The following is a 56,490-nucleotide window of genomic DNA, read 5'->3' as shown; positions in this document are numbered from 1 at the left end:
CAGGCCACTGCGGCCGCCGTCGACGATGACGAAGTACATATGCTCTGGGCCATCCTTCTCGCCGGGCGCGCGCGGGCCCGTCAGCAGCGAGAAATAGTTCGAGATCGCTTGTCCGGTCGCCGAACGCGGCAACAAGCGCATGACGGTCGCCAGATCCTCGAGCGTCGGCAGCACCTTCTCGATGCCCGTCACGGCAACGTGCACGCGCGGCATGATCGTGCACATGCCTTCGTTGCCCTCATTGGTGACGATCGCCACGGAACCCGTCTCGGCAATGATGAAGTTGCCGCCCGTCACGCCCATGTCAGCGGACAGAAACTCGGGCCGCAGCACTTCGCGCGCCTCACGCGTCATCTCGGGAATGTCGGTCAGACGCGGCTTCTTGTGCGTCTTGGCGAAGAGATCAGCAATCTCCTCCTTATCCTTGTGCACGACCGGCGCAATAATGTGCGACGGCGGCTCGCTATCGTTGATCTGCAGGATGTACTCACCCAGATCGGTCTCGATGCTCTGCACGCCCATCTCGCCGAGCACCTGGTTCAGGCGCATCTCTTCGGTCACCATCGACTTGCTCTTGATGACCTTCTTGACCTCGTGCTGGCGGGCGATCTCTGCGACCAGGCGAGCGGCATCGGCCGTGGTTTCGGCAAACAGCACCTTGGCGCCACGGCGCGTCGCTTCCGCCTCGAAGGTGGCGAGCCAGACGTCGAGGTTTTCCAACGCGCGGTTGCGGCGCTCCTTCAGCGCTTCGCGCGTAGCCGGAAAATCGATGTCCTGGATGGCTGCCGCGCGTGCGGTGACGAATTTGGTCGAGAGCTTGGTAAGGTTCTGCTGCAGGCGCTTGTCGGCGAGCTTCTGCCCGGCACGTGCTTTGAATTCCATGCTGCGGACTTGCATGTGATGGCGTCTCCGTCGTGTTCTTGGCGTCGCGATTACGCGTCGCCCGCAAGGACTTGAGCGATGTGCAGCACGCGCGTGTGCGTGTCGCCCATACGGCGCAGCCGGCCTTCGATGTTGAGCATGCAGCCGACATCGCCGAGCACCACAGTATCGGCGCCACTGGCCTTGATGTTGGCGCATTTCTCATCTGCAATGGCGGTGGAGATATCGCCGTACTTGATCGAGAACGTACCGCCGAAACCGCAGCACGCTTCGCATGCGGGCATCTCGGTCAACTGCACGCCCGGCAGTTTGCCAAGCAGCTCGCGCGGCTGCGCTTTCACGCCCAACTCGCGCAGACCGGAGCACGAATCGTGGTACGTCACGTGACCGTGAAATTCGGAGTCGAGCGATTTGACGCGTGCCACGTTGACGAGAAAATCCGTCAATTCGTACACACGCGGCGCCAGGCGCTCATAGCGGCCCGCGAGTTCCGGATCGTCGCGAAAGAGATCGGCGTAGCCCTTGCGGATCATGCCGCCACAAGAACCGGACGGGACGACAACGTAGTCAAACTGCTCGAATTCCTTGAGCGTTTTCTCGGCCAGGTCGCGCGCCAAGGGGCGGTCTCCGGAGTTGTAGGCAGGCTGGCCGCAGCAAGTCTGTGCGGGCGGCACCACGACGTCGTAACCGGCATTCTCCAGCAGCTTGACCACCGAAAACCCGATGTCGGGCCGCATCAGATCAATCAGGCAAGTGACGAACAAACCTACGCGCATGGGAGTCTCGTGTGTTCTGCGGGAAGTCGCCATTATGCGCCTGCCGCCGCCCCTGGCGCGGGTCTGCGGGCACAGAACTTCTTCATGTCACTGGTGAGTGCGCTTCACGAGGTGGCGCCAAGCACAGTTGCTGCTCGACCGAGAAAGCCCTCGAAAATACCCGGAATCATGCGTCGGGAGGGTGCGCATTTTCACATCGTGGGATAGAATTTTGCATCGCATCCGCAACCCACTGCACCCATGGCAGAAGCAGACAAGGACCCCGGCAAGACGTCTATCCAGGTCATCGAACGCATGATGATGCTGCTCGACGCGCTTGCCGATCACGCCGATCCGGTCAGCCTGAAAGCGCTGTCCGCCAGCACCGGCCTGCACCCGTCCACCGCGCACCGCATCCTGAACGACATGGTGGCTTGCCGCTTCGTCGATCGCTCCGACCCGGGCAGCTACCGTCTCGGCATGCGTTTGCTGGAACTGGGCAACCTTGTCAAGGCGCGCCTGTCGGTGCGTGAAGCGGCGCTCGCACCGATGCGCGCCCTGCACCGCCTGACGGGCCAGACCGTCAACCTCTCGGTGCGTCAGGGCGACGAGATCGTCTACATCGAGCGCGCCTACTCCGAGCGCTCGGGCATGCAAGTGGTACGCGCAATCGGTGGCCGCGCACCGCTGCACCTGACGTCGGTCGGCAAGCTGTTCCTGGCTGCAGACGAACTCGGCCGTGTGCGGGCCTATGCCACGCGTACCGGTTTGTCCGGCCACACCCGCACGTCGATCACGGACTTGCCCAAGCTCGAACGTGAACTCAACTGGGTGCGCACCAACGGCTACGCGCGTGACAACGAAGAACTGGAACTCGGCGTGCGCTGCATCGCTGCCGGCATCTATGATGATTCGCGCCGGCTGGTAGCAGGTCTGTCGCTGTCTGCACCGGCAGACCGGTTGCAGGACAGCTGGCTCGACAATCTCAAGGACACCGCGCTACAGATCTCCAAAGGCATGGGCTACACGTATGAAGAGGACGCCGTGCGCGCGGAGTGAGCCGCCGGTTTTGCTCAACAAAAAAGCGCGTCATCGAACGCGCTTTTTTGTTGGGTGATGCGGTGGCTCAGGCGCCGTGCTGCTCCGACGCCAGCACGGTGGCGGGCTGCGTCGACACCGGTACATTCCGCAGCGGCGCAGCCGCTTGCGTGGCCGGCTCGATGTGCGGATTGCGCTCCAGCCAATTGCGCACACGCGTGGCGTCCGCAAAGCGCGTGAGGTTGCCGGCCGAATCCAGGAACACCATCACGACATTGCGGCCATGCACGTTGGCCTGCATGACGAGGCAGCGGCCGGCTTCGTTGATGAAGCCGGTCTTCTGCAGGCCGATATCCCATTCGCCGCCGCGCACCAGACGATTGGTGTTGACGTAGTGCAGCGTGCGGCCGTTGGCGCTGACCGTATGTTCGGGGGTGGTTGTGAATTGACGAATGAGCGGCACCTTGTAGGCAGCTATCACGATCTTGGCGAGATCCTGCGCGCTCGACACGTTGCTGCTAGACAGGCCGTTCGAATCGACATAGTGTGTATCGTTCATGCCGAGTTCATGCGCCTTGCGGTTCATGGCGGCAACAAATGCCGGACGACCGCCCGGATAGTTGCGGCCCAGCGCGGAGGCTGCACGGTTTTCCGACGACATCAGCGCCAGCAGCAGCAGGTCTTCGCGCGTGAGCATCGTGCCGAAGCGCAGGCGCGAGCCCGTGTTGCGCTCGTAGTCGCGATCCTCATCGGTAATTTCAAGCAGCTCGTCCATCGGCTGATGTGCATCGGTCACGACCAGTGCGGTCATCAGCTTGGTGATCGAGGCAATCGGCAGCACGGCCGACGAATTCTTCTGGAACAGCACTTCGCCGTTGTTCTGGTCCATCACCAGCGCAACGGAGGAACGCAGCGCCAACGCATCGGGCGTCGAACGCAGTCCCATCGCTTCACCAAGTGTCGGGGACGCCGGCACGAACGCCGCACGCACCGGACGTGCACCGCGCTCGACCATGATCACGCGACGCTTGCCTTTGACGGTGACGACCTTGCGGACTTTGGTGGAGGCGACTTCATCGCCGCTCGTAGCCGCGACTTTGGCGCTGGCCTTGCGATTGGCGACGGTCTTGCCTTTGGATTTGGCTTTCTTGCTAGCGGCGGGTTTTTTGTCGGTCGTGGCAGCGTTGGCCACGGTAGTGACAGAGACGGCAGCGAGCGCGACGGTCATCAGCGAAACGAAGCCGAGACGTCGAAAAAATGAGGAAACAGACCGTGACATGGTTCGATCACCCGCGCGTGAGATGGCGCAAGTGTAGGCAAAAACAAAATTCTTAGCAAGATGAAGGACTTAGCTCACGGCCTTAAAGTTTGACCTGTGGAGCCTTATCATTCGGTCACCATTTCGACGCAATTGTCTGCCGGAGCAGGAGCCTAATCGCGAAGAAAGTTGCACAAAACGCACATTTCGCCCCGTGTAGATCGGAAGTGGGACCGGAAAATACCCCGTGATTCGATCGCAAGTGACGACAATCACGGTTTACAACCGTCCCCAACATTCCCTCACAACACACGCGCCGCGTACGTCGAGTCGCAGATGGAAGTCTAACGACGGATCGGTCGTATCTGTTGACATAATTCGGCGACTTTTCACCGCCAATTCTCGCTTTGCACGAAGATGTGCGCTGTAGCGTGCAGGCAGCGCCGTGATAACGACGTCAGTCCAGGAACCGGGTGAAGTCGGAGACAGGCGCCCGCTCGGTGACAAGCGTATTTTCGATGGCGGCAGGATTCGCGTAACCCATCGACATGCCGCAGACGACCATCTCGTCATCCGTCAGCCCGAGATGCTCTGCGATGACCCGATGGAACTGCGTGAACGCGGCCTGTGGGCATGTATCGATGCCCCGAGCACGCGCGGCCACCATCACGGCTTCCAGGAACATGCCGTAATCGAGCCAACTGCCCTGCTCCATCACGCGGTCGATTGTGAAGATGATGCCGACCGGCGCATCGAAGAATCGGAAGTTGCGCGCGTGCTGTGCGTGCATGCGTTCCTTGTCGGAGCGTCCAATGCCGAGCAGGCCATAAAGATCCCAGCCGACCTTGCGGCGCCGACTCTGGTACGGATCGACCCACGTGCGCGGGTAGTACGGATACTCCTCGCGATGCAGCATGTCCACCTCCGGGTGGTCGTACGCCACCAACACGGATTCGGACAAGCGCGCCTTCGACTCGCCCGTCAGCACATAGACCTTCCACGGCTGCGTATTGCTGCCTGACGGCGCACGGCGCGCTACATCGAGGATCGCCTCGATGTCTTCCCGGGCGACGGGCGTCGGCAAGAATGCGCGAACGGAGCGGCGCGAAGTGATTGCCTGATCGACGCGTTCGACTTCTGTGGAGGTGGGGCGTCGGTCGGTCATGGCGATGCGCAAAATTCAGGCGGTGATATTGGACGCGAGCGGTTCGAGCACAGCACGCAGCGCATCGGGCAGTGGCACCGGGCGACGTGTTTCGCGGTCGACGTAGACGTGCACGAAATGGCCCTGAGCGGCGGCCTCCTGGGCGTCGCAGCGGAACAGACCCACCTCATAGCGCACGCTCGTGTTGCCAAGGCGTGCAACGCGCAGCCCTGCCACCACGGGATCGGGAAACGACAGCGGCGCGAAGTAGTTGCATTGTGTCTCGATGACGAGGCCGATGGTGTCGCTGTGTTCAGGGTTCAGCACGCCCTGCTCGATCAGATACGCGTTCACCACGGTATCGAAATAGCTGTAATAGACGACGTTGTTGACGTGACCGTAGACGTCGTTGTCCATCCAGCGCGTGGTGATGGTGTGGAAGTGGCGGTAGTCGTCGCGCGTCTGACGGGGCGTGCTCATGGGCGGCTGGCCGGTGGCAGTGGAAAGTGATCAGGATACGCCAGGCACTCAAACGCGGTCACTTACGGATGACGAGCGCCACACCGCAGGCGGCAATCACCATGCCCAGCGCCGCAAGCGGCGGAAAACGTTCGCCGAACAGCGCCCACGCCATCACGGCGGTCGTAGGCGGCGTCAGATACATGAGCGACGTCACCTTGGTGGCCGCGCCCCTGCGGATCAGCACAAAGAGCAGCGAGATCGCGCCGATCGACAGCGCCAGCACCGACCACACCAGCGAGCCGATCATCGGCAGCGTCCAATGCACCTCGCGCGTCTCAAACAGAAACATGAACGGCAGGCACAGCAGCGCCGATGCCCCGAACTGGATGCACGCGCCCATCCGCAGGTCGAACACCGGGCAATGGCGCTTTTGATAGAGCGTACCCACGGTGATCGACAGCAGCGCGCTCACGCACAGCGCAAGCGTCGTCGCGCCCACGCCCGCCAGATGCAACTTGTTGGCCACCACCAGGCCCACGCCCGCGATGCCGCATAGCAATCCCAACCATTGGCGGCCCGACACACGCTCCCCACGCATCGAGACATACAGCGCAGTCAAAATCGGCTGCATGCCGACGATCAGCGCAGTCATCCCTGCCGGCATGCCCAGCTTAACCGCTGCCCACACGCCCGCAAGGTACCCCCACTGCATCAGCAAACCGGCCACCGCGATGTGGCCGACTGTCGCCCAGTCGGTTTCGCCCATGCCGGAGCGGCGCGGCAGCGGCACACGCGCCATCCACACCAGCGGTAGCAGGCATACCAGCACGCCCACAAAGCGGAAAAACAGAAAGGTCATCGGCTCCGCATACGGCATCCCGTACTTGGCCACGATAAAGCCCGTGCTCCAGATCAACACGAACAGCCACGGCATGGCGACGACAAACAGGGAGTCGCGCGCCAAGTTTGGCGCGACGGAAGACGCTTGGGTCATGCGGAAAGCGGAAGAGAGTGCGAGGCGGCGGCCTCGTCGCGGGCCGCCCAGCGCTGTGCGTGCCGCGCAGCCAGCGCGATGGTCTGCGCGTGGACGGCCACGGTATCGTCGATATTGTTGCCGTAGCCGCCCGCCATGGTAACGGCAATCGGTATGCGCCGTTGATATGCGAAATCGAAGACTTCCTGGTCGCGCCGGGCCAGACCCTGGAGAGTCAGTTTGAGCCGGCCGAGGCGATCGCCCTCGTGCGGGTCCGCGCCGGCCAGATAGATGATCAACTGTGGCTTGAAGCGCCCGGCCAGGATATCGAGGGCGCCAGTCAGCGCCTGCAGATAGTCCTCGTCGCCGCAGCCATCGTGCAGGCCGATGTCCAGATCCGAGGCTTCTTTGCGGAACGGGTAGTTCTTCTCTCCATGCAAGGACAAGGTGAAAACAGCCGCGTCATCGCGCAGGATCGACGCCGTGCCGTTGCCCTGATGTACGTCGAGATCGACGATGGCGACCGGAAAATTCGCCGGCGTCCTGCCCGGCCGGCGCTGAATCCAGCGCGAGGCGATGGCAGCGTCGTTGAATACACAGAAACCGCCGCCCTTGTCCGCATAGGCATGGTGCGTGCCGCCCGCCAAATTGACGGCAATGCCATCCGCCAGCGCAGCCTCGCACGCGGCCATCGTGGCCCCCGCCGAACGGCGGCTGCGCTCGACCATTTCCGGCGACCAGGGAAACCCGATCTCCCGCTGACGCGCAGGGTCAAGCCGCCCGGCGCTTACCGCCTCAACATATTCAGACGTGTGCGCCAGCAGCAACGCGTCGTCATCGGCCCGCGGCGCCTCATGCATGGATAGCCCCGGCACGTCGGCCAGAACCCGTGCGCGCAGGTCGCTGTACTTGCGCATTGGAAACCGATGGCCCGGCGGCAGCGGCAAGACAAAGTGGTCGGTATAGAACGCCCGCATGTGAATAACAAATCGCAACGCAACAAAAATAGCACTCGGGCGCATCGTAACCTACGCTGCACTCGTATGTTTTTTGAGACGGATTTGCGGCCAGAGTTGGTCAAATGCACTTCGCATGCACCACGGACGCGCATTTTCCTGCCACAAAAAATTATGCCAAACGGTTGGTCACGCAATTCCTGTGCACGGAAAATCAACGAATTCTGTTTTTTGTGCGATGCACAAAGGACGCTTGACACTGGTTTGACATTCAACAACAATGAAATTGTTGCGATGCACCATCCCTAATTCATCGCGATGTCGCCTGGAAGGCCCGACGCAGACCGTCATGCTTTGTACATCTGGGCGATCTAAATTTTCATTTTGATTCCCCACCCACCTTTGTATTTGGAGAGACAACATGCTGACTCAGGAACAGATCGCTGCGGCGCACAAGGCCAACCTGGAAACGTTCTTCGGTCTGACCAACAAGGCTTTTGAAGGCGTCGAAAAGCTGGTCGAACTGAACCTGCAAGTCGTCAAGGCTACCCTGGCCGAGAACGTCGAACACGCCAAGAAGGCACTGACCGCCAAGGACGCCCAAGAGCTGCTGTCGGTGCAAACCGCCGCAGTGCAGCCGCTGGCTGAAAAGGTTCTGGCTTACAGCCGTCACCTGTACGAAATCGCTTCGGACACGCAAACCGAATTCAGCAAGGCTGCTGAAGTGCAAATCGCTGAAAACAGCCGCAAGCTGCAAGCGCTGGTCGACAACGTGTCGAAGAACGCTCCGGCTGGTTCGGAATCGGCAGTTGCCCTGGTGAAGTCGGCTCTGTCGGCCGCCAACAACGCCTACGATTCGGTGCAGAAGGCCACCAAGCAAGCTGTGGAACTGGCTGAAAGCAACTTCCACGCTGCTGCCAACGCTGCCAGCAAGGCAACGGCTCAAGCATCGGCCCAAGCGCGCGCTGCCACCGGCAAGAAGTCGACGACGACCGCTGCCTAAGCGCTAAGCTGCTTCAGTTTTCTGGTTGTTGAAGCGGGCCTCCTTCGGGAGGCCCGTTTTGTTTTGGCCGTCGAGCCATCCTCCAAACACATCGTTTGCGTGCATTTGCGCGGAACCCAAACGCGCGGCCGCTGGTCCATTCCACCGTGTTCGTTGGATTGTCTCCTCGGTCCCGCTACCGAAACCTGTCCTCAGTGGTGATCAGTGGGTACCTTTAGCCCGGCTTCGGCCGGGTTTTTTGTGTGCATGGGAAACGTCTCCTCTTCAAATTGCGAACTTTTACACGCAGCCGACGCTCCATTCTGTATTGCGGTTCGCCGCCCTCTTCTCCTTCCCAATGTCTCGCGAATCCATGGCCAAGCGAAGTCTGATCGTCGCGGCTGCGCTTATCCTGCTGTTAGAAGAGTGGATCTGGAACGTCATGCGGCAGGTAACCGCCCGTCTGGCGGCGCATCCCTGGGTCCAAGCGGCGGAGCGGAAGTTGGCGCAACTGGAGCCCATCGAAGCCCTCTGCGCCTTTGCCCTGCCAATGCTCGCATTGCTGCCGTTCAAGCTGGCGGCCGTCTACGTGCTGGCGCGGGGCCATCTCATTGCAGGCGCCATCGTTCTGGTCGCAGCGAAAATCGTCAGTACGGGGCTGGGCGTGCGCATCTATTCCGCCGTGCGCCCACAGTTGCACACGATCGCCTGGTATGCCCGCTGGGAATCCGCGTTCCTGGCATGGAAGCAGCGCATGCTGGCCACCCTGCAAGCAACACCGACCTGGCAAGCCTTCCAGGTACGAATTGCCGTCTGGCGCGCCCGTCGACATGGGACGATGCAGCAGATATGGCGCCGCCTGATCGCGGCAGTGCGCGTGCTACGTCGGCATCGGCGCCCAGCCGAGCCTCGGCACTGACCTGCCGCCGATCATCCCAAACAAAAGGGCCGCCCATTCGAGCGGCCCTTTTGTTTGCCAGCCAGATCCGGAGTTGCCTCCAAACTCTGGCGGTTAATTGCAGTTCATCGCTTACGAGCCGGGGGCACGTCCGTGCAAACACCCTCGTAGATTTCCGCAGCCATGCCCACCGACTCACCCAGCGTCGGGTGCGGGTGGATGGTCTTGCCGATGTCCACGGCGTCCGCGCCCATCTCGATGGCCAGGCAGATTTCGCCGATCAAGTCGCCGGCGTGCGTGCCAACGATGCCGCCACCGATGATGCGATGCGTTTCCTCGTCGAAGATCAACTTCGTGAAGCCTTCGTCGCGGCCGTTGGCAATCGCGCGGCCCGAAGCGGCCCACGGGAACACGCCCTTGCCGTACTTGATGCCCTGCGCCTTGCACTGGTCTTCGGTCAGACCTGCCCAGGCCACTTCCGGATCGGTATAGGCGACCGACGGAATCTGCTTGGCATCGAAATACGCCTTCTCGCCGTGCGCGGCTTCTGCCGCCACGTGACCTTCATGCACGGCCTTGTGTGCCAGCATCGGCTGCCCCACGAGGTCGCCGATCGCGAAGATGTGCGGCACATTCGTGCGCTGTTGCTTATCCACGTCGATGAAGCCACGGTCGGTCACCGCCACGCCGGCCTTCTCGGCGCCAATGCGCTTGCCGTTCGGGGTGCGGCCCACGGCCACCAGCACCATGTCATAGCGTTGCGGCTCGGCAGATGCGGCTTCGCCCTCGAACTTGACGTAGATGCCGTCCGGCTTGGCCTCGACCCCGACCGTCTTGGTCTTGAGCATGACCTTGTCGAAGCGGCTCTTGTTCATCTTGTCCCACACCTTGACGAGGTCGCGGTCAGCGCCCTGCATCAGGCCATCGAGCATTTCCACCACGTCGATGCGGGCGCCCAGCGTGCTGTACACGGTCGCCATTTCCAGGCCGATGATGCCGCCCCCGATGACCAGCATCCTGCCCGGCACTTCGCGCAGCTCCAGCGCGCCGGTCGAATCGACGATGCGCGGATCTTCCGGAATGAACGGCAGCTTCACGGCCTCGCTGCCTGCAGCGATGATTGCCTTGGCAAAACGGATGACCTTCTTCTCGCCCGTCGTTGCCTTGCCGTCGCCGTCCGTCAGTTGCACTTCGAGGTGATTCGGATCCAGGAACGTGCCAACACCGCGCACGACCTGCACCTTGCGTGCCTTGGCCATGCCGGCCAGCCCGCCGGTCAGCTTGCCGATGACGGACTCCTTGTGCTTGCGCAGTTGGTTGATATCAACCGTCGGCTCGCTGTAGACAATGCCGTGTGCGGCCATCGCCTTGACTTCGTCCATGACGGCCGCCGTGTGCAGCAACGCCTTCGACGGGATACACCCCACGTTCAGGCAAACGCCGCCCAGCGTTGAGAAACGCTCCACCAGCACAGTGTTCATGCCCAGATCCGCACTGCGGAATGCGGCCGAATAACCGCCCGGGCCGGAGCCCAGGACGAGCATCTCGCACTCGATGTCGGCGCCGCCGGCGTGCTTGGCCGCTTGCGGTGCCGGGGCTGATGCTGCCGGTGCGGCAGCCGGTGCTGGGGCCGGAGCCGGCGCTTGTGCAGGTCCTGGAGCAGCAGCCGCGCCAGCTTCCGCCGTCGCGATCACCGTGCCCTTGCTGACCTTGTCGCCCACCTTGACTTTTACGTCGACGATCTTGCCAGCCACCTCCGACGGCACTTCCATGCTGGCCTTGTCGGATTCCAGCACGATCAGCGACTGCTCGGGCGCCACGGTATCGCCCGCCTTGATCAGCACTTCGATGACTTCCACCGCATCGAAATCGCCGATGTCCGGCACCTTGATTTCCACCACGCTCATTCCTGACTCCTTGTTCTTGTCGTCGGCACCCGGCATCGCCCGGGCCCGCTGACGCTTTTCAATCCTGCAGACGTACTGTGTGCACTTCGATCGGACCGCCCGAGCTCTTGTCGAATTCCACGCCTGCGGACACGCCCACCTGTGCAACGTCCGCCGCCGACTTGCCCGGCATGTCAAACACCGCCGACATGGCTCCTAGCGCAAAATTGCGCCCCGAGCCAATGCCCCAGAAGCGGTCGAACGAAAACACCTCGCGGTACGAATAGACGCCGTAGATGCCGGTGGCGTTGGCGATCAGGCAGGTGATCTGCGACGACTCGTACGGGTCGTCGTCGTCCTCCTTGGTGTTGACGAAATACTCGTCCTTGAGCTTTTCGTGCACCTTGAGGAAGGTCCGGAAGACGTCGTCACGCGTGCCGAGGCGACACTCATCGGCCAGACCCGCTAACAGACTCCGCATGACCGGGAAGTGGGCCGTCGTGCCCGCCAGCGCGATCAGCGAATCGCCCACCTGGAAGATCTTCTGGTTTTGCTCGTAACCGCGCGCCAGGCGCGTATCGCCGAACGTCACCAGCGAATCGGCCGCAATCGCCACTTCGCCGTCTTTCTTGACCACCACGCACGTCGTCATGTCGTCCTCGCCATCAGTCCACTGACCAGTCCGCCGACCGCTGCAAACCCAACCGGGCCGGCACGCACAGGCCCGAAGCCAGATGCGTGCCGCGCCCGCGTGGGCTTACAGGCTGACGCGGCGGAAGTCCGCCAGCACGCTGGCCAGATACGCGTTGAAGCGTGCAGCCTCGGCGCCGTCGATCACGCGGTGATCGTACGACAGCGACAGCGGCAGCGTCAGGCGCGGCACGAACTGCTTGCCGTCCCAAACGGGCTTCTGATAACCACGCGACAAGCCAAGGATGGCCACTTCCGGTGCGTTGATGATCGGCGTGAAATGCGTGCCGCCGATGCCGCCCAGTGACGAGATCGAGAAGCAGCCCCCCTGCATCTGGTCCGGCTTGAGCTTGCCTTCGCGGGCAGCCTTCGACAGGTCCGCCATCTCCTTGGCGATGTCGATCAGACCCTTCTTGTCCGCATCGCGGATCACCGGCACCACGAGCCCGTTGGGCGTATCGGCCGCGAAGCCGACGTGGAAGTACTGCTTGAAGACCAGGTTGTCGCCGTCCAGGCTCGCGTTGAAGGTCGGGAATTTCTTCAGCGCGCCCACGACTGCCTTGATCACGAATGCCAGCATCGTGAACTTCACGCCGGCCTTTTCGTGGTCCTTGTTCATCTGCACGCGGAAGGCTTCCAGTTCGGTGATGTCCGCCTCGTCGTTGTTGGTGACGTGCGGGATCATGACCCAGTTGCGGTGCAGGTTCGCGCCGGAAATCTTCTTGATACGCGACAGCGGCTTCGGATCGACCGGACCGAACTTGGTGAAGTCCACCTTCGGCCACGGCAGCAGATTCAACTCACCGCCACCGGCCGGTGCACCCGCGGCAGCCTTGCCCGGCGCCGCAGCCTGGCCGCTCATCACGCCCTTGACGTAGCGCTGCACGTCTTCCTGCGTGATGCGGTTCTTCGGACCCGTGCCCCCGACCAGATTCACGTTGACGCCCAGCTCGCGCGCGTACTTGCGCACCGAGGGGCTGGCGTGAGCAGCCTTGCCAACCGTACCGACCGTGTCAGCGGTGTAAGTAGCGGGCGCTGCGGTCGACGCAACTGCGGGCGCAGCCGCAGGGGCCGGGCTCGGCGCAGCGGCAGCCGGTGCGGACACCTGCGCTTGTGCGGGTGCTGGCGCAGCAGCAGCGCCGCCAGCACCTTCCAGGACGACGATCAGCGTGCCTTGCGACACGGCATCGCCCACCTTCACGCGGATTTCCTTGACCGTGCCGGCAGCCGGCGACGGCACGTCCATCGTGGCCTTGTCCGATTCCAGCGTGATCAGCGACTGCTCGGCTTCCACCCTGTCGCCCACCTTCACGCTGATTTCGATGACGGGCACATCGGTGTAGTCGCCGATGTCCGGCACCTTCACTTCAACCGTGCCGCCGCCAGCGGCAGCCGGCGCAGGGGCCGGAGCTTGCGCGGCGGGTGCGGGCGCCGGTGCAGCAGCGGCCGGAGCCGGTGCGGGCGCAGCTTGAGGTGCCGGGGCCGGTGCGGCAGCAGCGCCCTGCTCTTCGAGCAACAGCACCAGCGAGCCTTCCGACACGGTGTCACCCACCTTGATCTTCACTTCCTTGACGACGCCGCTCTTGGGCGAGGGCACGTCCATGGTCGCCTTGTCCGATTCCAGCGTGACCAGCGAATCTTCGGCGTTGACGGTATCGCCCGCCTTGACCAGCACTTCGATCACCGGGACGTCTTTGTAGTCGCCGATGTCCGGCACCTTGATTTCTACGACTTGACTCATTCTTCTGTCTCCAGAGGGTCTGGCGGCGAGAGCATCCGGCGGAGGACACGCGGTGCCCCGCAGGCTACCGCATCGTGCAGGCAAATGCACGTTGCGGAAAGTCTGTCAGGGCGGTGCCCGGCCGGAACGCAACCCGCGCGCCCGGCGGCTCCGTTATACGGTCATCGGGTTGGGCTTGTTCGGATCGAGGTTGTACTTCTTCAGTGCCTCGGCCACCTTCTCGCGCGGCAGCACGCCTTCATCGGCGAGCGCCTTGAGCGACGCAACCGTCACCCAGTAGCGATCCACCTCGAAGAAGTGACGCAGCTTCTCGCGGGTATCCGAGCGGCCGAAGCCGTCGGTGCCCAGCACCACATAGCGACGCGGCACGAAGGCGCGGATCTGCTCGGCGAAAGTACGGACGTAGTCGGTCGAAGCGATGACCGGACCGCGTGCGTTCTTGAGGAGCTTCTCGACGTGCGACTCGCGTTGCGGTGCCGTCGGGTTGAGCAGGTTCCAGCGCGCGATGGCGTTGCCTTCACGGGCCAGCTCGGTAAAGCTCGGGCAGCCCCACAGGTCGGATTCCACGCCCCAGTCCTTCTTGAGCAGCTCGGCGGCGGCGATCACCTCGCGGAAGATCGTGCCCGAACCCAGCAGTTGCACGCGCGGTGCGTTGCTGTTTTCGACGCCCTTCTTGAACTGGTACATCCCCTTGATGATGTCCGCCTCGACACCCGCCGGCATTTCCGGGTGCTCGTAGTTTTCGTTCATCACCGTCAGGTAGTAATAGACGTCTTCCTGCTCGACATACATGCGACGCAGGCCGTCTTGCATCACCACCGCCAGTTCGTACTGGAAGGTCGGGTCATACGAGATGCAGTTCGGGATGGCAGCGTGGTACACGTGCGAGTGGCCGTCTTCGTGCTGCAGGCCTTCGCCGTTCAGCGTGGTACGGCCAGCTGTGCCGCCCAGCAGGAAGCCGCGCGAGCGCATGTCGCCGGCGGCCCAGCAGAGGTCGCCGATACGCTGGATGCCGAACATCGAGTAGTAGATGTAGAACGGGATCATCGCCACGCCATGCGTCGAATACGACGTAGCGGCCGCGATCCAGTCGCACATGGCACCGGCTTCGTTGATGCCTTCCTGCAGCACCTGACCCGTCTGCGATTCCTTGTAGAACATCAGTTGGTCGTGATCCTGCGGCACATACTTCTGGCCTTCCTGGTTCCAGATACCCACCTGGCGGAACAGACCTTCCATGCCGAACGTACGCGACTCATCGGGCACGATGGGCACAACATGCTTACCGATGTTCTTGTCCTTCAGCAGGATGTTCAGAATGCGCACGAAGGCCATCGTCGTGGACACTTCGCGGCCTTCACCGGTGGCTTTGAGCAACGCGTCGAACGCAGCCAGCGCGGGAATCTGCAGCGCGTCGGCCTTCTGGCGACGGGCCGGCAGGTAGCCGCCCAGGTCCATACGGGCCTTGCGCATGTATTCGAGTTCCTTCGAGCCTTCTTCGAACTTGACGTACGGCACGTGCTCGAGCTGGTCGTCGGCAACCGGAATGTTGAAGCGATCACGCAGCTTGCGGATGGCGTCCACCGGCATCTTCTTCTGCTGGTGGGCGATGTTCATCGCTTCGCCGGCCTCACCCATGCCATAGCCCTTGATGGTCTTGGCGAGAATGACGGTCGGCTGACCCTTGTGGTTGGTCGCCGACTGGAATGCCGCGTAGATCTTGTGCGGATCATGGCCACCACGGTTCAGCGCCCAGATATCGTCGTCGGACCAATCGGCCACCATGGCCTTGAGTTCCGGCGTGTTGAAGAAGAACTCGCGCACATAAGCGCCGCTCTTCGATTTGAAGGTCTGGTACTCGCCGTCGACGCATTCCATCATGCGGCTCATCAGCAGACCCTTCGTGTCGCGGGCAAGCAGCTGATCCCAGCGGCTGCCCCAGATGACCTTGATGACGTTCCAGCCTGCGCCGCGGAATTCCGATTCCAGCTCTTGAATGATCTTGCCGTTGCCGCGCACCGGACCATCCAGGCGCTGCAGGTTGCAGTTGATCACGAAGACGAGGTTGTCCAGCTTTTCACGGCCGGCCATGCCGATCGCGCCCAGCGATTCCGGCTCGTCGGTTTCGCCATCGCCCAGGAACGCCCAGACCTTGCGGTTTTCCCAGTTCTGGATCAGGCCGCGGCTGGCCAGGTACTTGGTAAAGCGCGCCTGGTAGATCGCCATGATCGGGCCCAGGCCCATCGACACGGTCGGGAATTGCCAGAAATCCGGCATCAGCCACGGGTGCGGGTACGACGAGATGCCCTTGCCGTCGACTTCCTGGCGGAAGCTGTCGAGTTGCTCCTCGCTCAGACGGCCCAGCAGGAATGCGCGCGAGTACACGCCCGGCGCCGAGTGCCCCTGCACGAAAACCATGTCGCCGCCGTGCTTGTCCGACGGGGCGTGCCAGAAGTGGTTGTAGCCGACGTCATACAGCGTGGCCGCCGAAGCGAACGACGAGATATGGCCGCCGACGTTGGTGTCCTTGTTCGCGCGCAGCACCATCGCCATGGCGTTCCAGCGCGTATACGAACGGATGCGGTGCTCGATTTCCTGGTTGCCAGGAATGCGGTCCTGGTTCTCGACCGGGATCGTATTGATATAGGGGGTTTCTGCGTGCAGCGGAGACGTCACGCCGTTGATGCGCGCGTACTCGATCTGCTTGTCGAGGAGGAATGCCGCGCGCTGCGGGCCTTCCGCGCCGATGACGCCTTGCAGCGCCTCCAGCCATTCCTTGGTTTCCTGGGGATCAACGTCGCTGGCGCTCGTGGCACCCAGGACTTGTTCTGGTACGGCCGACATGGCGGTCTCCTTGGTAGCAGTAACGGTAGTTGCGTCTCTTGTGAGGCGCCCACTGGCACGCGCGTTCACACGCACGCAAGGGCCACCCCGACTTTTGCGCTGATTCTATGGGCACCCGCAAACGCAGCACAAGCGGAATTTTCAAATTGCGATATGGTTTTTTATAATGTGGAATATTGCCGCGACGCAAAACAAATCACCTTTGACATTGCAGCGCAGCATTTTCCGAGCGAACAAGACACCTCACCAAGCGGTTTCCCCAAGCGACCCGCAGGTTGATTGCCGTTACACTTAGTTTTGCGCAGTTGCACAGATGTCCACTCCTTTACCTCCGCAGAATTCCGGCGTTCGTCCGCCCATCATGCTTGCCCCCTCCCACGCTTCGCAGGACCCGGCCGCCAAGTCCGAGCCGTCAACGCCTGCGGCGCCTGCGCCCATTTCCGTGAACGCGTCCGAACAGCCGTCGGACGAGACCGTTCGCCCGAACATGCCCCGCCGTCTGTGGCTGACCCGCCTGGGCCGGCTGTGGACGACCAACTGGTTCATGTTCATCCCGCTGGTGGCAATCGTCCTGTTTGCTGGCGCGATGATTTTCATCCTGTATCAGTTGCACGCCACGGAGGTGCAGCAGCAGCGCGACGCCCTCTACCGCGATGCCGCCTGGGCCGAGCAGAAGGTTCGCCTGTCCCTGCAGAGCAACCAGGATCAGGTAGCCGCCCTGGCGCGCGATATCGGTGCCGCGCAGCTTGACCCGAGCGCCTATCGCGATGCCGCCCGCCAGCTCCTGCGCGAGAACCCGGAGCTTGTCTTCATCAACTGGCTGGATGCCACGCGCCGCCCGCGCTGGGCGTTCCCGTCCACCTCCGAATTCACGGCGCGCGTGCGCGAAACACGCGACCATCCGCTCGAACCCGAAATCCAATCTGCCTACGATGCCGCGCGTGAAACGCAGCGTGCCGTCTATTCGCGCCCCATCCAGAACGAGCGCGGCGAGAGCTTCATGCTCATGGAAGTCCCGATCGTGCGCGACAACGAATTCCTCGGCACGGTGGGCGCCATGTATTCGGTCACGGGCATCCTCACGCAACTGCTGCCGGGCGAGTTGACAGACCGCTACCGCTTCTCGCTGGTCGACAAGAACAACGTGGTCCGCGCAAGCACGTCGTTGCGGCCGGTGCCCAAGGCGGCGGCGTCGTACGAGGTGCTGCTCGACCCACCGGGACATTCGCTCTCGCTGCGGGCCGAGGCGTATCCCGCTCCGTCCAACCTGCCCAACAACATGCTGATGTGGCTGGTGGCCGGCCTGTCGTGCTTCGTGATCTGGAGCCTCTGGAGCGTGTGGCGCCACACCAGCCGCCGCTCTGAAGCGCAGCGCGCGTTGCTGGCGGAAACGTCGTTCCGCCGCGCTATGGAAAACTCCATGGTGATCGGCATGCGTTCGCTCGACCTCAACGGCCGCATCACCTACGTGAACCCGGCGTTCTGCCGCATGATCGGCTGGACGGAAGCCGAGCTGGTCGGGCGCATGCCGCCCTTCCCGTATTGGCCGCCCAACGAGGTCGGCGAGATGCAGAAGCACATCGAGCTGACCTTGCGTGGCAAGGCCCCCGCCAACGGCATGGAATTGCGCATGATGCGCCGCGACGGTACGAGCTTCTATGCGCGGATGTACGTCTCGCCGCTGATCGATGCACGCGGCCGGCACACGGGGTGGATGAGTTCCATCACGGACATTACTGAGCCCAAACGCGCCCGTGAAGACTTGGCCGCCGCGCACGACCGCTTCACCACGGTGCTGGAGAGCCTGGATGCGGCCGTGTCCGTGCTCTCGACCGACAAGGCGGAGCTGCTGTTCGCCAACCGCTACTACCGCCAGCTTTTCGGCTGGGAGGCGTTCGGCCACCTGCAGCTCTCCGGCAACGACGTCAACACGGAAGACGTTTCCAGCGATGCACTCGACCTGGTGGACGCCTACGCCGGCCTGCCCGCGTCCGAGTTGACACCGCACGCGGCAGATGCGCGCGAAATCTATGTGCCATCGATGCAGAAGTGGTTTGAAGTGCGGCGCCGCTACATCCAGTGGGTCGACGGCCACCTCGCACAGATGCAGATCGCCACCGACATCACCGTGCGCAAGGCCGCCGAAGAGATGACGCGCCAGCACGAAGAGCGCCTGCAGTTCACCAGCCGCCTGACGACGATGGGCGAGATGGCCTCATCGCTGGCGCACGAGCTGAACCAGCCGCTGGCTGCCATCAACAACTACTGCATGGGCGCCGTCGGCCGCCTGAAGAGCGGACGCAGCACGCCGGAAGAGCTGATCCCGGTGCTTGAGAAGACCTCCGCCCAGGCCGTGCGTGCCGGCACCATCATCCAGCGCATCCGCGGCTTCGTGAAACGCAGCCAGCCGCAGCGGCGCGAATCCGACCTGCGCGAGATCGTTGCCGACGCCGTGGGTCTGGCCGAACTCGAAGCCACGCGGCGTGGCATCACCATTCTCACGCGCCTGCCAGGCGACTTGCCGCCTCTGTATGTCGATCCGGTGCTCATCGAGCAGGTGCTCGTCAATCTGCTCAAGAACGCCGCCGAAGCCATGGCCGCCCACCCGCGCCTGCGCGCCGCCAGCGTGCTGCGCCTGCACGCCAACCTGATCAACGACCCGGAAAATTCCGTGCTGATCGAGGTGATCGACCAGGGCCCGGGCGTGGACGACAGCACCAAGGAGCGGCTGTTCGAGCCGTTCTTCAGTACAAAATCCGACGGCATGGGTATGGGGCTGAACATCTGCCGCTCCATCATAGAATCCCACCTCGGCAGGCTCTGGGTAGAAAACAACGCCGATGGCATCGGCTGTACGTTTAAAATCATCCTGCCGCTGAATCCGCTGTAAATCGTTTTTAAAACATAGAACGTAGACCGAGGACTCCTCCATGAGCACAACGCCCGCCGCAGTTGCGCCGCGCAACGAAACCGTGTTCGTCGTCGATGACGATGAAGCCATGCGTGACTCGTTGACGTGGCTGCTCGAAGGCAACGGCTACACCGTCCGCACCTACCGCAGCGCAGAAGAATTCCTGGTCGACGACAAGCGCGGCGAAGGCGTCGGCTGCCTGATCCTTGACGTGCGCATGCAAGGCATGAGCGGCCCCGAACTGCAAGACCGCCTGTTGGCAGAGAACAACCGCATGCCGATCGTCTTCGTCACGGGCCACGGCGACGTGCCGTTGGCTGTGTCGACCATGAAGAAAGGCGCGGTGGACTTCATTGAAAAGCCGTTCGATGAATCCGAACTGCGCGAGCTGGTGGAACGCATGCTCAGCAAGGCGCGCAGCGAAGACTCGGTCGCCCGCGAGCAAAAGGCCGCCAAGGACCTGCTCGGCCGCCTGACCACACGCGAACAGCAAGTGCTGGAGCGCATCGTCGCCGGCCGCCTGAACAAGCAGATCGCCGACGATCTGGGCATTTCCATCAAGACGGTGGAAGCACACCGCGCCAACATCATGGAAAAGCTCAACGTGAATACGGTGGCAGACCTGCTGCGCCTGGCCCTGTCGCGCAACGCCTGATTCGGCTGCAGGAAAAACCAAGCGATCATCCGGGCGGCCGGAAGGGAGGCGGCGATTTATAATCGCGGTTTGCCCTCTCCCTCCTCCGCCCAGCCATGACCGCCCAACTCATTGACGGCAACGCGCTTGCCAAACAACTCCGCGCCGAGGCCGCACAGCGCGCCGCCGCCCTGACCGCGCGCGGCCACCAGCCCGGCCTCGCCGTCATCCTCGTCGGCGAAGACCCGGCCAGCCAGGTCTACGTGCGCAACAAGATCAAGGCCTGCGAAGACAACGGCTTTCTGTCCAGCTTCGACCGCTACCCGGCTGACTTGTCCGAAGCCGACCTGCTTGGCCGCATCGACGCGCTGAACCGCGACCCGCGCATCCACGGCATCCTGGTCCAGCTGCCGCTGCCCAAGCACATCGACAGCCACAAGGTGCTCGAAGCCATCGCGCCCGAGAAAGACGTGGACGGTTTCCATGTGGCCAATGCCGGCGCCCTGATGACCGGCGCCCCGCTGTTCCGCCCGTGCACGCCGTACGGCTGCATGAAGATGCTGGAATCGATCAACTACCCGGTGCGCGGCGCCAATGCGGTGGTGGTCGGCGCCTCGAACATCGTCGGCAAACCGATGGCGATGCTGCTGCTGCAATCCGGCGCCACCATCACGATCTGCAACAGCAAGACGCGTGACCTTGCCGCCCACACGCGTGAGGCCGACATCATCGTGGCCGCCGTCGGGCGCCGCAACATCATTACCGCCGACATGGTCAAGCCGGGCGCGGTCGTCATCGACGTGGGCATGAACCGCGACGATGCCGGCAAGCTGTGCGGCGACGTCGACTTTGCCGGCGTCAAGGAAGTCGCCGGCTACATCACGCCGGTGCCGGGCGGTGTCGGCCCGATGACGATCACCATGCTGCTGATCAACACCTTGGAAGCCGCCGAGCGCGCTGCTGAAGGAGCCGCGCTGGCGGCGTAAGCTTCACCCTGATCCAGTTGGAAACGGAAAAAGCGTCCCCACCTGTTGGATCGGACGCTTTTTTTGTCCCCCGAGTTTCTCTACCGAGCCCGCCATGACCGACATTTCGCCCAAGGTTGCCACTCCGGCCAACAATCCGCTGCTCGATTTTTCTGGTCTGCCGCGCTTCGCGGACATCCGCCCGGAACACATCACGCCGGCCGTCGACGTGCTGCTCGAGCGTGCCGCATCCGCGGTGGCGCAGGTCAAGGACCCCGCCACGCCTGTCAGCTGGAACACCGTCGTGACCGCACTGGAAGAGGCCACCGAGCCGCTGGGCCGCGCCTGGGGCATCGTCAGCCACCTGAGCGCCGTCGCCGACACGCCAGAGCTGCGCGAAGCCCATGCCGCCAATCTGCCGCGCGTGACCGAATTCTGGTCGGGCCTCGGCCAGGATCTGGAGCTGTTCGAGAAGTACAAGGCGATTGCCGACAGCGCGGAATACGCCACGCTGTCGCCCGCGCGCAAGAAGCTGCTTGAGAACGAACTGCGCGGTTTCCGCCTGGGCGGCGCGGAGCTGCCCGAAGACCAGAAGCCGCGCTTTGCCGCCATTCAGGAACAGCAGGCGCAACTGACCAAGGCCTTCAGCGATCACGTCCTGGATGCGACCAACGCCTACGCACTCGTCATCGACGACGAAGCCCGCCTCGCCGGCTTGCCCGACGACGCCAAGCAGGCTGCGCAGGAAGCTGCACGCCGCGACAACCCTGATGCGACGGGCTGGAAGTTCTCGCTGCACTTCCCGTCGTATTTCCCGGTGCTGCAATACGCGGATGACCGCGCGCTGCGCCGCACGCTGTACGAAGCCAACGTCACGCGTGCTTCCGAACTGGGCGCGCAGTACGGCGGCGGCAAGGCCGAGTGGGACAACACCGCCAACATGGCCGAGCAGCTCACGCTGCGCACCGAAGAAGCGCACATGCTGGGCTATCGCAATTTTGGCGAAGTGTCGCTCGTGCCCAAGATGGCCGATTCGCCCGAAGACGTGCTGCGCTTCCTGGGTGAACTGGCCGACCGCGCCCGTCCGTTTGCCGAGAAGGATTGGGAAGAGCTCCAGGCCTTCGCCAAGACCACGCTCGGCATCGACAAGCTCGAACCGTGGGACATGGCCTACGCGTCGGAAAAGCTGCGCGAGGCACGCTACGCATTCTCCGAGCAGGAGGTGAAGCAGTACTTCCCGGAACCGGCCGTGCTGGATGGCCTGTTCAATGTCGTGCAGACGCTGTTCTCGGTGAAGATCCGGCCAGAGGCAGCGGCGGTGTGGCACCCCGACGTACGCTTCTTCCGGGTCGAATCGCCCCAGGGTGAGCTGCTCGCACAGTTCTACGTCGACCTGTACGCGCGCGAAGGCAAGCGTGGCGGTGCATGGATGGACGACGCGCGCGGCCGCAAGCTGCTGGGCGATGCGGGTGTGCAAACCCCCGTGGCTTACCTCACCTGCAACTTCTCCGGCCCGGTCGGCAACAAGCCCGCGCTGTTCACCCACGACGAGGTCATCACGCTCTTCCACGAGTTCGGCCACGGCCTGCACCACATGCTCACGCAGGTGGATGAGCTGGGCGTATCGGGCATCAACGGCGTGGAATGGGATGCAGTGGAACTGCCGTCGCAGTTCATGGAAAACTTCTGCTGGGAATGGGAAGTGCTCTCGCGCATGACGCGCCACGTGAATTCCGGCGAACCGCTGCCGCGCAAGCTGTACGACAGCATGCTGGCCGCGAAGAACTTCCAGAACGGCATGGCGACGCTGCGCCAGATCGTGTTCTCGACGTTCGACATGCACCTGCACACGGACTTCGACCCGAAGGGCGCGACGTCGGTGCTGGAGCTATCGCGCCAGATCAACAATCGCTTCCACGTGGTACCGCAGGCCGAGTTGTCGCGCTGGCCGAACACGTTCAGCCACATCTTTGCGGGCGGCTATGCGGCGGGCTACTACAGCTACAAGTGGGCCGAGGTGCTGTCCGCCGATGCCTATGCGGCGTTCGAAGAGGCCAGTAAGCTGGGCGGCTCGGTGCTCGATGCGGAAACCGGGGCACGCTATCGCCGTGAAGTACTGGCCGTTGGTGGCAGCCGCCCGGCCATCGAATCGTTCACGGCTTTCCGCGGCCGCGCTCCCAGCATCGACGCACTGCTGCGCCATGGCGGCATGATGACGGAAGCCGCGTAACGGCCTGCTCGGCCAGCCGTGACAACGCCGCTTCGCGCCTCGTACCGAAGCGGCGTTTTCATTCGGGCCCGCAGCGCTTGATGGCACAATATCGCACCCCTGGACGGCGCCAAAGTGCGCGCCGTCGCCATTTGCAAGGACCGAGCCCTCATGCGTGTCGCCACCTGGAACGTCAACTCTTTGAAGGTCCGCCTACCGCACGTGCTGCAGTGGCTGGCTGAGCGCGAAGCCGATGCCACGCCCATCGACCTGCTCTGCCTCCAAGAGCTCAAGCTGCCCGATGACCGCTATCCGCTCGCCGAACTGGACGCAGCGGGCTATACGTCGTTGTTCACAGGCCAGAAGACCTACAACGGCGTTGCCATCCTCTCGCGCAAGGCCTCTGTGCCAGAAGGCCGCGATGTGGTGAAGAACATCCCGGGCTTTGCCGACGAGCAGCAGCGCATCGTAGCCGCCACGTATGACGTGGACGGTGGCCCGGTCCGCGTGATTTCTGCCTACATTCCGAACGGGCAGGCGCTCGATTCCGACAAGTTCGTCTACAAGCTGCGCTGGCTGGAGGCACTGCAGGCATGGCTGACGAGCGAGTTGGCGGCAAACCCACGCCTGATGCTGCTGGGCGATTTCAACATCGCTCCCGAAGATCGCGACGTGCACGACCCGAAAAAGTGGGAAGGCCAGAACCTGGTGTCTCCGGAGGAGCGGGCGGCGTTTCGAGCGATGCAAGGCGCCGGGCTGGTCGATGCCTTCCGCATGTTCGAGCAGGAAGACAAGCTGTTCTCGTGGTGGGATTACCGCATGTTCGGCTTCAAGCGCAACGCCGGCCTGCGGATCGACCACATCATGCTGTCGCCTGAACTCGCCAAGCTGTGCGAGTCGTGCCATATCGACCGCGTGCCACGCACGTGGGAGCAGCCTTCGGACCACACACCCGTGGTCGCCGCCCTGCGCCGCGCATAAGGAGTGCCTGGCATGGCTTCCGCCTTCAAGCACCGCAATCTTCCGCATCTCCTGCTGCGCGCGCGTGAGACCTTCATGGCGCGCTTTCGGCCGATCCTGCGCGAGCATGGCATCACCGAACAGCAATGGCGCGTATTGCGTACGCTCAACGATACCGGCGACATGGAGCCCAACCAACTCGCCGATGCATGCCTGATCCTGAGCCCAAGCCTGACGCGCATGCTGGCGGCGATGGAACAATCCGAGATGATCGTGCGGACGAAGTCGTCGGTGGACCAGCGCCGGCAGGTGATTTCACTCACGCCTAAGAGCCGCCAGTTCCTGGCCGACGTGGAACCGCAGGTGGATGCCGAGTACGCGCGCATCGAGGCGCAGCTGGGCCGCGCGCGGCTGGACGCGCTCTACGCCGCCATCGATGAGTCGATCCACGTCATGGAAACGCGCACGCCGATGGGGCGCTTCACTGGCGACGCGTAACACCCGTCAATACACGCTGCCGGCCGGCTGCGGCTTGGCACCGCCCTCTTCCTTGAATGCCTGCGCCAGCTGTTCGGCGCTGCGCGCCAGCAGGGTGACATCCGTCCCTACCGCAACAAAGGTCGCACCGAGCGACAGGTAGTGCTTCGCCTGCGCCTGATTCGCCGACAGAATGCCCGCCGCCTTGCCCGACGCGACGATGCGTTGAATCGCGCCGTCGATCGCCTGGCTGACTTCCGGATGCCCCGGCGCGCCGAGGTGCCCCATGGACGCCGCGAGATCGCCCGGGCCGATGAAGACGCCGTCCACGCCTTGCACAGCAAGAATCGCGTCGAGATGCTCCAGGCTCTCTGCAGTTTCGACCTGGACGAGCGTGCACATCTGCGCATCGGCCTGGTGGAGGTAATCGCCCACGCGGTTCCAGCGCGATGCGCGAGCCAACGCGCTGCCAACGCCGCGAACACCGTTGGGCGGATAGCGCATCGCTTCCACGGCGGCACGCGCCTCGTCGGCGCTCTGGACCATCGGCACCAGCAGGGTCTGCGCGCCGATATCCAGCAGGCGCTTGATCTCGACCGAATCGTTCCAGGCAGGCCGCACGATGGGATGCGAAGCATACGGCGCAACCGCCTGCAATTGCGCGAGCGTCGATTGCAGTTGGTTTGGCGCGTGCTCGTTGTCGATCAGCAGCCAGTCAAAGCCGGCGCCCGCGACGATCTCCGCCGGGTACGGATGCGTCATTGCCAGCCACAGGCCGATCTGCGGCCGGCGTTCGGCCAGCGCGCGCTTGAAGTTGTTCACCGGAAGTTGCATGGCGAGGCCATCCTTTGAGCGTTGGTCGGTTAGACGAAATGACAGGCGATGCTGCCAAGCGGACCGTAGTCGCAATGGAATGTATCGCCGGGCCGAGCGGCCACCGGCCGCGTGAACGAGCCGCCAAGGATGACCTGCCCGGGCTCGAGCGCCACGCCGTGCAGCGCCAGCTTGTTGGCCAGCCAGACGACACCGTTGGCCGGGTGATTCAGCACGCCGGCCGCCACACCCGTCTCTTCGATAACGGCGTTGCGTGAAAAGATGGCGCTGACCCAGCGCAGATCCACATCGCGCATGCGGATGGGCCGGCCGCCCATCACGACGCCGGCATTGGCGGCGTTGTCGGCGATCGTGTCAAACACCTTGCGTGGACGCCCGCTGTCGGGATCGATCGATTGCGAGCGCGCATCGATGATCTCCAGCGCGGGAATCACGTGATCCACCGCGTCATACACGTCGAACAGCGTCACCTCAGGCCCCTCCAGCCGCTTACCGAGCACGAAGGCGAGCTCCACTTCCACACGCGGCACGATGAAACGGCTGGCGGGGATCTCACTGCGCTCGGCAAAGAACATGTCGTCGAGCAGCGCACCGTAGTCCGGCTCGTCGATCTGTGACGACTGCTGCATCGCACGTGAGGTCAGTCCGATCTTGTGCCCCTTCAGGCGTCGCCCCTCTGCCTGCTTCATCGCGACCCATTCGCGCTGGATGGCGTAGGCGTCTTCGATGGTGATCTCGGGGTGGTCAAGCGAAACCTGGCGGATCTGCTTGCGATCGATCTCGGCTTGGTGCAAGCGGCGCGCGATGGTTTGGATGGTCGTGGTGTCGAACATGCGTCAAGCCTTGCGAAAACGCGCGTGGATGTTGTTGTGCTTGTAGCTGCCGCCCTCGTCAAACTCGGTCAACTCCATCGACAGCGCCAGATAACGGCGCGCAAAGGCCTCGGCAAAATGTGCCTTGACTGCCTCGAACAGCGCGTCGCACGCGGCTTTCTTGACCTCGGACGTACGGCCCGCTGCGATCTTGAGCGTGACATGGACGAAGGCGTCGTCCTCTTTTCCGTCGGCCACGCGGTAGTCGGTCAGCTTGATGGCGCGCGAACAGATCCCGCCGGTCGGAAACACACCGTTCTGCGCCATCAGCGTCTCGTTCATCGCCTGCAGCAATTGCGGGATGCGGGCGTCATCGCCCAGGTTGTCGGTGTATTCGACGATGACATGCGGCATGTCGATCTCCTCAGGCTTGAACTTGATCACGTCCGGGCAACGGAAAGATCGCGTTGATCTGGCCCGTGCCGGAACTGGCGAAATATTCGGTGACGATCTCGACCCCTTTGTCGTAGGCATCCCAACCAAGCAGGCCGAGCAGCATGGCGGTGTCGTGCATGCCGCCCTCGCCTTCACACAGCGATGCGTACTCGGGCAGCATCGCGCAGAAGGTCTTCCAGTCACCCTGCTTCCATAGCTCGACCACGCGCAAATCGACCTGCCTGAAGAACTCGCGGCTGATCTGGTGAATGGATTCTTCGGGGCTGCCGTTGTCGTTGAAACGGTGCGAGAGCGATCCGCTGGCGAGAAATGCGACGGTGCTGTCGCTGGCCTCGATGGCCTCGAGCAGCGCTGCGCCGAAGCGGCGGCTTTCTTCCAGTGTGTGCCACGCACACCACCCGGCAATCGACACGACCTTGAAGTGCTGGTCGCTGTTCATGTACCGCATCGGCACAAGCGTGCCGTATTCGAGTTCGAGGCTGTTGATCTCGTGCGCACGGGTGAACACGCCGCGCGCCGTTGCCGTCTCTGCAATCAATCGGCCCAGCACCGGATTGCCGGGATACGCATATCGCATGTCCTTGATGAAATGCGGCAGCTCATTGCTCGTATAGACGCCTTCGAAGCGCGCGTTGCAATTGACATGGTAACCGGCGTTGACGAGCCAGTGCACGTCGGACACGACGATGGTGTCCACGCCCAGATCGCGGCAACGCTGTCCGATGATGCGGTGGCCCTCGATGGCCGCCTCGCGGCAGCCATGGTGCTTGCCCGGCAGCTCCGACAGGTACATCGACGGCACGTGGGTGATCTTCGCAGCCAAGGCCAGCTTGCCCATGGTGTCTCCTTCCGCCCTTGTTGTGGTGTGTCGGCCGCGCGTCAAACGCCCCAGCGCGGGATAGGGTGACTGCCCATTGAGATGCAGACGTTCTTGATTTCGGCAAACACCTCCAGACTGTACTCGCCGCCCTCACGCCCCGTGCCGGACGCTTTGACACCGCCGAAAGGCTGACGCAGGTCGCGCACGTTCTGGCTATTGACGAATACCATGCCGGCCTCGATACCGCGCGCCACGCGGTGCACCTTGCCCACATCCTGTGTCCAGAGGTACGAGGCCAGGCCGTACTCCACGTCATTGGCGAGTTTGAGGCCATCGGCTTCATCCTTGAATGGGATCAGGCAAGCCACCGGACCAAAGATTTCTTCCTGCGCCACCCGCATGCGGTTGTCGACGTTGGCCAATACCGTGGGCGCGACGAAGTTGCCGTTCTTCAGGTGGGCGGGCAGCCCAGCGGGCTTCTCCGCGCCGCCGGCCAGAACCTTCGCGCCCTCCTGTTCGCCCAGACGGATGTAGCCCGTGACCTTCTCCCAATGTGCGCGCGTGATCATCGAGCCGACATGGGTTGTCTCATCCGCCGGGTCGCCCACCACAAGCCGCTTGGCACGTTCGGCAAACTTGCGTACGAAATCATCGTAGACGCTCTCTTGCACGAAGATGCGCGAGCCGGCCGTACATCGCTCACCGTTGATCGAGAAGATGGTGAACAGCGACGCATCCAGCGCGCGATCCAGGTCCGCATCGTCGAAGACCAGCACGGGCGATTTACCGCCCAGCTCCATCGAGAATTTCTTCAGGCCCGCACGCTCCATGATGCGCTTGCCGGTCGTCGTACCGCCGGTGAAGGACACCACCCGCACATCCGGATGACGCACCAGCGCATCGCCAGCCGTCGCGCCATAGCCTTGCACCACGTTCAGCACGCCGGGCGGAATGCCGGCTTCCAGTGCCAGCCGGCCAAGCTGGTCCGCTGTCAGCGGCGACAGCTCCGACATTTTCAGCACCGCCGTATTGCCCAGCGCCAGGCACGGCGCCACCTTCCACGTGGCCGTCATGAACGGCACGTTCCACGGCGAGATCAACGCGCAAACGCCCACCGGCTGATACAGCGTGTAGTTCAGCATCTGGTCATCGACCGGATACGTGCGGCCGTTGACTTGCGTGCACACCTCGGCGAAGAAATGGAAGTTCTCGGAAGCGCGCGGAATGAGTTGCTTGCTCGTCTGCGCGATCGGCAGACCGGTATCCATCGTCTCCAGCGCGGCCAGGTGCGGCACGTTCTGCTCGATCAGCTCGCCCAGTCGGCGCATCAGCTTGGCGCGCTGCTTGGCCGGCGTGTTGGCCCAGGCAGGGAACGCCGCCTTGGCCGCCGCTACCGCCGCGTTGATTTCCGCGTCACCGCCCGACGCCACCTCGACAATGGCCTCGCTCGTGGCCGGATTGGTCGTGATGAAACGCTCGACGCTGTCGACTTGGCGACCGCTGATCCAGTGCTTGACAGGGTCCATATTGATGCGGCTCATGCGGGCTCCTTGTTCGGTTCTTCGGCAACGATGGTGTTCACCAGCCTGCCGATGCCTTCAATTTCAGTGATGACTTCGTCGCCGGGCTGCGTGTCGGCCAAACCCTCGGGCGTGCCGGTCAGGATCATGTCGCCGGGGCTGAGCGTCATGAAACTCGAGAACCACGCGATCAACGCCGGAACATCGAAGATCATGTCGCGCGTGCTGCCTTCTTGCGTGACACGGCCGTTGACGGTGGTGCGCAGCGCGAGGTGCATCGGATCGGGCACATCGTCACGGTCAACGAGCCATGGCCCGATGGGCGTACAGGTGTCGCGGCTTTTCACCCGCAGGTTCGGGCGGTAGTAGTTCTCGAGGTAATCGCGGATAGCGTAATCGTTGGCCACCGTATATCCGGCCACGTAGTCATAGGCATGCTCGCGCGGCACATTGCGCGCGGTCTTGCCAATCACCACGACCAGCTCGCATTCGTAGTGCATGAACGTCACGCCATCCGGGCGTACGGTGCGGGCGCGATGGCCGATCAGCGTATTCGGCCCTTTCAGGAACGCGAGCGGCTCCTCGGGCGCCTTGAAGGCCAGTTCCTTGGCGTGGTCGGCATAGTTCAGGCCCAGTGCGAAAACCGTGCGCGGCTCGATCGGCGGCAACCAGACGACTTCGCTTTCATGCAGGACGCGGCCGTCGGCCAGTCGCAGGTGAGCGTCGTCGCCGGGCATGGCCGTGGCGTGATGGATCGCGCCGTCATAGGCAATACGCGCGTGTTTCATCGCGAAGCTTCCTGCGCGTGGCGAATCAACGCCGTCGTCAGCGTGCCAATGTGGGCGATGTCGATATCGATGCGATCACCGGCCCGCGCCAGCGGTGGATTCTCCGGCATGCCAACGAGCAGCACATCGCCAGATTCAAGCGTCATGAATGCCGTCACGTCGGCAAGCAGCTGCGCGATTGGCCGCACCAGGGTCGACGTATTTGCGCGCTGCTTGACCTCGCCGTTGATGCGCACGGTGATATCGAGTGCATCGGCGTTAGGAACATCGTCGCGGTCTACCACCCAGGGCCCCATCGGGCAAAAACCATCGCGGCACTTGTGGCGGATCGCCGGTCGGTAGTAGCTCGCATGCGGCACGGTCAGGTCGTTGACGATGGTGTAGCCGGCGATGAAATCCGCGGCGTGCTGCGCAGGCACACGCGTGGCAGTACAACTGATCGCCACGCCCAGGCAAGCTCCAGCCCAAACGCCATCGACGTCTGCCGGCAGCGCAACCTCGTGACCATGGCCGATACGCGTGTTGGCCGGCTTCAGATACAGGATGGGCGCCTTGGGCGGCGCTTGGTATGGCGGCGCAGACAGCGTGTCACTCAGCGCATCGAGTTCTCCGCGGTAGTTGAGCAAGGCCCCGACGACCGTGCCTTCGACTGGCGGCAGCCAGCGCCAAGAATCTGCGGGTTCCGTGGCAGACGCAAACAGGGTTTCCCGTACCCGGCCGTCCGGCAATGTCACTCTGGCTCGCCGCATTGCGCCTCCTCCTCCCTCATGTAATTAACATGTTAATAATCAAATCGGATTGTGTCCATGTCAAGTCAGGAAACTTCGGCGCAATGAAAAAGCCGGCCACGCGGACCGGCTTTTCAGGCGGCGGACGAAGTGTCCGCCATGCACAGGCATCGGACACGCCGATGTCTACACGAGCAATCGATCAGACTCAAGCCACGGCAATATGCGCGCGCTTGACCACGATCGGTTGCGGCAAATCTTCTAATCCATGAGATCGCTGCACGCCGTCAGCAATCAGCACGCGCGCGGCATCCTGGATCCGCTCTTGGCCAGCCTCGAAGGCTGCCTGAAGCGACAACACCTGGTCACCTTCCAGGCCTTCCCAAAGCGCCTCGCGCGTTGCCACGCAAGTCACCTTTTCACCGTCGACGAGTGCGTCGAACAGCAGGCCTTCGTTGTTGATGTCGTACGCCTCTTTCTTTTCGAACTTGATTTCCATCGTCAAAGCCCTCCGATTGCAATGGACAACAACGCACACGCTGTTGCGTGGAAACCGTGCGGGGGGGCCGGCAAGGTTTCGTCAGACATGTGTCTGACTGCGCAGATCATTTTAACCACAGCTTGCGATGCACGTGCGAGCGTCATATGCGGCATCGCAGCCGTTAAGCCGTGGCTCGATGCCGCCATCCCAGGCTGCATCAGGCCTCGCGCGCCCCTCATCGCAGCTATGCTTTTTTGTCGGGGTCGTGCCTTGGCTCGTTTGAGCAAAGCGAGAGCCACATGCAAGGCGCGTGCCGGACGCGCAGCCACGGTGTGCTTGCTAATGCAACCACATAGTTTGCGACACGTTGATGTCAACGCCAGATGCGTTGGAACCATCGCCCCAAAAAGCGCGGCGGTTGAACGCAATACATCGGCGTTGTAATAGTTGCGCGCCGACTGAGGGAAAAACCGCTCAGCCGGCGCCCTGAACGACAGTGCTCAGCCGCGTGGCAACCATGTCGTCAGGGAATGGACGCGCCTTCCTGATCAGTGCACCGTTTCGGAAACGGGTGCAGCGCCATGCTCCGACGTGTGCAGCAGCGAGCGGCGGCGCGCGTAGCCGAAGTACACCAGCAAGCCGATCGCGACCCACACCAAAAAGGCGATCCAGGTGACGGCCTGCAGGTGGCTCATCAGGAACAGGCACATGCCGATGGCCAGCAGCGGCACCACCGGCACGCCTGGGCAACGGAAGCCGCGATGAAGGTCTGGACGGGTACGGCGCAGCACCAGCACGGCAACGGCAATCAGCGAGAACGCTGCCAGCGTTCCGATGTTGATCAGCTCAGCCAACACGTTCAGCGGCACGAATGCGGCGATCACCGCGAAGACGATGCCGACCACCCAGGTGTTCAGGAACGGCGTCGCGTAGCGCGGATGAATGTGCGACAGGCGCTTGGGCAGCAGACCGTCGCGCGACATCGCGAAGATGATGCGAGTCTGGCCATACGCCATCACCAGGATCACCGTGGTCATGCCAATGATGGCGCCCAGATCAACAAAGCCTGCCACCCAGCTTTCGCCGGCCACTTGCAGCGCCAGCGACACGGGGTGATCCACGCCTGCAAACTTCGCGAACGGCACGATGCCCGTCATGATGGCGGCCACCAGTACATAGAGAATCGTGCAGACCGCCAGTGAACCGATGATGCCGATCGGCAAGTCGCGCTTGGGATTGCGCACCTCTTCGGCCGCGGACGTCACCGCATCGAAGCCGATGAAAGCGAAGAACACGATGGCCGCCGCGCCAAACACGCCTTCCATGCCGAACGGCATGAACGGCTGCCAGTTGGCCGGCTGCACATGGCGCACACCCACGACGATGAACAGCACCACCACCGTTACCTTGATCGCCACCATGATGTTGTTGGCACGCGCCGATTCGCGAATGCCAAACGACAGCAGCGTCGTGATCAGCAGCATGATCACCAGCGCCGGAAGGTTGAACAGTGTCTGCACGCCCGGGATTGCGCCCGGAGCGGCAGTGAGCGCCACCGGCAGATGAAGGCCGAAGCCCGACAGCAGCGACTGGAAATAGCCGGACCAACCCACCGAAACAGCAGATGTGGCCAAGCCATATTCGAGCATCAGATCCCAGCCGATGATCCAGGCGACCAGCTCGCCCATCGTGGCGTAGGCATACGTATAGATGGAGCCCGACACGGGAATGGTCGAGGCGAATTCGGCGTAGCACAGCGCGGCAAACCCGCATGCAAGCGCTGCGATGATGAAGGACAGCGTGAGCGCCGGCCCTGCCGTCAGCGCGCCGGTGCCGGTCAGCACGAAGATGCCGGTTCCGATGATGGCGCCGACACCCAGGAAGGTCAGGTCGAGGGGCCCGAGGACTTTCTTCAGGCCGGTGTCGCTGTGGCCCGTGCGGATCATGTGATCCACGTTTTTGGTACGAAACAAACTCATTACTGCGTCTCCTGTCTGCGTGCGGCCGAATGTGACGGCATGCACTGTCGCGCACGTTTGATGCGCGGCGGCGGATTATGCAAAAAAGCGAGCATTTTACCCGCAGGCGACATTCCGCCCTTCTATCGCCGTCGTGCAGACAGGAAAATAGGACAATTCGCACCCGATTGCCGGGTCGAGGGGGCAACCTCAGCTGGTGGCGGCCGGGTCTTCGGCAAACAGCGGTTGCTGGCGCGCGTGCGCGTCGGACTCGTACAAGCGCACGCCCACGCCGAGCAACCGCACGGGAATGCCGCGGCGCTCAAACCCCTGCGCCAGCAACTTGGAGAACACCGGCAAGGACACCTGGGGCGAGATGCACTCCACCGTCGTGCCACGAAAATCGGCAAAACGCAGCTTGACGTAGGTTTTGTGGATCATGTTGCCTGCGCGCGCACGCTCGACGCGGGCGGCAAGCTGCTCGACGAGGATGATCAGCTCACGCTGGCAGTCGTCGAGCGTGCGCAGATCGGTGGCGTACGTTTCTTCCACACTGACCGACTTGCGGATCTGCGAAGGTTGCACCTGCCGATGGTCGATGCCTCGGCAAAGGTCGTGGAGCCGGAAACCGAACACGCCGAAATGCTGCTGCAAGCGGTCGGTGCCCCAGGCGCGCAAGTCACCACAGGTTTCTGCGCCCAGGCGACGCAGCTTCGCAGCGGTCACCTTGCCCACCCCGAACAGGCGGTCGACGGGCAACTCCGCAACAAACGCGTCGATCTGCTCCGGCCGCACGACGAACAGGCCATCGGGCTTGTTCCAGTCGCTGGCAATCTTGGCGATGAACTTGTTGGGCGCAACGCCCGCCGATACGGTAATGCCGATCTCTTCGCGCACGCGGCGGCGGATGTCTTCAGCGATGCGGGTGCCGCTGCCCGCGAGCATCGGGCTGTCGGTCACATCCAGATATGCCTCGTCCAGCGAGAGCGGCTCCACCAGCGGCGTGTAGCTGTGATAGATGGCGAAGATCTGGCGCGCAACCTGGCGGTACTTCTCCATGGACGGCGGCACGATCAGCAAGTCCGGGCAGCGCTTGACGGCCTGCGCCATGGGCATCGCCGAATGAATGCCGAACTTGCGCGCTTCGTAGTTGCAAGTCGCGACCACGCCGCGCCGCTCCGGCCGTCCACCGACAGCCAGCGGCTTGCCAACGAGGCGCGGATCGTCGCGCATTTCGATGGCAGCGTAAAAACAGTCGCAGTCGCAGTGGATGATCTTTCGCACGGCACAAGGCCAGAACCGGCTGCAGGAAGCTGCGTCGGTGTCGGGCTTGCTCGTTCAGGAGGACCGCAAGCGTATCAGCTTCCGCCGGCTGCGCACGCAACGCGGCGCAACAATGCATTTCGCCGATATTGCGACGCAGCATCGGCGAATGCAGGAATCGGAAAAGCGGCTTAGCGGCCGATATCGTGCGCGACGGCGCCGAGTTCGTCGTTCAGGGCGCGCTGCTCGTCGCCAGACAAGCCGCCGCGATGCTGGCTGGCCATGTCGTTGGCTTCCTGGCGGATGCGGCGCAGGCGGTCGCGCAGGCCATCCGCGCGGTACGGATCGATGTAGCCCTCCGATTGGCGAACGTCGATACGGTGGAATTCTTCTGCGAGGCGGCCCTGCACCTGATCAAAGCGCGCGCGCGGGTCCACGGGTGCAGGCGCCGCGACCGGAACCGGCTCACGCACCACCACCGTTCGCGTGGGCTGCGGCGGCGCCACGACACAGCCGGTCATGGAGGCCGCCAGTACAGCACACAGGGTCACACGCGGAAGAATCGACATGATTGGGCTCGTATTGTCGTTGTAGAAGCGCGCAGTCGCGCGGGAACTGGCGCTATCTTACGAACCGCTTCACGCAAAGCTGTGACGATTGGTAACAGCAGATTACTTCCGCGACACCTCCGGTGGCTCGACGGGCGGCGGTGGCTCATCGGGCGATGGCAGATCGGGAGGAATCCCCGGCGGCGAAGGCTCGTCGGGTGGGGGAACGGTATGTGCGGGCAGCACGCAATTGACGGACATGGTTTCCCTCCGGGCAAAACGCATTGACAATCTAGTACGCGATTCCCATGCCAACAAGTCACTCCACCCCAGCCATGCACGACCTGCCCACCGCCTGCTTCCAGGACCGCACGCTCATCCGCATCGGCGAGCCGCACGCCGATGGCTCCATGCTGCTGCTCGCGCCCGAAGCCGGCGGCCGGCTGGTGCGCTGGCGCCATCGCGGGGAAGACATCCTCTTCTGGCCCGAGCCGGCCGATTGGTCCAATCCGGCCAAGGTCCGTGGCGGCAATCCGCTGCTGTTTCCCTTCATCGGCCGGCATTTCGTGGAGGGCGAAGTCGGCCGCTGGCGCGATGCGCGCGGTCGACTTTACACACTGCCGCAGCACGGCTTCGCCCGCGACTTGCCGTTCGAGGTGGAAGACGCAACCGATGCGCACATCGTCCTGTTGCTGCGCGACAGCCCCCACACGCGCCAAGGCTATCCGTTCGCCTTTGAATTTCGCGTGACGTACCAACTGATCCACGATGGGCTGGAAGCAACCCTCTCCGTCAAGCATCTGGACGAAAGCGACGCGCATGCCCCGATGCCCTTCTACGCCGGTCATCATTTCTACCTGGCGCTCCCGCATGCATTGCGTGGCGCCACCGAGCTGCTGATGCCGCCGGCTCGGCTGTCGCGCCAACTGCCCGATGGCAGTCTAGACAGACCCGAGCCAGGGCGCAGGACCTACCAGCTCGACGACCCGGCGCTGCAAGACCGCTATCACCTGCTCGACGACACCGGCGTGGCCACGCTCGTCATCCCGCCGCATGCGCAAGCGCCGCTCGGCCGGCGCATTCGTATCGAGGTAGACGGCGCACCGGTGCCCTGGCACGCCATCACCACCTGGACAGAAAACGCCACGTCGGACTTCTACTGCGTCGAACCATGGATGGGCCTGCCGAATGCGATCCACCACGGCGAGGGCTTGCACCTGCTCGCGCCCGGTGAGACCCGACAGGCAACCTGTCGCATGCGGATCGCACGGTAGCCGACGCGGTCAGGCCTTCTCGTGGGCCTGCACGGCGTCCATCACGCGCGCCGAGTACACCAACGCTGCCCCGGCATTGAGCGAGATAGCCACGCTCAGCGCGTCGGCAATCTCCTCATGCGTTGCGCCATGCTTGATCGCCTCGGCCGTGTGCACAGTGATACAGCCATCGCAGCGCGTGGTCACCGCCACGGCCAGCGCGATCAGCTCACGCGTCTTCGCGTCGAGACTGCCCGTCGTGGCAGCCGACAGCGTCTTATAGCCCTTGACGGTATCCGGCGTGATCTGACCGATCTCGCCAATGCGACCCAGCAATTCCTTCCGATACTCGACCCAGTTCAGCATGATGTGCTCCGGTGGTGTGGCGCTGGCCTGATGTCGGCGCCGTTGGAAAGAGTATTGTCTTTAAGGGCGATCCACTGAATACTTCTTTCACGCAATTTCTGTCGAAATCGTCTCAATGGACGCGCTCAGCCAATTCATTCAGCTCACCCGGCCGCAGGCCAGCCTCGATTTGCGCTGCCTGTTCCAGGGACCGTTCTCGATCCCACATGATCCGGAGCCGAATGGTCAGGTGCCGTTCCACCTGGTGCTCTCGGGCAAATGCCTCGTCGACACCGGCGGCCGCACGCTCTCACTGCGCGAAGGCGATTTCATCCTGTTCCCGCGCGGCGAGGCACACACGATTCACGACCCCAGCGCTGCCGACGCACCCACGCGGAAACCCCGCACATCGCACGATGGCATGCTGCCGGTTCGCCAAACTGGCCGCGGTGCCGCGGAGGTCGATCTGCTGTGCGGCCGCTTCGTCCACGAACACGGCTCGACCACGCTGCTGGTGCGTACGCTGCCCGACCCACTGCACGTGTCATTGAGTGATAGCGCGTCGTTTCCGGCGCTGCAAGCACTCATTGGGCTGATGCGCGACGAAGCCGAAACGCGCGCGCCCGGCGCGCTGGCGATCGTTACCTCACTGAGCCAGGCGTTGCTCACAATGGCACTGCGCGTCTACGGCCAGCGGGAAAACGCGAGCCCCGGCACGCTGACGCTGCTATCAGACGCGCGCCTCGGCCCATCCGTACAAGCCATGCTCGGTGCGCCCGAACGCGCATGGACCATCGACAGCCTCGCCGATCTGGCGGCCATGTCCCGCGCCACCTACGCGCGACACTTCAAGGCGCGCGCCGATATGACGGTGTGGGACTTTCTCACGCGCGTGCGCATGACGCTCGCGTGCGACGCGTTGATCCATACGCGGCTCAGCGCAGGCGAAATCGGCGCGCGTGTCGGCTATCAATCGGAGGCGGCGTTCGGCAAGGCGTTCAAGCAACAACTGGGAATGACGCCGGCGCGGTATCGGCGGGCGACGAGTTGATCATCCTCCCGCGTCGCCACCTTCGCTAGCGCTCTGGCTTGCGGCAGGTTGGACTCGCGTGCAGGGCGCGTTCCGGTCGCCACCCGTTCGCCGTAGAAATCGATCTTGCTGTCGATCAACGCGAGCGAGCGCGTCCACTCGGCAATCGTCTGCGTCACCTGCGCGCGGTGTGCAACCAGCAGCTCATGCCGAGCTTTCAGGGTGCTGCGGCCCTCGCACACCAGCGCCGTATATTCGCGCATCTGCGCGACCGACATCCCCGAACTGCGCAGGCGCTCCATCAACTCGAGCCAGTTGACGTGCTGCTCGGTATACACACGTCGGACCGCCGCATCGCGCGCAACGCCAGGAATCAACCCCTGCGTCTCGTACCAACGAATCGTATGAATGCTGCGGCCCGTGCGTTCAGCCAGGGCACCGATCAGCAATCGAGCCGGGTCGCGCTCAGCCATGGGACTCGATGCAGACGACCGCCGGATCGCCGAGTGCCCGGTTGACGAGATCGGCGTCGAAGTATTCGATCAGTTCGCGCATCTTGCCCTCCGGCATGTGGATGACGAAACAGTACTGATTGTCATAGGCAACACCATCGCGCGTCGTGTTGCGACCTTGCGCTTCGACGACCACGGTCTCGCCATCGGCAGTGAAGCGGCTGGCAACCGTCGTGATGCGCCCGAGCTTCGCGCGCAGCGGAGCGAACAGTTCGCCCAGCACCGCCTGCTTGCCAGCATAGCGTCGCGACCACAGCGTCGTACCGGTGCAAACCCAGCAGAAATCATCCGCCATGAGATCAACGAAGGGCTTGGCGTAGCTGGTAGCGAGTTCGGCAAAAGCGGCCTGCAATATCGGCTTGTTCTCGAGCGCGTTCATGGGAGTCTCCTGGTGTGAACGCTTCGATTACAGGTGCTAGAGCGCACTCTAGCGCAAGGACTTTCTCCACCGCTGCCATGAGCAACCCGCCCCCACGGCCCTTGCTCGAACTGCGAGCGAACTACTAGTCATCGGCGCCACGCCTCTGTTATACTTTCAGGCTTCGGGGCGTAGCGCAGCCTGGTAGCGTACCTGCATGGGGTGCAGGTGGTCGGAGGTTCAAATCCTCTCGCCCCGACCAAAACAAAAGCCCGCGTAACGGATCACGTTACGCGGGCTTTTTCGTTTCTATCTGCGCGCTTCTTATCTGCATATCGGCTTATGGCTTGTCGGTACGCAGCAATTCCAACACGGCCGACAACGCACGCCGCAAGCTCTGAACGTCAACCGAACCGCTTGCAGCAGCGGGCGCCGATGCCGCAACTTCCATCTCCGGCTCATCGGCCTCGACCGGCGACGCTGACGCGGCACCATGCCGCAACTCATCCAGCCGATTCCGCGCGCCGTTGATCGTGAAGCCCTGCTCGTACAGCAGCTCGCGAATACGCCGGATCAGCAGCACCTCATGATGCTGGTAGTAGCGCCGATTGCCGCGCCGCTTGACGGGCTTGAGCTGCGTGAACTCCTGCTCCCAGTAGCGCAGCACGTGCGGCTTGACAGCGCACAAGTCACTGACCTCACCAATGGTGAAGTAGCGTTTGGCAGGAATCGGCGGCAGGTTGACCCGCTCCGTGTGTTTATCGGCGGCCATACAGGGCTGAGCTACAGGGCTGGCGAAAGAGGCGGATTGAACAGACGGCGGCTGAACGAAATCACGTAGCAGAATTACCCGATGTCGACCGGCAGCGGCTCGACGCGCTCTTCAACGAGCGCCTTGAGCTTTTGGCTCGCGTGGAACGTAACGACGCGACGCGCGGTGATGGGAATGATCTCGCCCGTCTTCGGATTTCGGCCCGGGCGCTGCGGCTTGTCGCGCAACTGGAAGTTGCCGAAGCCAGACAGCTTGACGCTGTCACCCTGCTCGAGCGCCTCGCGAATCACGTCGAAAAACGCTTCGACCATGTCCTTCGATTCACGCTTGTTCAAGCCGACCTGCTCGAACAGCATCTCGGCAAGCTCGGCCTTGGTAAGCGTCGGCACATCCTGACCGCGCGCATCACGCGCGTCGGCCAGAGCAGACGAAGAGGAACCGAGCGAGTCGTCCAAGGAGGCTGCCAATGCAGGCGCGTGTTGATCGTTCATAGGATTCGCTTGGCGTATTCGATCCGAATGCGGAGGTTCGTTCGAGCTGTCTCTAGCGCAGTGCGGACGTCTGCGACGTCAGCCGCGCAGGCGCGCGCCGAATGCATCGCCGGCCGCTCGAATCAGTTGCTGTGTGGCGGCCTCGACAATGTCGTCCTGAAGGGTGCTGTCAGTATCTTGCAACGTAATTCTGAAGGCAAGGCTTTTCTCCTGCGCCCCAATGGCAGCCGTGGCGGCCTTCGGACGGAATTCATCGAACAGCACTACGCCCTGCAGATAACGCTGCCACGGCGCGCCGACAGCCGCTTTCTCAAACGTGTCGACCAGATCCTGCACCGCCACATCCTGCCGCACGACCAGCGCGATGTCGCGCGTCACAGCCGGCACACGCGGCACTTCCCGATACTTCGGCAGACCCACCGCGGTGATGGCGTCGAGCTCCACTTCCCACACCACCGGCGCAGTCGGCAAATCGTACTTCTGCAGCCAACGCGGATGCAGCTCACCAATCCAGCCGACGGCGCGGCCATTCAGCACCACGCGCGCGGAGCGTCCCGGATGCAGCGCGGGATGCTCAGCGCGCTCGAAGCGCGCCTCCAGCGGCCACAGCAGTGACTCGACATCGCCTTTCACATCGAAGAAATCAACCGGGCGTGTCTGCACGCCCCACTGCTCTTCCTTGGACGGACCATACGCAATGCCGCCCGCCATCATCGGCTGTGCGTAGCCGGCGATCGACAGACCACCGTCGGCGACGCCTGCATCACGGTGGAACACACGTCCCACCTCGAACAAGCGCACGCGCGAAGCCTTGCGGTTCACGTTGTAGCGCACCTTGTCGAGCAAGCCGCCGATGAGCGTGCTGCGCAACACCGAGTACTGGCTGGCAATCGGGTTCAGCAGCGGAATCGGATTGGTGTTGCCGGCAAAGTCGGCTTCCCATTCCGCCTCGACAAAGGCGAAGTTGACGACCTCGTGGTAATCGCGCGCGGCAACGGCGTGACGCACGTCGTGCATCGTCCGGCGTGCCTCGTCGGTCGGGCGCATCGCGCTCTCGGCCACGGGCGGCTTGGCGGGAATCCGCTCGAAACCATAGATACGGGCGACCTCTTCGATCAGGTCTTCCTCGATTTCCAAGTCGAAGCGGTACGACGGCGGCTCGACGATGAACACATCGCCGTCCACGCTGAACGTAAGGCCGAGGCGCTTGAACACGTCCGCCACGACGTCGTGCGACAGCGGAATACCGAGCACGCGCGCAGCACGTGCAACGCGCATGCGCACCGGCTCGCGCTTCGGCAAGTTGACGATCTGATCGTCGATCGGGCCAGCCTGGCCGCCGCAGATTTCGAGGATCAGCGCGCTGATGCGCTCGATGTGTTCAACGGTGGTCGCATAGTCAACGCCGCGCTCGAAGCGATGGCCCGCATCGGTCGAGAAGTTGTAGCGGCGCGCGCGGCCCTGGATGGCTTCCGGCCACCAGAATGCGGCTTCGACGTAGATGTTCTGCGTATCGAGCGTGACGGCCGTCTTGTCGCCGCCCATGATACCGGCGAGGCTTTCAATGGCCTGCTCGTCCGAGATCACGCCGACCTTTTCGTCGACGGTGATGGTGTCGCCGTTGAGCAGCTTCAGCTGTTCGCCAGCCTTGCCCCAGCGCACCGTCAGGCCGCCGTGGATCTTGTCCAGGTCGAACACGTGCGACGGACGGCCCAGCTCCAGCATCACGTAATTCGAAATATCGACCAGCGCAGACACGCTGCGCATGCCTGCGCGCTCGATGCGCGACACCATCCAGGCCGGCGTCTTTGCGTGTGCATTCACGCCGCGGATGATGCGACCCGAAAAGCGGCCGCACAGGTCCGGCGCCACAACCTTGACGGGCAGCCTGTCAGCCAGCGTCACCGCCACGGGCGCCATCGACGGCATCGTGATCGGCGCGCCCGTCAGCGCGGACACTTCACGCGCCACACCATGGATCGACAGGCAGTCGGCCTTGTTCGGCGTGAGCTTGATGATGAAGACCTGGTCGTCCAGATCGAGCACCTTGCGGATGTCCTCGCCCACCGGCGTGTCTTCCGGCAGGATCAGCAGTCCGCCGTGGTCTTCCGACAGCTTCAGCTCGCGCGCCGAACACAGCATGCCGTAGCTCTCCACGCCACGCAGTTTGCCGATCTTGATCTTGAACGGCTTGCCATCTTCGCCGGGCGGCAACTCGGCGCCGACCATCGCGCACGGCACCTTGATGCCCACCGACACGTTCGGCGCGCCGCAGACGATCTGCAGCAGTTCGCCCGTGCCGGCATCGACCTTACACACGTTGAGGCGATCGGCGTCCGGATGCTTGTTCACCTCGACCACATGGCCGACAACGATCTGCGAGAACGGCGGCGCAACGGGGTCGACCTCTTCCACCTCGAGGCCAGCCATCGTCAGGCGATGGGAGAGTTCATCCGTGGTGATCGACGGATTGACGAAACTGCGAAGCCAGGATTCCGGAAATTGCATGGCGCGACAGGAAAGAGAATTCGATTAACGGGGCGATGAAGTACCAGTGCGAGCGCTTGGCGCTTACGCGAACTGACGCAGGAAACGCACATCGCCCTCGAAGAACAGGCGCAGATCGTTGATGCCATAGCGCAGCATCGTCAGACGCTCCAGGCCGGAGCCGAATGCAAAGCCGATGTAGCGCTCAGGGTCCAGGCCCATGTTGCGCACCACGGTCGGATGCACCTGGCCGGAACCGGAAATCTCCAGCCATTTGCCGTTGCCGAACGCCATGTCGATCTCGGCCGACGGCTCGGTGAACGGGAAATACGATGGGCGGAAACGCACCTGGATGTCGTCGCGCTCGAAGAAGTTCCGCAGGAAATCGGTGTACACGCCCTTCAGATCGGCAAAGCTGATGTTGTCGGCAATCCAGAGGCCTTCGACCTGATGGAACATCGGCGAGTGCGTAGCATCGCTGTCGACACGGTATGTGCGGCCCGGCGCGATGACCTTGATGGGGGGGATACGGTCGAGATGCTTGTACTTCTCGACGTGCATGCGGGCATAGCGCACCTGCATCGGGCTGGTGTGCGTGCGCAGCAGCAGGAGCTTGTCTTCGCTGTCGCGACCGTCGATGTAGAACGTGTCCTGCATCGAGCGCGCCGGATGGTTGTCCGGGTTGTTCAGCGCCGTGAAGTTCATCCAGTCGGATTCGATTTCGGGGCCGTCAGCCACATCGAAACCGATCGAGCCGAAGATCTTGGCGACGCGCTCCCAGGTGTTCATCACCGGGTGCAAGCTGCCCTCGGCCACGTCGCGGCCGGGCAGCGTTACGTCGATCGCCTCGGCTGCGAGGCGTGCGTTCATCAGCGCGTCGGCCAACGCCTGGCGGCGGGCCGTCAATGCCTCTTCAACGCGGCTCTTGGCCTGGTTGATACGCGCGCCTTCGGTCTTGCGTGTCTCCGGATCGAGCTTGCCCAAGCCTTTGAGCAAGTCGGTCAGCACGCCGGACTTACCGAGAAAGCGTGCCTTCTCGTTTTCCAGCGAGGCGTTGTCCTCCACCGAGGCAAACGCATTTTGGGCATCGACGACGACTTGATCCAGATCCAGTGACATGGGAAGGCGAGCGAAAAAATTCGGGTGATTCGGGTCCGCGAAATGCGCGGAATAAAAAACGGGGCTCGGTGAGAGCCCCGTCAGGGTGATCAGCCGGCAAAGTTACTGGGCAACTCCAGCAGCCCGCCCGGCCGATCCAATTCAGGCGACGTTGGCTTTCACCTGGTTCACGATGGCAGCAAAAGCCACCTTGTCGTGAATGGCCATGTCCGACAGCACCTTGCGGTCCAGTTCGATGGACGCCTTCTTCAGGCCGTTCATGAACTTGCTGTAGGTCAGACCATGCTCGCGTGCGCCAGCGTTGATACGTGCAATCCAGAGCGCACGGAACACGCGCTTCTTGTTGCGACGATCGCGGTAGGCGTACTGGCCAGCACGCATGACCGCCTGCTTGGCGATGCGATAAACGTTATTGCGGCGGCCGCGGAAACCCTTAGCTGCGCTGATAACCTTCTTATGACGGGCCCGCGCTGTGACCCCACGTTTTACTCGAGGCATGAAATGCTCCTTTCGTAGTTAGTTAGGGTTAGGCGTACGGCATCATTGCGCGAACGGACTTCAGGTTCGTCTCATGGACGCCCTCGGTACCGCGCAGGTGACGCTTGTTCTTGGTGGTCTTCTTGGTCAGGATGTGACGCTTGAAGGCTTGGCCACGTTTGATCGTGCCACCAGGACGGGCAGTAAAGCGCTTGGACGCGCTTTTCTTCGTCTTCATCTTCGGCATGGAACAACTCCGTTTTTGACATGAAGCCAGGTGGACGGCTGGCGCCGACACTTGCAAGACCCGGGCTCACTTGTTGTATCGCGGCAGGCTTTGACACCTGCCGCGTCTTCCGACGTTTCCGTCTGGAACCTGCTCAGCGCGGCCGGAATCGCCCGGCCGCCACTGCATTACTTTTTCTTCTTGGGCGCCAACATCATCACTGCCTGGCGACCTTCCATCTTCGGCATCTGCTCAACCTGACCGAATTCCTCCAGGTCAGACTTGATACGCTCCAGCACGCGCATGCCGAGTTCCTGGTGAGCCATTTCGCGGCCGCGGAAACGCAAGGTCACCTTTACCCTGTCGCCATCCTCCAGGAAGCGCGTCGCGTTGCGCAGCTTGACGCCGTAGTCGTTGTCGTCGGTGCCAGGGCGGAACTTGACTTCCTTCACCTGGATCACCTTCTGCTTCAGCTTGGCGTCATGTGCCTTTTTCTGCTCCTGATACTTGAACTTGCCATAGTCCATCAGGCGGCAGACGGGCGGCTGCGCGGTCGGCGCGATCTCGACCAGGTCGACGTCTTTCTCTTCTGCCAGACGCAGGGCGTCGAACAGCTTGACGATGCCGAGCGCTTCTCCCTCAACCCCGGTCAGCCGGACTTCCGGTGCGCTGATCTCGCGGTTGATGCGGTGAGATTTCTCAGTAGCGATGTTGATGTCCTCAAAGAATCAAAAAAACAGGCCGTGCCCAGCTCATGACTTGTTGGCGAGATCGTTCTTCAGTCGCTCAACGAACGCCGACAACGGCATGGAGCCTAGATCGACGTTGCCACGGGCACGCACGGCCACCTGATTTTCATCCCGTTCTTTATCGCCAACCACAACCTGGTATGGGACCTTCTGCACGGAATGCTCGCGGATTTTATACCCAATCTTCTCATTCCGCAAATCGACGACCGCCCTAAATCCTTGTTTTTGCAGGGATTGCGCAACGGATTGTGCGTATTCGGCGTGCGAATCGGTGATGCTGAGCACCACGACCTGCACCGGGGAAAGCCACGTCGGCAGCGCTCCGGCATATTGCTCGATCAAGATACCGATAAAGCGCTCGAGGCTGCCAACGATGGCTCGGTGCAGCATGATCGGGCGATGGCGCGCGCCATCTTCGCCGACAAATTCAGCATCCAGGCGCTCCGGCAGGTTCGGGTCGACTTGGATCGTGCCGCACTGCCACTGGCGACCAAGTGCATCTTTAAGCACATACTCGATCTTGGGACCGTAGAACGCCCCCTCACCCGGCAGGTACTCAAATTCGCAACCCGACGCACGCAAGCCCTCCGCCAATGCCGCTTCGGCGCGATCCCAGCTTTCTTCCGTGCCGATGCGCTTGTCCGGACGCGTCGACAGCTTGTAAAGAATCTCGGTAAAGCCGAAATCCTTGTAGACCTTCTGCAGCAACGTCGTAAACGCCGTCACCTCGGCCTGGATCATGTCTTCCGTACAGAAGATGTGGCCGTCGTCCTGCGTGAAGCCGCGCACGCGCATGATGCCGTGCAAACCACCCGAAGGCTCGTTGCGGTGGCACGCGCCGAATTCGCCGAAGCGAAGCGGCAGGTCGCGGTAACTCTTGATGCCTTGCTTGTAGATGAGGATGTGGCCGGGGCAGTTCATCGGCTTCAGCGCGTATTCGCGCTTTTCCGATTCCGTGATGAACATGTTCTCGCGGTACTTGTCCCAGTGGCCGGTCTTCTCCCACAGGGTCTTGTCGAGAATCTGCGGCCCCTTCACTTCCTGGTAGCCGTTCTCGCGATAGACGCGGCGCATGTACTGCTCGATCTCCTGCCAAAGGGTCCAACCCTTCGGATGCCAGAACACCGTGCCGGGCGAGTACTCGTCGATGTGGAACAGGTCGAGCTCGCGGCCGAGCTTGCGGTGGTCGCGCTTTTCGGCCTCTTCCAGCATATGCAGATAGGCTTCCTGGTCTTCCTTCTTGGCCCAGGCCGTGCCGTAGATGCGCTGGAGCATCTCGTTGTTGTGGTCGCCACGCCAATAGGCGCCCGCCACCTTCATCAGCTTGAAGACTTTCAGTTTGCCCGTGGACGGCACGTGCGGGCCGCGGCAGAGGTCGACGAAATTGCCCTCGCGGTACAGGCCAATCTCCTGGTCCTCCGGAATGGAGGCGATGATCTCGGCCTTGTACTTCTCGCCCATGCCCTGGAACAGCTTGACGGCGTCGTCGCGGCTCAGCACTTCCCGCGTGACCTTCTCGTCTTTCTTGGCGAGTTCGCCCATCTTCTTTTCAATGGCAACAAGGTCATCGGGCGTGAAGGGGCGCTTGTAGGCGAAGTCGTAGTAAAAGCCGTTCTCGATGACCGGACCGATGGTGACCTGCGCATCCGGATACAGCTCCTTGACGGCGTAGGCCAGCAAGTGCGCCGTAGAGTGACGGATCACGTCGACGCCGTCGGCGTCCTTGTCGGTGATGATGGCGAGCTTGGCATCATGATCGATCGTGTAGCTCGTGTCGACCATCTGGCCGTCCACGCGGCCCGCCAGGGCTGCCTTGGCCAGGCCTGCACCGATGCTTTGCGCCACTTCTGCGACAGTCACCGGGCCGGGAAACTCACGCCGGGAACCATCCGGCAACGTGATTGCGATCATGCTTGCTCCTGTGGAGTCACCGTCGCGCATTTCAGGTTTCAGAGATGCACAGCGGTCGTTATTCTGTCGTGCGCCGCGCCAAGTCAGCGCAGCAGGTTGTCGAATCGAATGCTTCGAAGCGCTTTCAGCTTGATCGCCACGCGTGACACGAAACTGCGGACGAAAAAAAACGCGGCCAAGGCCGCGTTTTCATTTGCGCTATCCACCGCTTGGGCAGACCGCAAAGGGCGAAAAACGCACCTTGACTACTGTCGCTCCGAAGCGGTTGTAGTTCGCGGTGCCTGAATCATATTTCGCCTTGTGTTCTGTTGTACGGGACAAACCCGGGAATTGCGAGGATGACGGCTTGGACACCCTACCCGACGCGTCCTGCCAAATGCGTTGGTAGGCTCGATTGGACTCGAACCAACGACCCCCACCATGTCAAGGTGGTGCTCTAACCAGCTGAGCTACGAGCCTGCCGAAGAACGAAACTATACCGTCACTTCCTTCGGGCTGTCAACACCCCCTGCACTTCTTCGATCAAAGTCAGCGCGCGCTGCAGCTGTGTCGCCTCTGCCACCTCCGCGGTGAACTGCATTTTTGCGACGCCTTTGCTCGACAGCGTGCGCACGCCGGTCACGTTGATCTTCTCGCGCGAGAGGATTTCCGAGATGTCACGCAACAATCCCTGCCGGTCCAGCGCCTCGACCTGGATGTCGATCGGATAGACCGAATCGCTGCGCTGGCCCCATTCCGTCTGGATCACACGGCCCGGCGCCCGGGCAGCCAGTTGCTGAAAGGTCGCGCAGCTCTGACGGTGGATCGATACGCCGCGCCCACGCGTGACAAAACCAACGATGGGGTCCGGCGGTGCCGGCTTGCAGCAACGCGACATCTGCGTGAGGAGCGAATCGACGCCCACCACGAGCACGCCGCTCTTGGCGCCACGAGCCACGCTGGTGGCGCGGCTTTTCTTGGTGATGGCCGCTTCGTCGTCGACGGGCGCGGGCGGCGGCGCCCCATCCGAGCGCAAAACGGCCTCGATGCGGCGCAGGCTCAGTTCGTCCTTGGCGACCACGGCATAGAGATCGTCCGATGTCTTGTAGCCGAGCTTGGCGGCCAGTTCTTCCAGGTTGACGGCGGTCTTGCCCTCACGCTGCAGCGTCTTGTCGATAAGCGCCCGGCCCTGCGCGAGCGTCTCTTCCAGTTCCATCGCGTTGAACCACGCGCGCACTTTCGTGCGGGCGCGCGGGCTGACAAGATAGTGCAGCTCGGTGTTCAGCCAATCACGTGACGGCCCGCCGTGCTTGACGGTAACAATCTCGACGGTCTGGCCGTTCTTGAGCGGCGTGTTCAGCGGCACCATCGTGCCGTCGACGCGCGCGCCGCGGCAGCGGTGGCCGAGATCGCTATGCAGGTAATACGCAAAATCGACGGGCGTCGCACCTTGCGGCAACGCGATCACGCGCGCCTGCGGCGTCAGCACGTAGATGTGGTCATCCAGCTCGGTGTGCTTGAGTTGCTCCCATGGGGAATCCTCGTGCGCGACGGTGTGCTCGGCATCGTCCTTCCAGGCGAGCAGTTGGCGCAGCCAGGCGATCTTCTCGTCGTAGCGCTCGCTGGCGGAGAACTGGCCGGCGTAGCCCTTGTTGCCTGCCTCCTTGTAGCGCCAATGCGCCGCCACACCGTACTCGGCAAAATGGTGCATCTCGCGCGTGCGGATCTGCACCTCCAGCGCTCGACCGTCGTCGCCGATCACCACCGTGTGCAGCGACATGTAGCCATTGGCCTTCGGACGCGAGATGTAGTCGTCGAATTCCTTCGGGATCGGCTGCCACATGTGGTGCACGAAACCGAGCACCGTGTAGCAATCCTTGATGTCGTCGACGATGACGCGGAAGGCGCGCACGTCGTACAGATCGGCAAAGTCGAGTTCCTTGCCGCGCATCTTCTTCCAGATGCTGTAGATGTGCTTGGGCCGCCCGCTGACCTCCGCCTGAATGCCGGCATCGTGCAAGGTCTTTTGGAGTTGTTCGATGGCCTGGCCGATGAACTTCTCGCGCTCAATGCGCTTTTCGTCCAGCAGGCGGGCGATGCGCTTGTAGGTATCAGGATCCTCAAAGCGGAAGCCGAGGTCTTCAAGCTCCCACTTCAGCTGCCAGATGCCCAGGCGGTTTGCGAGCGGCGCGTAGATATCCAGCGTCTCGCGCGCCATGCCTTCCGGCGCCGAGCGCTTCGTGTGCGCCAGCCAGCGCAGCGACTGCAACCGCGACGCCAGGCGGATCAGCACCACGCGAATGTCCTGCGCAAACGCGAGCAACATCTTGCGCAACGCTTCGACTTGCGCGCGGCGCGCTTCGGCTTCGTTCTTGCGCGTGATGCTGGCGTCGGTCGGACTGACGAGGCCGGCAATGGCGCCAATGCGCAGCAGTTGCCGCACCTCGTGCACGAGCTTGACGACCTCGGCCCCGAACGCGGGCTCGAGCGCCTTTTCATTGTCCATTGCCAGCGTGGGCAACAGAAACAGCGCGGCCGCCTGCAACGACGGCGTATCGACGCGCAGCCCTTCAAGGATGGCGATCGTGCCGCGCGCGTGCGACTCCAGCGGCTCGCCGGTCAGCGTGACGCTGTCTGCGGCATTCGCCACGAGGTATTCGATCGCCCGAGCGACCTGCTCTGCCGTCGATCCGGACCCCTCGGCCGGCCGTTCGGTCTTGTTCTCCATGATGCGTCCTGCTTGCGTCTCGCCTGTTGCGTGACGGGCTCAGCTTTTCTGCGCGGCCGTCACGACGATTTCGATGCGGTACTTCGGATTGGCCAGCGCGGCTTCAACGGTCGCGCGCGGCGGCGAGTTCTTGGAATCGGCGGCGACCCACTGGTCCCACACCTTGTTCATCTCGCCAATCTCGCTGATGTCTTTGAGGAAGATCTGGCACATCAGGATGCGCGTCTTGTCGCTGTCGTTGGCGGCCAGCACGCGATCAATGATGGCGAGCACTTCCGCCGTCTGCTCGGCAATGCCGGCGTCCAGCGTGGTCTCGGGCACCTGGCCGGCCACGTAGACGACGCCGTTGTAGACGGCCGCGTCGGAATAGCGATGTTCGACGTTGTAACGCTTCAGTTCAGTGCTCATCTTGCAAATCGAATAAGGTCAAGCAACCGGTCATTGACCGAGAAAGAATTTGCGGGCGATCGCCACCTGATCCGGCTGGATGAAAGTCGGCGCATGGCCCACATCGGGAATTTCCACCGTGTTCACATGTTGGCCGCGTTGCATCATGGCCTCGACGGTCTCGCGCGTCAGCAAATCGGAATGCGCGCCGCGTACCACCAGCACCTCGCCGGGAATCGCCTCGAACAGTTTCCACAGCGTGGCCTCGCCGGCCGCGACCATTTCGGGCGTGGTGTTCTTGAATGGCTCCGCCAGCCGCGGATCGTAATGCAGGATCCACTCGCCGCCCTGGGGCTTCAGGATCGCGGTATTCAACTCACGCCATTGCTCCGGCGTGTGGGGGCCGAATGAAGCGCTGATCGTTTTGAGGTATGCCAGCCCTTCATCGAACGTCTTGAAGCGGACGTTCAGTCCGAGGTAAGCGCCGATGCGCGTCAACGACGATTCCGTCACGCGCGGGCCCACATCGTTGAGCAACAGCTTGCGGATCGGCGATTTCGGCAAGCCTGCCAAGCCGATGCCGATCAGGCCGCCCATCGAGGTACCGAACCAGTCGACGGACTCGGCGTTCAGGCGCGCGAGCAACGTCACCATGTCGGACGCGTATTGCGGCAGCACATAGCCCTTCGGGTCGGCCAGCCAATCGGAGCGTCCGCGGCCCACGACATCCGGGCAGATGACGCGATAGTCGTTGCACAGCGCCTGCGCCAGCACATCGAAATCACGCCCGGTGCGCGAGAGGCCATGCACGCAAACGAGCACGCGCGGATTCTGCGAGTCGCCCCACTCGTGATACGCCATCCGGTGCAAGCCGGACGGACTCAGGCACTGCACGAAGGCAAGGCGCGGCGAAACTGGCATGAACAACTCCTACATGTGAATGACGGAGACAGCGAAGCCTGATTGTACGCGGGCCCGCAGGCATGCGGCGGCGCAGCAAACATTCACGCCGGCCAAAAACAAAAAAGCCTCGCCGCAGCGAGGCTTCTTCAGAAGCAGATCGGCTTACTGCGCCACCCAGCCACCATCCATGTTCCACGCCACGCCGCGCACCTGCTCCGCCGCGTCGCTGCACAGAAACACCGCCAGCGCGCCAAGCTGATCGGGCGTCACGAACTCACGCGAAGGCTGCTTTTCCATCAGCAGATCTGTCTTGGCTTCGAGCGCGGACAGGCCATCCTTCTCGGCGCGCGCATCGATCTGCTTCTGCACCAGCGGCGTCAGCACCCAGCCCGGGCAGATCGCGTTGGACGTGATGCCCGTCTGTGCGGTCTCCAGCGCCACCGATTTGGTGAAGCCGACGATACCGTGTTTGGCCGCCACGTACGCCGATTTCTGCGCCGATGCCACCAACCCATGCACCGATGCGACGTTGATGATGCGGCCCCAGTTCTTGCGCTTCATGCCCGGCACAGCAAGCCGCGTCGTGTGGAAAGCCGAGGTGAGGTTGATGGCGATGATGGCGTCCCAGCGTTCGGTCGGGAAATCCTCGACATTGGCCACATACTGGATGCCGGCGTTGTTGACGAGGATGTCCACGCCGCCAAACTCTGCGTCGGCATAGGCGAACATCGCTTCGATCTCGGCTGGCTTGCTCATGTCGGCGCCGTGATATCCGATGCGGATGGCATTTTTGCCCGCGGCCGCGATCTGCGCCTTGGGTGCTTCCACATCGCCAAAGCCATTCATGATGATGTTGGCGCCCTGCGCGGCCAGCGAACAGGCAATACCCAGACCAATCCCGCTGGTCGAGCCCGTGACGAGGGCGGTTTTTCCTTGCAGCATGCGTATCTCCGGAGGTCAGCGATTACAACAGGTTGACGCCAGTCTTGGCCTGGATCTCTTCGCGGGAAACGCCCGGCGCGGTTTCGATCAGCTTCAGTCCCTGCTCGGTCACGTCGATCACGCCGAGGTCCGTAATGATGCGATCCACCACGCCCACACCCGTCAGCGGCAACGTGCACTTGGGCAGGATCTTCATGTCTTCGGTGCCGTCCTTTTTCTTGGCGGTGTGTTCCATCAGAACGATCACCCGCTTGACGCCGGCCACGAGGTCCATCGCGCCACCCATGCCCTTGACCATCTTGCCGGGGATCATCCAGTTGGCCAGGTCGCCCGTCTCGCTCACCTGCATCGCACCGAGAATCGACAGGTTGATCTTGCCGCCGCGAATCATCGCAAAGCTCTGATCGCTGCCGAAGATGGCGCTGCCGGGCAGCGTGGTCACGGTCTGCTTGCCTGCGTTGATCAGGTCGGCATCCACTTCGTCTTCCATGGGAAACGGACCGATGCCCAGCATGCCGTTTTCGCTTTGCAGCCAGACTTCCTTGTCGCCGGTGTGGTTGGCAACCAGCGTCGGGATACCGATGCCGAGGTTGACGTAGAAACCGTCTTGCAACTCCTGGGCAGCGCGCGCCGCCATTTGGTCTTGTGTCCAGGCCATGTCGGTCTCCTTAGTTGGCTGCTCGGATGGTGCGCTTTTCGATGCGCTTCTCGGGCGTGGCATTCAGCACGATGCGGTGCACATAGATGCCTGGCAGATGAATGTCGTCCGGCGCAAGCTCGCCCACCTCAACGATCTCTTCGACCTCGACGATGCAGATCTTGCCGGCGGTTGCCGCAGCCGGGTTGAAGTTGCGCGCGGTCAGGTTGAAACGCAGGTTACCGGACTTGTCAGCCACCTGGGCTTTCACCAGCGCCACGTCGGGCACCAGCGAGCGCTCCATGACGTACGTCTGGCCGTCAAACTCGCGCAGTTCCTTGCCTTCGGCGACAAGCGTGCCGACACCGGTCTTGGTGAAGAACGCCGGGATGCCGGCGCCGCCAGCGCGCAGCTTTTCGGCCAGCGTGCCTTGCGGGGTGAATTCCAACTCGAGTTCACCGGCCAGATACTGGCGCTCGAACTCCTTGTTTTCGCCCACGTAGGACGAAATCATCTTTTTGATCTGGCGGGTTTCCAGCAGCAAGCCCAGGCCGAAACCATCGACGCCGGCATTGTTGGAAATGCAAGTGAGATTCTTGACGCCCGAATCGCGCAGCGCGGCAATCAGCGCTTCCGGAATACCGCACAGGCCGAAGCCGCCCACGGCGATGGTCTGGCCGTCCCTGACGACGCCCGCGAGCGCCTCGCTGGCGCTGGCGAAGATTTTGTTCATGCGTGCTCCTTCCTTGGTGGTCCAACGAATCCGGCTCGGTTTTGACCGCACGCACACTTGAGGTTTGTGCGGTGCAGCGCCGGAAAATAGTAACGATACAATCTGGCGAGAATACGCAAGCGTCGCGCGACGCAGCAATACGTACGAATACATATGCCCGCCCTCGACTATCAGACTGCGTTCCAGCTTGCCCCTGTCGGCATGGTGATGTCCCGCGAGCGGGTGATGCTCGACGTCAATGACGAAGCCGCTCGCATCTTCGGCCACGCGCGTACCACCATGATCGGCCAATCGTTTGAACTGCTGTATCCAACGCACGACGAATACGAGCGCACTGGCGCGCGCATCATCCCCGTCATGAATGCGCGCGGCAGCTATTCTGACGAACGCATCATGAAGCGCGCCAACGGTGAACTGTTCTGGTGCCACGTCACAGGCCGCGCGCTGGACCGTGCCAAACCGCTGGGCGAAGGCATCTGGACGTTCGAGGATCTGTCAGCGCATCGCCCCGTTACAGCAGCGCTCACGCCGCGCGAACGCGACATCGCCGCGCAGCTTGTTGAAGGCAAGACCAGCAAGCAGATCGGCAAGCAGTTGGAGATCAGCCCGCGCACGGTTGAAATCTATCGCGCGCGGCTGATGAAGAAGTACGCCGCCAACACCTCGCTCGAACTTGTGCAGCGGCTGATGGGGCATTGAGGCCGCCGAAGCGTTACACCATGCCGTCGTCGGCGTTGATGACGGCACCGTTGATGAAGTCGGACTGATCCGACGCCAACAGCAGAATCAGCCCATCGAGGTCTTCCGGCTTGCCGACGCGCTTGCGCGGCAGCATCTGCACCAGCTTCTGGCCAGGTTCGGTTTCCCAATGGTGATGATTGATTTCGGTGTCGATATAGCCCGGGCAGATCGCGTTGGTATTGATGCCGTAACGGCCCCACTCCAGCGCCATGGCCTTGGTCATGTGCACCACAGCTGCCTTGCTCATGCAATACACGCCAATCTGCGACAGCACCTTCAGCCCCGCCACAGATGCAATGTTGACGATGCGCGATTGCGGCAGCGGCGAGCCGTTCTTCTCCGCGCCCTTGGCCCGCGCAATCATGCGCTTAGCCGTTTCCTGCGCCACAAAGAAGGCGCCACGCGTGTTGGTATCAAATACGAAATCGAAGTCATCGGGCGTGACGTCCACCATGCGCTGCGTGGTCGAAACGCCGGAGTTGTTGACCAGGATGTCGATCGTGCCGGCTTCGGTTTCAGCGTGGGCGATGGCCGATCGGATGCTGTCCGGATCCGTCACGTCCAGGCGTACGACGTGGGCGCTGCCGCCCTTCGATTCGATGTCGGCGCGCAGTTCTTTCAGCCGTTCGACACGGCGCGAGGCCAGCACGACTTTCGCGCCGGCGGCCGCCAGCGTGTGCGCGAAACGCGCGCCCAGGCCGCTCGACGCGCCCGTGATCAGCGCGACCTTGCCTTCCAGATTGATCGACAAACCCATGATGCGTGATCCCCGTAGATTGGTTTGGCATGCGCCGGGCTGCTCGGAAGCAACATCGGCATGTGATTTGAGCGCAGCTTAGCAAAAAATCGAACGATCGTTCAGAAAATTCCCTTGCCGCATCCGGGCGTGTCCCGGACAATGCGGAAAATTCTAATGCAGCAATCCGTCATACCAATAAGCAAACGCCCTACAAGCGAAGAGACACTTATGAACCAGCAGCAGCTCCTCGAACAATACGGCCCGCGAGAGTCCATGGAGTATGACGTCGTTATCGTCGGCGGCGGCCCCGCCGGCCTGGCGACTGCGATTCGCGTCAAGCAACTGGCTGCCGAGACGGGCAAGGACGTGTCCGTCGTCGTGCTGGAAAAGGGTTCCGAGCCAGGTGCACACATTCTTTCGGGCGCTGTGATGGACCCGCGCGCCATCAACGAACTCCTCCCGAACTGGAAGGCCGACGGCGCCCCGCTCAACCAGGCGGTCACCGGCGACGATGTGCTCTTCCTGAGCGAAACCGGCTCCAAGCGTACGCCCGACTGGCTCGTGCCGCGCAACTTCCATAACCACGGCTGCTACGTGATCTCGCTGTCGAACGTGGTCAAGTGGATGGCCACGCAGGCCGAAGCGCTGGGCGTCGAGATTTTCCCGGGCTTTGCGGCAGCCGAAGTGCTGTATGACGACAATGGTGCCGTGCGCGGCGTTGCCACCGGCAACATGGGCATCGGCAAGGACGGTGAGCCGACCGAGAACTTCCAGCTCGGCATGGAGCTGCTCGGCAAGTACACCATCTTCGCGGAAGGCGCGCGCGGGCATCTCGGCCGCCAGTTGCTGGAGAAGTTCAAGCTCAACGCCGGCAAGGACCCGCAGACCTTCGCCATCGGTATCAAGGAACTCTGGGAAATCGATCCGGCCAAGGCCAAGCCCGGCCTCGTGGTGCACACCGCGGGCTGGCCGATGGAAGATGACACCTTCGGCGGCGGCTTCCTGTATCACCTGGAAGACAACAAGATCACGCTCGGCTTCGTGATTGGGCTGGACTACAAGAACCCTTGGATGAGCCCGTTCGAAGAGATGCAGCGCTGGAAGGCCCACCCCGCCATCCGCGCGCACATCGAAGGCGGGAAGCGCATCGGCTACGGTGCACGCGCCATCAACAACGGCACGCCGCAGGCGCTGCCGAAAACGGTGTTCCCAGGCGGCGCCCTGGTCGGTTGCGATGCAGGCTACCTGAACGCGGCGCGTATCAAGGGCAGCCACGCGGCCATTAAGAGCGGCATGATGTGCGGTGAAGCCGTGTTCGAAGCCGTGACAGCTGGCCGCTGCGCAGACGAGTTGTCGGCCTACCCCGCCGCCTTCGAACAGAGCTGGCTGAAGGAAGAACTGGACCAGTCGCGCAACTTCAAGCTGTGGTTCAAGAAGAGCCCGACACTGGGCAAGATCATGACCGGCATCGAACAGTGGCTGCTGCCCAAGATTGGCGTCAGCAACCCACCTTGGACGCTGCACGGCACGAAGTCGGACAACCAGTCACTCAAGCCGGCATCGGAATGCCCGAAGATCGAGTATCCGAAGCCGGACGGCAAGGTCACGTTCGATCGCCTGTCGTCGGTGTTCATCTCGAACACGAACCACGAAGAGAACCAGCCGGCTCACCTGACGCTGAAGGATCCGACCGTTCCGACGCGCATCAACCTGACGCAGTTTGCCGGCCCCGAGCAGCGCTACTGCCCGGCTGGCGTGTATGAGTTCGTCAAGAACGATGAGGGCACTGAGCGCCTGCAGATCAACGCGCAGAACTGCGTGCACTGCAAGACCTGCGACATCAAGGACCCGACGCAGAACATTGTGTGGGTCACCCCGGAAGGCGGTGGCGGGCCGAACTACGTCGGCATGTAAGCACCGGGCGGTCGCCCAACAAAAAAGACGGCTTGAAGCCGTCTTTTTTGTTGTCTGTGACCCGTCCTGAATAAGGTTGACACTTTTTCCCCGCCAGGGAGTGAGGGTCAAGATGGAAGGGCAGAAGAAGCGAACGCAGAGGGACTACACGCTGGCTTTTAAGTTGGCAGTGGTTGAGCAGGTG

At 62.7% G+C, this 56,490-nt stretch carries 53 protein-coding genes and 2 tRNA genes (1 of these 55 only partly in view); 14 read left to right on the top strand and 41 right to left on the bottom strand.

Annotated elements, in window-relative coordinates; all coding sequences use genetic code 11:
• Together CFE42_RS00280 and CFE42_RS00275 are read right to left on the bottom strand one after the other, a co-directional pair.
• A protein-coding gene (locus tag CFE42_RS00280) for a LutB/LldF family L-lactate oxidation iron-sulfur protein (RefSeq protein ID WP_004627143.1) crosses the window boundary here: on the bottom strand, positions 1-897 show its 5' portion. It extends 513 nt beyond the left edge of the window; only the first 897 of its 1,410 coding nucleotides appear in the window; it begins with the start codon at positions 895-897; its stop codon lies off the left edge, out of view.
• A 35-nt stretch (positions 898-932) separates the two neighbouring features.
• Positions 933-1,658 carry a (Fe-S)-binding protein gene (locus CFE42_RS00275; RefSeq protein WP_004627145.1) on the bottom strand — a complete coding sequence of 242 codons (726 nt, stop codon included), beginning with the start codon at positions 1,656-1,658 and terminating at the stop codon, positions 933-935.
• A 240-nt stretch (positions 1,659-1,898) separates the two neighbouring features.
• Between CFE42_RS00275 and CFE42_RS00270 the strand changes: the two genes are divergently transcribed.
• A complete protein-coding gene (locus CFE42_RS00270; protein ID WP_004627146.1) occupies positions 1,899-2,696 on the top strand; it encodes an IclR family transcriptional regulator in 798 nt (265 codons plus the stop codon).
• A 67-nt stretch (positions 2,697-2,763) separates the two neighbouring features.
• On the opposite strand, the gene pbpG is transcribed toward CFE42_RS00270, so the two are convergent.
• From pbpG to CFE42_RS00245, 5 genes are all read right to left on the bottom strand, one after another.
• Positions 2,764-3,954: a D-alanyl-D-alanine endopeptidase gene (gene pbpG / locus CFE42_RS00265; RefSeq protein ID WP_012435898.1), complete on the bottom strand. Its 1,191-nt coding sequence runs from the start codon at positions 3,952-3,954 to the stop codon at positions 2,764-2,766.
• Positions 3,955-4,390: 436 nt separating this feature from the next.
• On the bottom strand, positions 4,391-5,098 hold the full coding sequence (locus CFE42_RS00260) for a nitroreductase (RefSeq protein WP_004635930.1): 708 nt from the start codon (positions 5,096-5,098) through the stop codon (positions 4,391-4,393).
• 15 nt (positions 5,099-5,113) lie between these two features.
• Positions 5,114-5,557 (bottom strand): thioesterase family protein, encoded by a 444-nt coding sequence (locus CFE42_RS00255; protein WP_004635933.1) that lies wholly within the window; start codon positions 5,555-5,557, stop codon positions 5,114-5,116.
• A gap of 58 nt (positions 5,558-5,615) precedes the next feature.
• A complete protein-coding gene (locus CFE42_RS00250; RefSeq protein WP_004635935.1) occupies positions 5,616-6,533 on the bottom strand; it encodes a DMT family transporter in 918 nt (305 codons plus the stop codon).
• The gene (locus CFE42_RS00245; RefSeq protein ID WP_004635937.1) at positions 6,530-7,534 is read right to left on the bottom strand and encodes a histone deacetylase; all 1,005 of its coding nucleotides are present in this window, start codon (positions 7,532-7,534) and stop codon (positions 6,530-6,532) included. The genes CFE42_RS00250 and CFE42_RS00245 overlap by 4 nt, the downstream gene beginning before the upstream one ends.
• A gap of 355 nt (positions 7,535-7,889) precedes the next feature.
• Here CFE42_RS00245 and CFE42_RS00240 point away from each other — a divergent pair, with 355 nt between their 5' ends.
• Positions 7,890-8,471, top strand: a complete 582-nt coding sequence (locus CFE42_RS00240; protein WP_004635938.1) for a phasin family protein — start codon at positions 7,890-7,892, stop codon at positions 8,469-8,471.
• A gap of 337 nt (positions 8,472-8,808) precedes the next feature.
• Positions 8,809-9,369 carry a hypothetical protein gene (locus CFE42_RS00235; protein WP_037044962.1) on the top strand — a complete coding sequence of 187 codons (561 nt, stop codon included), beginning with the start codon at positions 8,809-8,811 and terminating at the stop codon, positions 9,367-9,369.
• Positions 9,370-9,473: 104 nt separating this feature from the next.
• Here CFE42_RS00235 and lpdA read toward each other — a convergent pair whose 3' ends face one another.
• From lpdA to aceE, 4 genes are all read right to left on the bottom strand, one after another.
• Positions 9,474-11,255, bottom strand: a complete 1,782-nt coding sequence (gene lpdA, locus CFE42_RS00230) for a dihydrolipoyl dehydrogenase (RefSeq protein ID WP_004635942.1) — start codon at positions 11,253-11,255, stop codon at positions 9,474-9,476.
• 58 nt (positions 11,256-11,313) lie between these two features.
• Positions 11,314-11,886, bottom strand: coding sequence for an MFS transporter (locus CFE42_RS00225; protein WP_004635945.1), 573 nt, complete (start codon positions 11,884-11,886; stop codon positions 11,314-11,316).
• A 105-nt stretch (positions 11,887-11,991) separates the two neighbouring features.
• A complete protein-coding gene (aceF, locus tag CFE42_RS00220; RefSeq protein ID WP_004635946.1) occupies positions 11,992-13,665 on the bottom strand; it encodes a dihydrolipoyllysine-residue acetyltransferase in 1,674 nt (557 codons plus the stop codon).
• Positions 13,666-13,818: 153 nt separating this feature from the next.
• Positions 13,819-16,509 carry a pyruvate dehydrogenase (acetyl-transferring), homodimeric type gene (gene aceE, locus CFE42_RS00215; protein WP_004635948.1) on the bottom strand — a complete coding sequence of 897 codons (2,691 nt, stop codon included), beginning with the start codon at positions 16,507-16,509 and terminating at the stop codon, positions 13,819-13,821.
• A gap of 313 nt (positions 16,510-16,822) precedes the next feature.
• Here aceE and CFE42_RS00210 point away from each other — a divergent pair, with 313 nt between their 5' ends.
• The 6 genes from CFE42_RS00210 to hpaR all read left to right on the top strand — a co-directional run bounded on the left by CFE42_RS00210 (position 16,823) and on the right by hpaR (position 24,686).
• Positions 16,823-19,399: a PAS domain S-box protein gene (locus tag CFE42_RS00210; RefSeq protein WP_037044965.1), complete on the top strand. Its 2,577-nt coding sequence runs from the start codon at positions 16,823-16,825 to the stop codon at positions 19,397-19,399.
• Positions 19,400-19,439: 40 nt separating this feature from the next.
• Entirely contained in the window at positions 19,440-20,075 is a 636-nt protein-coding gene (locus tag CFE42_RS00205) for a response regulator transcription factor (RefSeq protein ID WP_004635952.1), read from the top strand.
• A gap of 95 nt (positions 20,076-20,170) precedes the next feature.
• Complete coding sequence (gene folD / locus CFE42_RS00200) at positions 20,171-21,040, top strand: bifunctional methylenetetrahydrofolate dehydrogenase/methenyltetrahydrofolate cyclohydrolase FolD (RefSeq protein ID WP_004635954.1); 870 nt, start codon at positions 20,171-20,173, stop codon at positions 21,038-21,040.
• 94 nt (positions 21,041-21,134) lie between these two features.
• Positions 21,135-23,249 carry a M3 family metallopeptidase gene (locus CFE42_RS00195; RefSeq protein WP_004635956.1) on the top strand — a complete coding sequence of 705 codons (2,115 nt, stop codon included), beginning with the start codon at positions 21,135-21,137 and terminating at the stop codon, positions 23,247-23,249.
• Between the two features lie 150 nt (positions 23,250-23,399).
• A complete protein-coding gene (gene xth / locus CFE42_RS00190; RefSeq protein WP_004635959.1) occupies positions 23,400-24,209 on the top strand; it encodes an exodeoxyribonuclease III in 810 nt (269 codons plus the stop codon).
• 12 nt (positions 24,210-24,221) lie between these two features.
• On the top strand, positions 24,222-24,686 hold the full coding sequence (gene hpaR / locus CFE42_RS00185; protein WP_004635961.1) for a homoprotocatechuate degradation operon regulator HpaR: 465 nt from the start codon (positions 24,222-24,224) through the stop codon (positions 24,684-24,686).
• 6 nt (positions 24,687-24,692) lie between these two features.
• Here hpaR and hpaI read toward each other — a convergent pair whose 3' ends face one another.
• The 11 genes from hpaI to CFE42_RS00130 all read right to left on the bottom strand — a co-directional run bounded on the left by hpaI (position 24,693) and on the right by CFE42_RS00130 (position 34,894).
• Positions 24,693-25,499 (bottom strand): 4-hydroxy-2-oxoheptanedioate aldolase, encoded by an 807-nt coding sequence (gene hpaI / locus CFE42_RS00180; RefSeq protein ID WP_004635962.1) that lies wholly within the window; start codon positions 25,497-25,499, stop codon positions 24,693-24,695.
• Between the two features lie 29 nt (positions 25,500-25,528).
• On the bottom strand, positions 25,529-26,332 hold the full coding sequence (gene hpaH, locus CFE42_RS00175; protein ID WP_004635964.1) for a 2-oxo-hept-4-ene-1,7-dioate hydratase: 804 nt from the start codon (positions 26,330-26,332) through the stop codon (positions 25,529-25,531).
• Between the two features lie 3 nt (positions 26,333-26,335).
• Positions 26,336-26,725 (bottom strand): 5-carboxymethyl-2-hydroxymuconate Delta-isomerase, encoded by a 390-nt coding sequence (locus CFE42_RS00170; protein WP_004635966.1) that lies wholly within the window; start codon positions 26,723-26,725, stop codon positions 26,336-26,338.
• A 10-nt stretch (positions 26,726-26,735) separates the two neighbouring features.
• The gene (hpaD, locus tag CFE42_RS00165; protein WP_004635967.1) at positions 26,736-27,605 is read right to left on the bottom strand and encodes a 3,4-dihydroxyphenylacetate 2,3-dioxygenase; all 870 of its coding nucleotides are present in this window, start codon (positions 27,603-27,605) and stop codon (positions 26,736-26,738) included.
• Positions 27,606-27,646: 41 nt separating this feature from the next.
• Positions 27,647-29,128 carry a 5-carboxymethyl-2-hydroxymuconate semialdehyde dehydrogenase gene (gene hpaE, locus CFE42_RS00160; RefSeq protein ID WP_004635968.1) on the bottom strand — a complete coding sequence of 494 codons (1,482 nt, stop codon included), beginning with the start codon at positions 29,126-29,128 and terminating at the stop codon, positions 27,647-27,649.
• Entirely contained in the window at positions 29,125-29,895 is a 771-nt protein-coding gene (locus CFE42_RS00155; RefSeq protein ID WP_004635969.1) for a fumarylacetoacetate hydrolase family protein, read from the bottom strand. Before CFE42_RS00155 ends, hpaE begins: the two co-directional genes overlap by 4 nt.
• The gene (locus tag CFE42_RS00150; RefSeq protein ID WP_004635970.1) at positions 29,892-30,644 is read right to left on the bottom strand and encodes a fumarylacetoacetate hydrolase family protein; all 753 of its coding nucleotides are present in this window, start codon (positions 30,642-30,644) and stop codon (positions 29,892-29,894) included. The genes CFE42_RS00155 and CFE42_RS00150 overlap by 4 nt, the downstream gene beginning before the upstream one ends.
• Before the next feature lie 187 nt (positions 30,645-30,831).
• Positions 30,832-31,122 (bottom strand): DUF1488 family protein, encoded by a 291-nt coding sequence (locus tag CFE42_RS00145; RefSeq protein ID WP_004635971.1) that lies wholly within the window; start codon positions 31,120-31,122, stop codon positions 30,832-30,834.
• 530 nt (positions 31,123-31,652) lie between these two features.
• Positions 31,653-33,083, bottom strand: a complete 1,431-nt coding sequence (locus CFE42_RS00140) for an amino acid permease (RefSeq protein ID WP_004635973.1) — start codon at positions 33,081-33,083, stop codon at positions 31,653-31,655.
• Positions 33,084-33,272: 189 nt separating this feature from the next.
• Positions 33,273-34,346 (bottom strand): DNA polymerase IV, encoded by a 1,074-nt coding sequence (dinB, locus tag CFE42_RS00135; protein WP_012435913.1) that lies wholly within the window; start codon positions 34,344-34,346, stop codon positions 33,273-33,275.
• 170 nt (positions 34,347-34,516) lie between these two features.
• Complete coding sequence (locus tag CFE42_RS00130; RefSeq protein ID WP_004635976.1) at positions 34,517-34,894, bottom strand: hypothetical protein; 378 nt, start codon at positions 34,892-34,894, stop codon at positions 34,517-34,519.
• A gap of 314 nt (positions 34,895-35,208) precedes the next feature.
• On the opposite strand from CFE42_RS00130, the gene CFE42_RS00125 reads away from it, so the two are divergent.
• A complete protein-coding gene (locus CFE42_RS00125; protein ID WP_004635979.1) occupies positions 35,209-36,147 on the top strand; it encodes a galactose mutarotase-like enzyme in 939 nt (312 codons plus the stop codon).
• A 9-nt stretch (positions 36,148-36,156) separates the two neighbouring features.
• On the opposite strand, the gene CFE42_RS00120 is transcribed toward CFE42_RS00125, so the two are convergent.
• Complete coding sequence (locus CFE42_RS00120; RefSeq protein WP_004635982.1) at positions 36,157-36,492, bottom strand: carboxymuconolactone decarboxylase family protein; 336 nt, start codon at positions 36,490-36,492, stop codon at positions 36,157-36,159.
• Positions 36,493-36,607: 115 nt separating this feature from the next.
• Between CFE42_RS00120 and CFE42_RS00115 the strand changes: the two genes are divergently transcribed.
• Positions 36,608-37,522: an AraC family transcriptional regulator gene (locus tag CFE42_RS00115; protein WP_004635985.1), complete on the top strand. Its 915-nt coding sequence runs from the start codon at positions 36,608-36,610 to the stop codon at positions 37,520-37,522.
• Here the strand turns inward: CFE42_RS00115 and CFE42_RS00110 are convergent.
• Together CFE42_RS00110 and CFE42_RS00105 are read right to left on the bottom strand one after the other, a co-directional pair.
• The gene (locus CFE42_RS00110; RefSeq protein ID WP_004635987.1) at positions 37,441-37,974 is read right to left on the bottom strand and encodes a MerR family transcriptional regulator; all 534 of its coding nucleotides are present in this window, start codon (positions 37,972-37,974) and stop codon (positions 37,441-37,443) included. The genes CFE42_RS00115 and CFE42_RS00110 overlap by 82 nt on opposite strands.
• Positions 37,967-38,392, bottom strand: coding sequence for a nuclear transport factor 2 family protein (locus CFE42_RS00105; protein ID WP_004635989.1), 426 nt, complete (start codon positions 38,390-38,392; stop codon positions 37,967-37,969). Before CFE42_RS00105 ends, CFE42_RS00110 begins: the two co-directional genes overlap by 8 nt.
• Positions 38,393-38,556: 164 nt before the next feature.
• On the opposite strand from CFE42_RS00105, the gene CFE42_RS00100 reads away from it, so the two are divergent.
• Positions 38,557-38,633: transfer RNA gene (locus tag CFE42_RS00100), tRNA-Pro, on the top strand.
• Positions 38,634-38,711: 78 nt separating this feature from the next.
• On the opposite strand, the gene CFE42_RS00095 is transcribed toward CFE42_RS00100, so the two are convergent.
• The 15 genes from CFE42_RS00095 to CFE42_RS00025 form a co-directional block, all read right to left on the bottom strand.
• Positions 38,712-39,143 carry a MerR family transcriptional regulator gene (locus tag CFE42_RS00095; RefSeq protein WP_004635992.1) on the bottom strand — a complete coding sequence of 144 codons (432 nt, stop codon included), beginning with the start codon at positions 39,141-39,143 and terminating at the stop codon, positions 38,712-38,714.
• A gap of 74 nt (positions 39,144-39,217) precedes the next feature.
• The gene (locus CFE42_RS00090) at positions 39,218-39,634 is read right to left on the bottom strand and encodes an integration host factor subunit alpha (RefSeq protein WP_004635994.1); all 417 of its coding nucleotides are present in this window, start codon (positions 39,632-39,634) and stop codon (positions 39,218-39,220) included.
• 78 nt (positions 39,635-39,712) lie between these two features.
• A complete protein-coding gene (gene pheT / locus CFE42_RS00085) occupies positions 39,713-42,142 on the bottom strand; it encodes a phenylalanine--tRNA ligase subunit beta (RefSeq protein WP_004635996.1) in 2,430 nt (809 codons plus the stop codon).
• Positions 42,143-42,205: 63 nt separating this feature from the next.
• Positions 42,206-43,234 (bottom strand): phenylalanine--tRNA ligase subunit alpha, encoded by a 1,029-nt coding sequence (gene pheS / locus CFE42_RS00080; protein ID WP_024541701.1) that lies wholly within the window; start codon positions 43,232-43,234, stop codon positions 42,206-42,208.
• A 147-nt stretch (positions 43,235-43,381) separates the two neighbouring features.
• Positions 43,382-43,738, bottom strand: a complete 357-nt coding sequence (gene rplT, locus CFE42_RS00075) for a 50S ribosomal protein L20 (RefSeq protein ID WP_004636001.1) — start codon at positions 43,736-43,738, stop codon at positions 43,382-43,384.
• A 28-nt stretch (positions 43,739-43,766) separates the two neighbouring features.
• Positions 43,767-43,964 (bottom strand): 50S ribosomal protein L35, encoded by a 198-nt coding sequence (gene rpmI, locus CFE42_RS00070; protein WP_004636003.1) that lies wholly within the window; start codon positions 43,962-43,964, stop codon positions 43,767-43,769.
• Positions 43,965-44,131: 167 nt separating this feature from the next.
• Positions 44,132-44,659, bottom strand: coding sequence for a translation initiation factor IF-3 (infC, locus tag CFE42_RS00065; RefSeq protein ID WP_103519417.1), 528 nt, complete (start codon positions 44,657-44,659; stop codon positions 44,132-44,134).
• Positions 44,660-44,695: 36 nt separating this feature from the next.
• Positions 44,696-46,603: a threonine--tRNA ligase gene (thrS, locus tag CFE42_RS00060; RefSeq protein WP_004636008.1), complete on the bottom strand. Its 1,908-nt coding sequence runs from the start codon at positions 46,601-46,603 to the stop codon at positions 44,696-44,698.
• A gap of 382 nt (positions 46,604-46,985) precedes the next feature.
• Positions 46,986-47,062 (bottom strand) — tRNA-Val (locus CFE42_RS00055).
• Between the two features lie 22 nt (positions 47,063-47,084).
• Complete coding sequence (locus CFE42_RS00050; protein WP_004636010.1) at positions 47,085-49,310, bottom strand: bifunctional (p)ppGpp synthetase/guanosine-3',5'-bis(diphosphate) 3'-pyrophosphohydrolase; 2,226 nt, start codon at positions 49,308-49,310, stop codon at positions 47,085-47,087.
• A gap of 39 nt (positions 49,311-49,349) precedes the next feature.
• A complete protein-coding gene (locus CFE42_RS00045) occupies positions 49,350-49,718 on the bottom strand; it encodes a RidA family protein (RefSeq protein WP_004636012.1) in 369 nt (122 codons plus the stop codon).
• A 30-nt stretch (positions 49,719-49,748) separates the two neighbouring features.
• On the bottom strand, positions 49,749-50,618 hold the full coding sequence (locus CFE42_RS00040; protein ID WP_004636014.1) for an alpha/beta hydrolase: 870 nt from the start codon (positions 50,616-50,618) through the stop codon (positions 49,749-49,751).
• A gap of 144 nt (positions 50,619-50,762) precedes the next feature.
• Complete coding sequence (locus CFE42_RS00035; protein WP_004636015.1) at positions 50,763-51,542, bottom strand: 3-hydroxybutyrate dehydrogenase; 780 nt, start codon at positions 51,540-51,542, stop codon at positions 50,763-50,765.
• Positions 51,543-51,564: 22 nt separating this feature from the next.
• A complete protein-coding gene (locus CFE42_RS00030) occupies positions 51,565-52,200 on the bottom strand; it encodes a 3-oxoacid CoA-transferase subunit B (protein ID WP_004636018.1) in 636 nt (211 codons plus the stop codon).
• A 10-nt stretch (positions 52,201-52,210) separates the two neighbouring features.
• The gene (locus tag CFE42_RS00025) at positions 52,211-52,912 is read right to left on the bottom strand and encodes a CoA transferase subunit A (RefSeq protein WP_004636019.1); all 702 of its coding nucleotides are present in this window, start codon (positions 52,910-52,912) and stop codon (positions 52,211-52,213) included.
• A 153-nt stretch (positions 52,913-53,065) separates the two neighbouring features.
• On the opposite strand from CFE42_RS00025, the gene CFE42_RS00020 reads away from it, so the two are divergent.
• On the top strand, positions 53,066-53,611 hold the full coding sequence (locus CFE42_RS00020) for a LuxR C-terminal-related transcriptional regulator (protein WP_004636022.1): 546 nt from the start codon (positions 53,066-53,068) through the stop codon (positions 53,609-53,611).
• A gap of 13 nt (positions 53,612-53,624) precedes the next feature.
• Here the strand turns inward: CFE42_RS00020 and CFE42_RS00015 are convergent, their stop codons facing one another.
• Entirely contained in the window at positions 53,625-54,410 is a 786-nt protein-coding gene (locus CFE42_RS00015) for an SDR family oxidoreductase (RefSeq protein ID WP_004636023.1), read from the bottom strand.
• A 210-nt stretch (positions 54,411-54,620) separates the two neighbouring features.
• Between CFE42_RS00015 and CFE42_RS00010 the strand changes: the two genes are divergently transcribed.
• The gene (locus CFE42_RS00010) at positions 54,621-56,306 is read left to right on the top strand and encodes an electron transfer flavoprotein-ubiquinone oxidoreductase (RefSeq protein ID WP_004636026.1); all 1,686 of its coding nucleotides are present in this window, start codon (positions 54,621-54,623) and stop codon (positions 56,304-56,306) included.
• The last annotated feature ends 184 nt before the right edge of the window (positions 56,307-56,490 follow it).

It is taken from the genome of Ralstonia sp. PBBBR1 (genome assembly GCF_002256165.1).
In the GTDB taxonomy this organism is placed as follows: Bacteria; Pseudomonadota; Gammaproteobacteria; order Burkholderiales; family Burkholderiaceae; genus Ralstonia; species Ralstonia thomasii.
This window is presented reverse-complemented; position numbering and strand designations above follow the sequence as displayed.

Excerpts from the sequence above, each read along its gene's own strand:
- hpaH (WP_004635964.1), bottom strand. The coding sequence starts at position 26,332 with ATGTTCGACACCACGACCATCCAAACCATCGCGCGCCGCTTGCACCAA.
- CFE42_RS00050 (WP_004636010.1), bottom strand. The coding sequence starts at position 49,310 with ATGGAGAACAAGACCGAACGGCCGGCCGAGGGGTCCGGATCGACGGCA.
- CFE42_RS00240 (WP_004635938.1), top strand. The coding sequence starts at position 7,890 with ATGCTGACTCAGGAACAGATCGCTGCGGCGCACAAGGCCAACCTGGAA.
- CFE42_RS00035 (WP_004636015.1), bottom strand. The coding sequence starts at position 51,542 with ATGCTGCAAGGAAAAACCGCCCTCGTCACGGGCTCGACCAGCGGGATT.
- CFE42_RS00130 (WP_004635976.1), bottom strand. The coding sequence starts at position 34,894 with ATGTCGATTCTTCCGCGTGTGACCCTGTGTGCTGTACTGGCGGCCTCC.
- CFE42_RS00010 (WP_004636026.1), top strand. The coding sequence starts at position 54,621 with ATGAACCAGCAGCAGCTCCTCGAACAATACGGCCCGCGAGAGTCCATG.
- CFE42_RS00255 (WP_004635933.1), bottom strand. The coding sequence starts at position 5,557 with ATGAGCACGCCCCGTCAGACGCGCGACGACTACCGCCACTTCCACACC.
- CFE42_RS00225 (WP_004635945.1), bottom strand. The coding sequence starts at position 11,886 with ATGACGACGTGCGTGGTGGTCAAGAAAGACGGCGAAGTGGCGATTGCG.
- CFE42_RS00205 (WP_004635952.1), top strand. The coding sequence starts at position 19,440 with ATGAGCACAACGCCCGCCGCAGTTGCGCCGCGCAACGAAACCGTGTTC.
- CFE42_RS00025 (WP_004636019.1), bottom strand. The coding sequence starts at position 52,912 with ATGAACAAAATCTTCGCCAGCGCCAGCGAGGCGCTCGCGGGCGTCGTC.
- CFE42_RS00275 (WP_004627145.1), bottom strand. The coding sequence starts at position 1,658 with ATGCGCGTAGGTTTGTTCGTCACTTGCCTGATTGATCTGATGCGGCCC.
- pbpG (WP_012435898.1), bottom strand. The coding sequence starts at position 3,954 with ATGTCACGGTCTGTTTCCTCATTTTTTCGACGTCTCGGCTTCGTTTCG.
- CFE42_RS00040 (WP_004636014.1), bottom strand. The coding sequence starts at position 50,618 with ATGCCAGTTTCGCCGCGCCTTGCCTTCGTGCAGTGCCTGAGTCCGTCC.
- CFE42_RS00015 (WP_004636023.1), bottom strand. The coding sequence starts at position 54,410 with ATGGGTTTGTCGATCAATCTGGAAGGCAAGGTCGCGCTGATCACGGGC.
- CFE42_RS00235 (WP_037044962.1), top strand. The coding sequence starts at position 8,809 with ATGTCTCGCGAATCCATGGCCAAGCGAAGTCTGATCGTCGCGGCTGCG.
- CFE42_RS00145 (WP_004635971.1), bottom strand. The coding sequence starts at position 31,122 with ATGGAAATCAAGTTCGAAAAGAAAGAGGCGTACGACATCAACAACGAA.
- lpdA (WP_004635942.1), bottom strand. The coding sequence starts at position 11,255 with ATGAGCGTGGTGGAAATCAAGGTGCCGGACATCGGCGATTTCGATGCG.
- CFE42_RS00195 (WP_004635956.1), top strand. The coding sequence starts at position 21,135 with ATGACCGACATTTCGCCCAAGGTTGCCACTCCGGCCAACAATCCGCTG.
- CFE42_RS00250 (WP_004635935.1), bottom strand. The coding sequence starts at position 6,533 with ATGACCCAAGCGTCTTCCGTCGCGCCAAACTTGGCGCGCGACTCCCTG.
- CFE42_RS00155 (WP_004635969.1), bottom strand. The coding sequence starts at position 29,895 with ATGAAACACGCGCGTATTGCCTATGACGGCGCGATCCATCACGCCACG.
- aceF (WP_004635946.1), bottom strand. The coding sequence starts at position 13,665 with ATGAGTCAAGTCGTAGAAATCAAGGTGCCGGACATCGGCGACTACAAA.
- CFE42_RS00030 (WP_004636018.1), bottom strand. The coding sequence starts at position 52,200 with ATGGCCTGGACACAAGACCAAATGGCGGCGCGCGCTGCCCAGGAGTTG.
- folD (WP_004635954.1), top strand. The coding sequence starts at position 20,171 with ATGACCGCCCAACTCATTGACGGCAACGCGCTTGCCAAACAACTCCGC.
- CFE42_RS00125 (WP_004635979.1), top strand. The coding sequence starts at position 35,209 with ATGCACGACCTGCCCACCGCCTGCTTCCAGGACCGCACGCTCATCCGC.
- CFE42_RS00045 (WP_004636012.1), bottom strand. The coding sequence starts at position 49,718 with ATGAGCACTGAACTGAAGCGTTACAACGTCGAACATCGCTATTCCGAC.
- CFE42_RS00105 (WP_004635989.1), bottom strand. The coding sequence starts at position 38,392 with ATGAACGCGCTCGAGAACAAGCCGATATTGCAGGCCGCTTTTGCCGAA.
- CFE42_RS00270 (WP_004627146.1), top strand. The coding sequence starts at position 1,899 with ATGGCAGAAGCAGACAAGGACCCCGGCAAGACGTCTATCCAGGTCATC.
- CFE42_RS00090 (WP_004635994.1), bottom strand. The coding sequence starts at position 39,634 with ATGAACGATCAACACGCGCCTGCATTGGCAGCCTCCTTGGACGACTCG.
- thrS (WP_004636008.1), bottom strand. The coding sequence starts at position 46,603 with ATGATCGCAATCACGTTGCCGGATGGTTCCCGGCGTGAGTTTCCCGGC.
- hpaI (WP_004635962.1), bottom strand. The coding sequence starts at position 25,499 with ATGCAACTTCCGGTGAACAACTTCAAGCGCGCGCTGGCCGAACGCCGG.
- CFE42_RS00115 (WP_004635985.1), top strand. The coding sequence starts at position 36,608 with ATGGACGCGCTCAGCCAATTCATTCAGCTCACCCGGCCGCAGGCCAGC.
- CFE42_RS00120 (WP_004635982.1), bottom strand. The coding sequence starts at position 36,492 with ATGCTGAACTGGGTCGAGTATCGGAAGGAATTGCTGGGTCGCATTGGC.
- CFE42_RS00245 (WP_004635937.1), bottom strand. The coding sequence starts at position 7,534 with ATGCGCCCGAGTGCTATTTTTGTTGCGTTGCGATTTGTTATTCACATG.
- CFE42_RS00170 (WP_004635966.1), bottom strand. The coding sequence starts at position 26,725 with ATGCCGCATGTCATCGTCGAATACACCGACAACCTGGGCGATGACGCC.
- rplT (WP_004636001.1), bottom strand. The coding sequence starts at position 43,738 with ATGCCTCGAGTAAAACGTGGGGTCACAGCGCGGGCCCGTCATAAGAAG.
- CFE42_RS00095 (WP_004635992.1), bottom strand. The coding sequence starts at position 39,143 with ATGGCCGCCGATAAACACACGGAGCGGGTCAACCTGCCGCCGATTCCT.
- CFE42_RS00210 (WP_037044965.1), top strand. The coding sequence starts at position 16,823 with ATGTCCACTCCTTTACCTCCGCAGAATTCCGGCGTTCGTCCGCCCATC.
- rpmI (WP_004636003.1), bottom strand. The coding sequence starts at position 43,964 with ATGCCGAAGATGAAGACGAAGAAAAGCGCGTCCAAGCGCTTTACTGCC.
- CFE42_RS00150 (WP_004635970.1), bottom strand. The coding sequence starts at position 30,644 with ATGCGGCGAGCCAGAGTGACATTGCCGGACGGCCGGGTACGGGAAACC.
- hpaD (WP_004635967.1), bottom strand. The coding sequence starts at position 27,605 with ATGGGCAAGCTGGCCTTGGCTGCGAAGATCACCCACGTGCCGTCGATG.
- hpaE (WP_004635968.1), bottom strand. The coding sequence starts at position 29,128 with ATGAGCCGCATCAATATGGACCCTGTCAAGCACTGGATCAGCGGTCGC.
- CFE42_RS00140 (WP_004635973.1), bottom strand. The coding sequence starts at position 33,083 with ATGAGTTTGTTTCGTACCAAAAACGTGGATCACATGATCCGCACGGGC.
- CFE42_RS00110 (WP_004635987.1), bottom strand. The coding sequence starts at position 37,974 with ATGGCTGAGCGCGACCCGGCTCGATTGCTGATCGGTGCCCTGGCTGAA.
- hpaR (WP_004635961.1), top strand. The coding sequence starts at position 24,222 with ATGGCTTCCGCCTTCAAGCACCGCAATCTTCCGCATCTCCTGCTGCGC.
- CFE42_RS00020 (WP_004636022.1), top strand. The coding sequence starts at position 53,066 with ATGCCCGCCCTCGACTATCAGACTGCGTTCCAGCTTGCCCCTGTCGGC.
- pheT (WP_004635996.1), bottom strand. The coding sequence starts at position 42,142 with ATGCAATTTCCGGAATCCTGGCTTCGCAGTTTCGTCAATCCGTCGATC.
- CFE42_RS00260 (WP_004635930.1), bottom strand. The coding sequence starts at position 5,098 with ATGACCGACCGACGCCCCACCTCCACAGAAGTCGAACGCGTCGATCAG.
- xth (WP_004635959.1), top strand. The coding sequence starts at position 23,400 with ATGCGTGTCGCCACCTGGAACGTCAACTCTTTGAAGGTCCGCCTACCG.
- aceE (WP_004635948.1), bottom strand. The coding sequence starts at position 16,509 with ATGTCGGCCGTACCAGAACAAGTCCTGGGTGCCACGAGCGCCAGCGAC.